Annotated in this window: 48 protein-coding genes and 1 pseudogene (1 of these 49 running past the window's edge); 35 read left to right on the forward strand and 14 right to left on the reverse strand. The window is 72.2% G+C overall.

The genetic code is table 11. The annotated features are described in order from the left end of the window. Positions 1-575: the 3' end of a cysteine desulfurase family protein gene (locus tag OG472_RS30295; protein WP_401612074.1), read on the forward strand. 589 nt of this gene lie to the left of the window's left edge; the window shows 575 of its 1,164 coding nt (coding positions 590-1,164); its start codon lies off the left edge, out of view; the stop codon is at positions 573-575. Between the two features lie 3 nt (positions 576-578). Here OG472_RS30295 and OG472_RS30300 read toward each other — a convergent pair whose 3' ends face one another. Then, positions 579-1,247: an N-acetylmuramoyl-L-alanine amidase gene (locus tag OG472_RS30300; protein ID WP_401612077.1), complete on the reverse strand. Its 669-nt coding sequence runs from the start codon at positions 1,245-1,247 to the stop codon at positions 579-581. 69 nt (positions 1,248-1,316) lie between these two features. Here OG472_RS30300 and mnmA point away from each other — a divergent pair, with 69 nt between their 5' ends. Beyond that, positions 1,317-2,450, forward strand: a complete 1,134-nt coding sequence (gene mnmA / locus OG472_RS30305) for a tRNA 2-thiouridine(34) synthase MnmA (protein WP_383563353.1) — start codon at positions 1,317-1,319, stop codon at positions 2,448-2,450. 10 nt (positions 2,451-2,460) lie between these two features. Here the strand turns inward: mnmA and OG472_RS30310 are convergent, their stop codons facing one another. Continuing rightward, the gene (locus tag OG472_RS30310) at positions 2,461-3,384 is read right to left on the reverse strand and encodes an NADP-dependent oxidoreductase (RefSeq protein ID WP_401612080.1); all 924 of its coding nucleotides are present in this window, start codon (positions 3,382-3,384) and stop codon (positions 2,461-2,463) included. Positions 3,385-3,511: 127 nt separating this feature from the next. Between OG472_RS30310 and OG472_RS30315 the strand changes: the two genes are divergently transcribed. The 12 genes from OG472_RS30315 to OG472_RS30370 all read left to right on the forward strand — a co-directional run bounded on the left by OG472_RS30315 (position 3,512) and on the right by OG472_RS30370 (position 16,941). Further along, complete coding sequence (locus OG472_RS30315) at positions 3,512-4,537, forward strand: GlxA family transcriptional regulator (RefSeq protein ID WP_401612083.1); 1,026 nt, start codon at positions 3,512-3,514, stop codon at positions 4,535-4,537. 89 nt (positions 4,538-4,626) lie between these two features. Then, the gene (locus OG472_RS30320; RefSeq protein ID WP_405942259.1) at positions 4,627-4,971 is read left to right on the forward strand and encodes a DUF1330 domain-containing protein; all 345 of its coding nucleotides are present in this window, start codon (positions 4,627-4,629) and stop codon (positions 4,969-4,971) included. Next, positions 4,971-5,921: a hypothetical protein gene (locus OG472_RS30325; protein ID WP_405942260.1), complete on the forward strand. Its 951-nt coding sequence runs from the start codon at positions 4,971-4,973 to the stop codon at positions 5,919-5,921. The genes OG472_RS30320 and OG472_RS30325 overlap by 1 nt, the downstream gene beginning before the upstream one ends. A gap of 49 nt (positions 5,922-5,970) precedes the next feature. Next, positions 5,971-6,660: an SDR family oxidoreductase gene (locus OG472_RS30330; protein WP_405832075.1), complete on the forward strand. Its 690-nt coding sequence runs from the start codon at positions 5,971-5,973 to the stop codon at positions 6,658-6,660. After that, on the forward strand, positions 6,657-7,640 hold the full coding sequence (locus OG472_RS30335) for a methionine synthase (protein WP_401612094.1): 984 nt from the start codon (positions 6,657-6,659) through the stop codon (positions 7,638-7,640). Before OG472_RS30330 ends, OG472_RS30335 begins: the two co-directional genes overlap by 4 nt. 30 nt (positions 7,641-7,670) lie before the next feature. Then, positions 7,671-9,872 (forward strand): NAD-dependent DNA ligase LigA, encoded by a 2,202-nt coding sequence (gene ligA / locus OG472_RS30340; RefSeq protein WP_383563374.1) that lies wholly within the window; start codon positions 7,671-7,673, stop codon positions 9,870-9,872. 407 nt (positions 9,873-10,279) lie between these two features. After that, the gene (locus OG472_RS30345; protein ID WP_405832078.1) at positions 10,280-12,460 is read left to right on the forward strand and encodes a putative bifunctional diguanylate cyclase/phosphodiesterase; all 2,181 of its coding nucleotides are present in this window, start codon (positions 10,280-10,282) and stop codon (positions 12,458-12,460) included. A 255-nt stretch (positions 12,461-12,715) separates the two neighbouring features. After that, entirely contained in the window at positions 12,716-13,012 is a 297-nt protein-coding gene (gatC, locus tag OG472_RS30350; RefSeq protein ID WP_030030671.1) for an Asp-tRNA(Asn)/Glu-tRNA(Gln) amidotransferase subunit GatC, read from the forward strand. Between the two features lie 5 nt (positions 13,013-13,017). Next, positions 13,018-14,511 (forward strand): Asp-tRNA(Asn)/Glu-tRNA(Gln) amidotransferase subunit GatA, encoded by a 1,494-nt coding sequence (gene gatA / locus OG472_RS30355; RefSeq protein WP_401612099.1) that lies wholly within the window; start codon positions 13,018-13,020, stop codon positions 14,509-14,511. Positions 14,512-14,516: 5 nt separating this feature from the next. Beyond that, the gene (locus OG472_RS30360) at positions 14,517-14,750 is read left to right on the forward strand and encodes a hypothetical protein (protein WP_319722110.1); all 234 of its coding nucleotides are present in this window, start codon (positions 14,517-14,519) and stop codon (positions 14,748-14,750) included. A gap of 16 nt (positions 14,751-14,766) precedes the next feature. Continuing rightward, entirely contained in the window at positions 14,767-16,278 is a 1,512-nt protein-coding gene (gene gatB / locus OG472_RS30365; RefSeq protein ID WP_401612102.1) for an Asp-tRNA(Asn)/Glu-tRNA(Gln) amidotransferase subunit GatB, read from the forward strand. Between the two features lie 129 nt (positions 16,279-16,407). After that, positions 16,408-16,941, forward strand: a complete 534-nt coding sequence (locus OG472_RS30370; RefSeq protein WP_401612105.1) for a hypothetical protein — start codon at positions 16,408-16,410, stop codon at positions 16,939-16,941. Positions 16,942-16,964: 23 nt separating this feature from the next. Here the strand turns inward: OG472_RS30370 and OG472_RS30375 are convergent, their stop codons facing one another. The 3 genes from OG472_RS30375 to OG472_RS30385 form a co-directional block, all read right to left on the reverse strand. Further along, entirely contained in the window at positions 16,965-18,824 is a 1,860-nt protein-coding gene (locus OG472_RS30375) for a protein kinase domain-containing protein (RefSeq protein ID WP_405942261.1), read from the reverse strand. A 394-nt stretch (positions 18,825-19,218) separates the two neighbouring features. Next, entirely contained in the window at positions 19,219-19,836 is a 618-nt protein-coding gene (locus tag OG472_RS30380; RefSeq protein ID WP_405942262.1) for a GNAT family N-acetyltransferase, read from the reverse strand. Next, entirely contained in the window at positions 19,833-22,001 is a 2,169-nt protein-coding gene (locus tag OG472_RS30385; protein ID WP_405942263.1) for a penicillin acylase family protein, read from the reverse strand. The genes OG472_RS30380 and OG472_RS30385 overlap by 4 nt, the downstream gene beginning before the upstream one ends. A gap of 48 nt (positions 22,002-22,049) precedes the next feature. On the opposite strand from OG472_RS30385, the gene OG472_RS30390 reads away from it, so the two are divergent. Further along, the gene (locus OG472_RS30390; RefSeq protein WP_405832086.1) at positions 22,050-22,790 is read left to right on the forward strand and encodes a siderophore-interacting protein; all 741 of its coding nucleotides are present in this window, start codon (positions 22,050-22,052) and stop codon (positions 22,788-22,790) included. A gap of 63 nt (positions 22,791-22,853) precedes the next feature. On the opposite strand, the gene OG472_RS30395 is transcribed toward OG472_RS30390, so the two are convergent. After that, positions 22,854-23,354 (reverse strand): DinB family protein, encoded by a 501-nt coding sequence (locus tag OG472_RS30395; protein WP_405832088.1) that lies wholly within the window; start codon positions 23,352-23,354, stop codon positions 22,854-22,856. Positions 23,355-23,442: 88 nt separating this feature from the next. Beyond that, complete coding sequence (locus OG472_RS30400; protein WP_405943220.1) at positions 23,443-24,246, reverse strand: GNAT family N-acetyltransferase; 804 nt, start codon at positions 24,244-24,246, stop codon at positions 23,443-23,445. 61 nt (positions 24,247-24,307) lie between these two features. On the opposite strand from OG472_RS30400, the pseudogene OG472_RS30405 reads away from it, so the two are divergent. The 6 genes and pseudogenes from OG472_RS30405 to OG472_RS30430 all read left to right on the forward strand — a co-directional run. Then, a pseudogene (locus OG472_RS30405) lies at positions 24,308-24,679 on the forward strand (signal peptidase I); the annotation flags it as partial. A gap of 245 nt (positions 24,680-24,924) precedes the next feature. Further along, positions 24,925-27,174 (forward strand): MMPL family transporter, encoded by a 2,250-nt coding sequence (locus OG472_RS30410; protein ID WP_405942264.1) that lies wholly within the window; start codon positions 24,925-24,927, stop codon positions 27,172-27,174. Between the two features lie 39 nt (positions 27,175-27,213). Continuing rightward, a complete protein-coding gene (locus OG472_RS30415) occupies positions 27,214-27,768 on the forward strand; it encodes a GNAT family N-acetyltransferase (protein WP_383563422.1) in 555 nt (184 codons plus the stop codon). 109 nt (positions 27,769-27,877) lie between these two features. Continuing rightward, positions 27,878-28,459 carry a hypothetical protein gene (locus OG472_RS30420; protein ID WP_405942265.1) on the forward strand — a complete coding sequence of 194 codons (582 nt, stop codon included), beginning with the start codon at positions 27,878-27,880 and terminating at the stop codon, positions 28,457-28,459. A 167-nt stretch (positions 28,460-28,626) separates the two neighbouring features. Next, positions 28,627-28,818: a hypothetical protein gene (locus OG472_RS30425; RefSeq protein WP_383563428.1), complete on the forward strand. Its 192-nt coding sequence runs from the start codon at positions 28,627-28,629 to the stop codon at positions 28,816-28,818. A gap of 59 nt (positions 28,819-28,877) precedes the next feature. Further along, a complete protein-coding gene (locus OG472_RS30430; protein WP_405942266.1) occupies positions 28,878-31,949 on the forward strand; it encodes an AAA family ATPase in 3,072 nt (1,023 codons plus the stop codon). Here the strand turns inward: OG472_RS30430 and OG472_RS30435 are convergent. From OG472_RS30435 to OG472_RS30445, 3 genes are all read right to left on the reverse strand, one after another. Beyond that, complete coding sequence (locus OG472_RS30435) at positions 31,912-32,082, reverse strand: DUF6191 domain-containing protein (RefSeq protein WP_383563899.1); 171 nt, start codon at positions 32,080-32,082, stop codon at positions 31,912-31,914. The genes OG472_RS30430 and OG472_RS30435 overlap by 38 nt on opposite strands. A 51-nt stretch (positions 32,083-32,133) precedes the next feature. Beyond that, a complete protein-coding gene (locus OG472_RS30440; protein ID WP_401612126.1) occupies positions 32,134-33,369 on the reverse strand; it encodes a PQQ-dependent sugar dehydrogenase in 1,236 nt (411 codons plus the stop codon). 106 nt (positions 33,370-33,475) lie between these two features. After that, positions 33,476-34,483 (reverse strand): aldo/keto reductase, encoded by a 1,008-nt coding sequence (locus OG472_RS30445; protein ID WP_401612129.1) that lies wholly within the window; start codon positions 34,481-34,483, stop codon positions 33,476-33,478. A 73-nt stretch (positions 34,484-34,556) separates the two neighbouring features. On the opposite strand from OG472_RS30445, the gene OG472_RS30450 reads away from it, so the two are divergent. The 6 genes from OG472_RS30450 (at position 34,557) to serA (ending at position 44,301) form a co-directional block, all read left to right on the forward strand. After that, positions 34,557-35,504, forward strand: a complete 948-nt coding sequence (locus OG472_RS30450) for a 2-hydroxyacid dehydrogenase (RefSeq protein WP_401612132.1) — start codon at positions 34,557-34,559, stop codon at positions 35,502-35,504. 282 nt (positions 35,505-35,786) lie between these two features. Further along, positions 35,787-38,693: a putative bifunctional diguanylate cyclase/phosphodiesterase gene (locus OG472_RS30455; protein ID WP_405832095.1), complete on the forward strand. Its 2,907-nt coding sequence runs from the start codon at positions 35,787-35,789 to the stop codon at positions 38,691-38,693. Positions 38,694-38,897: 204 nt separating this feature from the next. Continuing rightward, the gene (locus tag OG472_RS30460; RefSeq protein WP_390797730.1) at positions 38,898-40,784 is read left to right on the forward strand and encodes an acetolactate synthase large subunit; all 1,887 of its coding nucleotides are present in this window, start codon (positions 38,898-38,900) and stop codon (positions 40,782-40,784) included. 32 nt (positions 40,785-40,816) lie between these two features. Beyond that, positions 40,817-41,341: an acetolactate synthase small subunit gene (gene ilvN, locus OG472_RS30465; protein ID WP_267824446.1), complete on the forward strand. Its 525-nt coding sequence runs from the start codon at positions 40,817-40,819 to the stop codon at positions 41,339-41,341. Between the two features lie 127 nt (positions 41,342-41,468). Next, on the forward strand, positions 41,469-42,470 hold the full coding sequence (ilvC, locus tag OG472_RS30470; protein WP_383563450.1) for a ketol-acid reductoisomerase: 1,002 nt from the start codon (positions 41,469-41,471) through the stop codon (positions 42,468-42,470). A 241-nt stretch (positions 42,471-42,711) separates the two neighbouring features. Continuing rightward, positions 42,712-44,301, forward strand: a complete 1,590-nt coding sequence (gene serA / locus OG472_RS30475) for a phosphoglycerate dehydrogenase (RefSeq protein ID WP_327416597.1) — start codon at positions 42,712-42,714, stop codon at positions 44,299-44,301. Between the two features lie 69 nt (positions 44,302-44,370). Here the strand turns inward: serA and OG472_RS30480 are convergent, their stop codons facing one another. Then, positions 44,371-45,927, reverse strand: coding sequence for an MFS transporter (locus tag OG472_RS30480; protein ID WP_405832098.1), 1,557 nt, complete (start codon positions 45,925-45,927; stop codon positions 44,371-44,373). An 89-nt stretch (positions 45,928-46,016) separates the two neighbouring features. Here OG472_RS30480 and OG472_RS30485 point away from each other — a divergent pair, with 89 nt between their 5' ends. Further along, complete coding sequence (locus OG472_RS30485) at positions 46,017-46,610, forward strand: TetR/AcrR family transcriptional regulator (RefSeq protein WP_405942267.1); 594 nt, start codon at positions 46,017-46,019, stop codon at positions 46,608-46,610. Between the two features lie 146 nt (positions 46,611-46,756). Further along, positions 46,757-47,641, forward strand: a complete 885-nt coding sequence (locus OG472_RS30490; protein ID WP_405832100.1) for a hypothetical protein — start codon at positions 46,757-46,759, stop codon at positions 47,639-47,641. Positions 47,642-47,839: 198 nt separating this feature from the next. Here the strand turns inward: OG472_RS30490 and OG472_RS30495 are convergent, their stop codons facing one another. Continuing rightward, positions 47,840-49,153: a PucR family transcriptional regulator gene (locus OG472_RS30495; RefSeq protein WP_405942268.1), complete on the reverse strand. Its 1,314-nt coding sequence runs from the start codon at positions 49,151-49,153 to the stop codon at positions 47,840-47,842. Between the two features lie 159 nt (positions 49,154-49,312). Between OG472_RS30495 and OG472_RS30500 the strand changes: the two genes are divergently transcribed. The 4 genes from OG472_RS30500 (at position 49,313) to OG472_RS30515 (ending at position 53,260) form a co-directional block, all read left to right on the forward strand. After that, the gene (locus OG472_RS30500; protein ID WP_401612148.1) at positions 49,313-50,239 is read left to right on the forward strand and encodes a proline dehydrogenase family protein; all 927 of its coding nucleotides are present in this window, start codon (positions 49,313-49,315) and stop codon (positions 50,237-50,239) included. A gap of 31 nt (positions 50,240-50,270) precedes the next feature. Further along, positions 50,271-51,902 (forward strand): L-glutamate gamma-semialdehyde dehydrogenase, encoded by a 1,632-nt coding sequence (gene pruA, locus OG472_RS30505; protein WP_401612150.1) that lies wholly within the window; start codon positions 50,271-50,273, stop codon positions 51,900-51,902. A gap of 252 nt (positions 51,903-52,154) precedes the next feature. Continuing rightward, on the forward strand, positions 52,155-53,048 hold the full coding sequence (locus tag OG472_RS30510; protein ID WP_401612152.1) for a hypothetical protein: 894 nt from the start codon (positions 52,155-52,157) through the stop codon (positions 53,046-53,048). After that, complete coding sequence (locus OG472_RS30515) at positions 53,048-53,260, forward strand: hypothetical protein (RefSeq protein WP_405832107.1); 213 nt, start codon at positions 53,048-53,050, stop codon at positions 53,258-53,260. Before OG472_RS30510 ends, OG472_RS30515 begins: the two co-directional genes overlap by 1 nt. Here the strand turns inward: OG472_RS30515 and OG472_RS30520 are convergent. Further along, positions 53,244-53,945 carry a nitroreductase family protein gene (locus OG472_RS30520; protein ID WP_405942269.1) on the reverse strand — a complete coding sequence of 234 codons (702 nt, stop codon included), beginning with the start codon at positions 53,943-53,945 and terminating at the stop codon, positions 53,244-53,246. The two genes, OG472_RS30515 and OG472_RS30520, sit on opposite strands and share 17 nt — an antisense overlap. A 110-nt stretch (positions 53,946-54,055) precedes the next feature. Here OG472_RS30520 and OG472_RS30525 point away from each other — a divergent pair, with 110 nt between their 5' ends. Further along, positions 54,056-54,574: an SMI1/KNR4 family protein gene (locus OG472_RS30525; protein ID WP_405832109.1), complete on the forward strand. Its 519-nt coding sequence runs from the start codon at positions 54,056-54,058 to the stop codon at positions 54,572-54,574. After that, positions 54,571-55,113: a GNAT family N-acetyltransferase gene (locus OG472_RS30530; protein ID WP_405942270.1), complete on the forward strand. Its 543-nt coding sequence runs from the start codon at positions 54,571-54,573 to the stop codon at positions 55,111-55,113. The genes OG472_RS30525 and OG472_RS30530 overlap by 4 nt, the downstream gene beginning before the upstream one ends. A gap of 26 nt (positions 55,114-55,139) precedes the next feature. On the opposite strand, the gene OG472_RS30535 is transcribed toward OG472_RS30530, so the two are convergent. Further along, positions 55,140-57,170, reverse strand: a complete 2,031-nt coding sequence (locus OG472_RS30535; RefSeq protein ID WP_405942271.1) for a phosphocholine-specific phospholipase C — start codon at positions 57,168-57,170, stop codon at positions 55,140-55,142. Positions 57,171-57,671: the final 501 nt, after the last annotated feature.

Raw genomic sequence — 57,671 nt, forward strand, 5'->3', positions numbered from 1 at the left:
TCGCCGCCATGACCGTCAGCGGCCACAAGGTCGGCGGCCCCTACGGCATCGGCGCCCTGCTCCTCGGCCGCGACCAGACCCCCGTCCCCGTCCTGCACGGCGGCGGCCAGGAGCGGCACGTCCGTTCCGGCACCCTCGACGTGCCTGCCATCGCCGCCTTCGCGGTCGCCGCGGTCCTCGCCGCCGAGCGGCGGGAGCGGTTCGCCACCGAGATCGGCGCCCTGCGCGACGAGCTGGTCGCCGCCGTCCGCGCGGCCGTGCCCGACGCCGTGCTCGGGGGAGACCCCGACGGGCGGCTTCCGGCCAACGCCCACTTCAGCTTCCCCGGCTGCGAGGGCGACTCGCTGCTGCTCCTGCTCGACGCCCAGGGCATCGAGTGCTCCACCGGCTCCGCCTGCACCGCCGGCGTGGCCCAGCCGAGCCACGTCCTGCTGGCGACCGGCACCGATCCGCAGCTGGCCCGCGGCACCCTGCGCTTCTCCCTCGGCCACACCTCCACCAAGGAGGACATCGCCGCCGTGGCCGCGGCCATCGGCCCGGCGGTGGAACGCGCCCGCACGGCGGGCCTCAGCTAGGCCCTAGCCGGGCTTCGCGGCGAGGGCTTCCCGGACGAGGCGTACGTAGCGGTCCCAGTCCCAGTGGGGGCCCGGATCCGTGTGGTCGGCGCCCGGGACCTCGGAGTGCCCGATGAGGTGGGTGCGGTCCGCCGGTATGCCGTACCGGCGGCAGACGTCGGCCGCCAGCCGCGCCGAGGCCGCGTACATCGCGTCCGTGAAGTCCTGCGGGCGGTCCACGAAGCCGACGTGCTCGATGCCGATGCTGCGCTCGTTCATCTTGCGGTTCGCCGCGTGGAAGGCCACGTCCATCTCGCGCACCAGCTGCTCCACGTGGCCGTCGCCGCGCACCATGTAGTGCGCCGACGCCCGGTGGAACGGGTTCTTGAAGGCCTGCACCGAGCCCTCGAAGCTGCCCTGTGTGACATGGACGACGATCCGGTCCACCCGGTAGTCGTCGGGCCGGTCCGCCATCCGCCAGTTCGCCGGCGAGGCCGAGGTCCAGCTCGCGCCCGCGTGGTCGAGCTCGCCCTCCTTGCGCGGCTTGGCCACTCCCGGTATCAGCCACCAGGCCCGGCCGATCTCGTCGCGGCCGGCGACCGCCGCCGCCGCGAACACCCCGAGCCCGCCGAACAGCACCGCCCTGCGGGTCCGGCTCCGCGGTTTCGGTCTTTTGTTCCCGAGCTCGGTCATGTGATCCACCCCCCGTACGCGATAACGCGCTGTGACCCCGCTCGGTTCCCCCGTACTCTGGACGGTGCTATGACTGAGAACCTGCCGCGCACCGCCCGCCCCCTCCGCGTCCTGGCCGCCATGTCCGGCGGAGTGGACTCCGCCGTCGCCGCCGCCCGCGCGGTCGAAGCCGGGCACGACGTGACCGGTGTCCACCTGGCGCTCTCCGCGAACCCGCAGTCCTTCCGGACCGGTGCCCGCGGCTGCTGCACCATCGAGGACTCCCGCGACGCACGCCGCGCCGCCGACGTCATCGGCATCCCGTTCTACGTCTGGGACCTGGCCGAGCGCTTCCGCGAGGACGTCGTCGAGGACTTCATCTCCGAGTACGAGGCCGGGCGCACCCCGAACCCCTGCCTGCGCTGCAACGAGAAGATCAAGTTCGCGGCGCTGCTCGACAAGGCCCTCGCCCTCGGCTTCGACGCCGTCTGCACCGGCCACTACGCCACCGTCGTGCTGAACGAGGACGGCTCCCGCGAGCTGCACCGCGCCTCCGACATGGCCAAGGACCAGTCGTACGTCCTCGGCGTCCTCGACGAGAAGCAGCTCGCCCACGCGCTCTTCCCGCTCGGTGACACCCTCACCACCAAGGAAGAGATCCGCGCCGAGGCCGAGCAGCGCGGCCTGGCCGTCGCGAAGAAGCCCGACAGCCACGACATCTGCTTCATCGCCGACGGCGACACCCAGGGCTTCCTCGCGAACCGCCTCGGCAAGGCCGAGGGCGACATCGTCGACGAGACCGGCGAGAAGGTCGGCACCCACGAGGGCGCCTTCGGCTTCACCATCGGCCAGCGCAAGGGCCTGCGCATCGGCCACCCCGCCCCCGACGGCAAGCCGCGCTACGTCCTCGACATCTCCCCGGTGAACAACACCGTCACCGTCGGCCCCGCCGAGGCCCTCGACGTCACCGCCCTCACGGCGATCCGCCCCCGCTGGTGCGGCTCCACGGCCGCGGCCCCGGGCACCTACACCGCGCAGCTGCGCGCCCACGGCGGCGAGACCGAGGTCTTCGCCGAGCTCGTGGACGGCGAGCTGCGCGTCTCCTTCACCGAGCCGGTCCGCGGTGTGGCCCCCGGCCAGGCGATCGTGCTCTACGACGGCACCCGCGTGGTCGGCTCCGCCACCATCGCCACGACCACCCGGGCCACGACCGCCTCCGTCTAGCTCCGGCGGCTCACGCCACCGTCAGGACGATCTTGCCGGTGGTGCGGCCCAGTTCGCCGATCTCGTGGGCCTTCGCGGCCTGCTCCAGCGGGAGCACCGTGTCGATCAGGGGCTTCAGCAGGCCCTGCTCCACCAGGGCCGAGATCTCCCGCAGGCCCTGCAGGTCGGGCTCCACGAGGACCCAGGAGGCGTGCACGCCCTCCGCGTCGGCGGGGAGGCCGTCCGGGCCCGGCAGGGTCACCAGGTGGCCGCCCGGCTTCAGCACCTTCAGCGAGCGCTGCCCGTAGTCCCCGCCCATGGTGTCGATCACGACGTCCACGTCCGTGACGACGTCCTCGAAGTCCGTCGTGCGGTAGTCGATCACCTCGTCGGCACCCAGCTCGCGCAGCAGCTCGTGCTTGGCGCCGCTCGCGGTGCCGATCACGTACGCGCCCCGGGCCTTGGCGATCTGCACCGCCAGGTGTCCGACCCCGCCGGCCGCCGCGTGCACCAGCACCCGCTGCCCGGCCGACACTCCGGCCGTGTCCACCAGCGCCTGCCAGGCGGTCAGTGCCGCCAGCGGCAGTGCGGCCGCCTGCACGTGGTCGAGGGAGGCAGGCTTGCGGGCGAAGTGCCGGGCCGGGCCCGCCACGTACTCGGCGTAGCCGCCCGCCTGCCGCGGGAAGCTCGGCATCCCGTACACCTCGTCGCCCGGGGCGTAGAGGGTCACGCCGGGGCCGACCGCCTCGACGGTGCCGGAGACGTCCCAGCCGACGATCGGGATCTCGCCCCAGGTGATCAGGCCCCCGCTGGCGCGGGTCTTCCAGTCGGCCGGGTTCACGCCGGCCGCGTGGACCCGGACGAGGATCTCGTTCCGGTCGGGCTCCGGGCGCTCGATCTCCCGCTCGACCAGGTTCTCGGGGCCGCCCCATCCGTTCACGACGATCGCGCGCATGCTGTTCCGCCTCATTCCATCTGAATCCGTGTTGTACCGGGCGGATCCCCGGCGACATGTCCCACAGTCGGGCATCACGGCACCCGATGGTGTTGGCCGAATGGCCACTATGTGACAGGATCTGGCCATGGACCAGGTGCGTACGACACGAACGGGGACGGCGGCGGAGGAGAGCGGCCCGCACGGCCGCCACCTGATCGCGGTGCTCGCCCTGCCGGGCGTTCCCCCCTTCGAGCTGGGGATCCCCTCGCGGGTCTTCGGCAGTGCCGTGGACGAGGCCGGCGAGGCGCTGTACGAGGTCGTCGTCTGCACCGCCGACGGCCGCCCCGTGCTCAGCGACGCCGGGTTCACCATCCAGCCCGCCGCCGGGCCCGAAGCCCTCGCCGCCGCCGACACCGTCATCCTCCCGCCCACCCACGCCATGCCCGAGCTGGCCCACGGCGGCCCGCTGCCGCCCGAGGTCGCCGCGGCCATCGCCGGCATCCGCCCGGGCGCCCGCCTGGTCTCGATCTGCACCGGCTCCTACGTGCTCGCCGCCGCCGGACTGCTCGACGGCCGCCCCGCGACCACGCACTGGAACCTGGCCCCCGAGTTCCGCCGGGCCTACCCCCGGGTCCTCGTCGACGAGGACGTCCTGTTCGTCGACGACGGCGACGTCCTCACCTCCGCCGGGGTCGCCGCCGGAGTCGACCTGTGCCTGCACCTGATCCGCCGCGACCACGGCGCGGCCGTCACCAACCGGGCCGCACGGATGTGCGTCGTACCACCCTGGCGCGACGGCGGGCAGGCGCAGTACATCGACCGGCCCGTCCCCGAACCCACCGTCGCGACCACCACCGCCGCCCGCGCCTGGGCCCTGGAACGCCTCGCCGAACCGATCACCCTCGCCGAACTGGCCGACCACGCCCGGATGAGCCTGCGCACCTTCACCCGGCGGTTCCGCGACGAGGTCGGCATGACCCCGGTGCAGTGGCTCACCGCCCAACGCCTGGAAGTGGCCCGCCACTTGCTCGAGACCAGCGACCTGCCGGTCGACCTGGTCGCCCACCGCTCGGGCTTCGGCTCCGCGGGCTCCCTGCGCCAGCACATGCGCTCGGCCCTCGGCATCTCCCCGATCGCCTACCGGCGCACCTTCCAGCCCGCATCGGCATGACCCCGCAGGTAATCGCCGCCGCGGCCGCGCCCTGACAGGATCGGATCAACGGCCCCAACCGGCGGGCCGGTCGACCGGGGGAGACCGCCATGACCGCCTACGCCATCGCCCACATACGGCCCGAGACGATGAACGAGGACATCCTCCGCTACATCGAGGAGATCCAGTCGACCATGACCCCCTTCGGCGGCCGGTTCCTCGTCCACGGCGCGGAGGTCGAGGTCCTGGAGGGCCCCTTCCCCGGGACCGTCGTCATGCTCGCCTTCCCGGACATCGAGCAGGCCCGCGCCTGGTACGCCTCGCCCGCCTACCAGGCCATCCTCCCGCTGCGCACCGACCACATAGCGGGCGAGGTCATCCTGGTCGAGGGCGTCCCCGCCGGATACGACGCCACGAAGACGGCCGCCCGCCTGCGCGCCGAAGCCGGCCTCTGATGGGCAACCGGGCCGTCTTCGTCCTCTCGGGCCCCCGGGGCCACACCCGCCACCGCTCCTCCTACGGCGCCGTGGAGCTGGACCTCGACCTGCTGGCCGGGCCCGAGGCGGTGCTCCCGTACCTGCGCAGCCACGCGACGGATGACGACTGGTACCCCGACGACATGGTCGAGGCCGGCGTCCTCGCCGACGAGGCCCGCCGGCTCCTGCTGGTCTTCGCATGGGAGGGGCCCATCGCCTCCCAGCGCACCCGGGCGGCCACCCTGGAGCTGCTGCGGTGCGCCTGGCCGGGCTGGGAGGTGCGCTGGCTCTACGACGGCCAGACCGGGCTGCGCGCCCACCTCGGGCTCGACCCGCGGGAGGCGGACACCGACGTGTACCCCGGTCCCGCGCTGGAAGCGGACGACGAGGAGCTGGACGACCCCGACCCGTTGGTCGCCGTGGTCACCATCGGCGCGGACCGCTGCCAAGTGCTCGCCGACATCAACGACCACCCGGTCGAGGAGGGGCCCGCCCTGCTGGACCGGCTCCGGGACGCTCCGGACCACGGGAGCCACCGGCTGCGGGCGGACGCCGGCATCCACGTGGATCCGGAGCGGCGCCGGGTCGGCTGGTGGCTGAACACGGCACGGGCCCACGGCCGTACCGTCGCCGCCCGCTGGCCGGGCTGGACGGTGGAGTTCTGGGAGGACCGCTGGGCCGAGCACGAACGGGCCAGCGACGGCCGCTTCGCCCCGCCCGCGCCGGACCGCGCCGCCGCGCTGGCCGACGTACGCGACCAGGCGCTCGAGCGGTGGGCCGGGCCGCGCGGCGATGTCCGGGCGCGGCTCGTCGCGACGCTCCCGCACGCCACGATCGGCCAGGGCTTCGCCCCCGCCGTCACGGCCGAGCAGGCGGCCGCCGCCCGCGCCGCCGTGGAGCGGGCGTACGAGGCGGCCGTCGGCACCTGACCTCGGCCTTCGGACCCCGCGCGCGCTCAGGGGTGCGAGCATGGGCGGTATGGCTACTCACTTGATCACCGGTGCCGGATCCGGCATCGGCGCGGCCGTCGCGGCCCGCCTGCACGCCCGCGGCGACGACCTCGTCCTCCTGGCCCGCGACGCCGGCCGCGGCAAGCAGCTCGTCGAGCGGTACCCCGGGGCGCGGGTCCTCGTGGGCGACCTCGCCGACCCCGACCGGCTCTCGTGGGCCTTCTCCAAGCAGGCCATCCCCGAGCGGATCGACTCCCTGCTGCACGTCGCCGGGATCGTGGACCTCGGACCGGTGGGGGAGCTGCGCCCCAAGACCTGGCACCAGCAGCTCAACGTCAACCTGATCGCACCCGCCGAGGTCACCCGGCTGCTGCTGCCCACCCTGCGCGCCTCCCAGGCCACCGTCGTCTTCGTGAACTCCGGCGCAGGCCTGACCGCCCACGCCGACTGGAGCGCGTACGCCGCCTCCAAGCACGGACTGAAGGCCCTCGCCGACTCGCTGCGCGCGGAGGAGAAGGCCAACGGGATCCGCGTCACCTCGGTGTACCCGGGGCGGACCGCCAGCCCCATGCAGGCCAAGGTGCACTCCCAGGAGGGCAAGGAGTACGACCCGTCCCACTGGATCGATCCCGAGTCGGTGGCGACCACCATCGTCATGGCCGTCGACCTGCCGCGCGACGCCGAGGTCAACGACCTGAGCGTCAGGCCGGGCCGATGACCGCGAGCGCCACCGGCGTCGGTTCGCTGCCCGGCGGTGACGCCCGAGAGGCCGCCAGGACCGTCACCGGCTCCTTCGAGGAGTTCCCGTACCTGCCCGAGCTGCCCGCCCGCGGGCCCGGCGCGGACATGATCGGCCGTTCCCTCGGCCTGCTCGTCGACATGTACGCGCACGTCGAGCCCAGCGGCTGGCGGATCAGCGACCGCCCCGGCCGGGACTCGAAGCGGGCCCGGTCCTGGCTCGGGGAGGACCTCGACGCGCTGGAGGAGTTCACCCAGGGGTACACGGGCAAGCTCAAGATCCAGGCGGTCGGGCCGTGGACGCTGGCCGCCGCCCTGGAACTGCACGGCGGCGAGGCCATGCTCCAGGACGCGGGCGCCTGCCGGGACCTGGCCGGATCGCTGGCCGAGGGGCTGCGCGAGCACCTGGCCGACGTGCGCAAGCGGATCCCCGGCGCCGACGTCGTGCTGCAGTTCGACGAGCCGTCGCTGACGGCCGTCCTGCTCGGCCGGGTCCGCTCCGCGAGCGGCTACCGCACCTACCGCGCCGTCGACCGGCAGGTCGTCGAGGGCACGCTGCGCGACCTCTTCGCCGTGCACGACGGGGACGTGGTCGTGCACTCCTGCGCGCCCGAGGTCCCCTTCGGCCTGCTGCGGCGAGCCGGAGCCACGGGCGTGTCGTTCGATTTCTCGCTGCTCACCGAGCGCGAGGATGACGCCATCGGGGAGGCCGTCGAAGGCGGTGTGAAACTCTTCGCCGGAGTGGTGCCCGGCACCGACGGCCCGTTGTCAGAGCCTGCCGGTAGCGTCATGGGTGTCAGGAAGCTTTGGCGCAGGCTGGGGCTGGCCCCGGGGACTCTGGCGGAGTCCGTCGTGGTCACCCCGTCGTGCGGTCTGGCGGGCGCCTCGCCTGCCTACGCCCGCGCGGTGCAGGCGCATTGCGTCAGGGCGGCGAGGTCGCTCGCCGACAACCCTGAGTGACGGTCGAGACGGGGCACGGGAGGACACGGCATGGCAGCCGAACAGCAGGACACGGCAGTACCGGCGGCGGTGCGCGAGCAGCACCAGCTGCTCGCCGAGCAGGTCGAGGAGCACCGCTTCCGGTACTACGTGAACGACCAGCCGGTCGTCAGCGACGCCGAGTTCGACAAGCTGCTGCGCTCGCTGGAGGCACTGGAGGAGCAGTACCCGGAGCTGCGCACGCCCGACTCGCCCACCCAGAAGGTGGCCGGGGCGTACGAGACGGACTTCGCCTCCGTCGAGCACCGGGAGCGGATGCTCTCCCTCGACAACGCCTTCGACGACGAGGAACTGGCCGCCTGGGCCGAGCGGGTGGCCCGGGACGTGAACACCCAGGACTACCACTACCTGTGCGAGCTGAAGGTGGACGGCCTCGCCGTCAACCTCACCTACGAGCACGGCCGGCTCACCCGTGCCGCCACCCGCGGCGACGGCCGCACCGGTGAGGACATCACGCCCAACGTCCGCACCATCGCCGAGATCCCGGACCGTCTCAAGGGCGACCGGATCCCGGCCCTCGTCGAGATCCGCGGCGAGGTCTACTTCCCGATGGAGAAGTTCGAGGAGCTCAACGCCCGCCTCGTGGAGGCGGAGGGCAAGCCCTTCGCCAACCCGCGCAACGCCGCGGCCGGTTCGCTGCGCCAGAAGGACCCGAAGGTCACCGCGAGCCGTCCGCTGCACATGGTCGTCCACGGCATCGGCGCCCGCGAGGGCTTCGAGATCGAGCGCCAGTCGCAGGCGTACGAGCTGCTGCGCGAGTGGGGTCTGCCGACCGCCCGGCACAACAAGGTGGTCGCCTCCCTCGCCGACGTCCGCGCGTTCATCGCGGAATTCGGCGAGAACCGGCACTCGGTGGAGCACGAGATCGACGGCGTGGTCGTCAAGCTCGACGAGATCGCGCTGCAGGGCCGGCTCGGCTCCACCGCGCGCGCCCCGCGCTGGGCGATCGCCTGGAAGTACGCCCCCGAAGAGGTCAACACCAAGCTGATCGACATCAAGGTCGGCGTCGGCCGCACCGGGCGCGTGACCCCGTACGCGCAGGTGGAGCCGGTGACGGTGGCGGGCTCCGAGGTCGAGTTCGCCACCCTGCACAACCAGGAGGTCGTCAAGGCCAAGGGCGTGCTCATCGGGGACACCGTCGTCCTGCGCAAGGCCGGCGACGTCATCCCCGAGATCCTCGGACCGGTGGTGGACCTGCGGGACGGCAGCGAGCGGGAGTTCGTGATGCCCGCCGAGTGCCCCGCGTGCGGGACGGCGCTGCGGCCGATGAAGGAGGGGGACATCGACGTCCGGTGCCCCAACGCCCAGACCTGCCCCGCCCAGCTGCGCGAGCGGCTCTTCTACCTGGGCGGCCGGCAGTCCCTGGACATCGAGAACTTCGGCATGGTGGCCGCGGCCGCGCTGACCGCCCCGCTGGAGCCGGCGCAGCCGCCCCTGCTGGACGAGGGAGACCTCTTCGGCCTGACCATCGAGCAGCTGCTGCCCATCAAGGCGTACGTCCTGGACCCGGACAGCGGCCTGCCCAAGCGGGACCCGAAGACCGGCGAGGAGAAGATCGTCACGGTCTTCGCCAATCAGAAGGGCGAACCGAAGAAGAACGCCCTGGCGATGCTGGAGAACATCGCGGCAGCCAAGGAGCGCCCGCTCGCCCGCGTCATCAACGGTCTGTCGATCCGCCACGTCGGACCGGTCGCGGCGGAGGCCCTCGCCCGCGAGTTCCGGTCGATCGAGCGCATCGAGCAGGCCACCGAGGAGGAGCTGACCGCCACCGACGGGGTCGGGGCGATCATCGCCGCCTCCCTCAAGGAATGGTTCGCCGTCGACTGGCACCAGGAGATCCTGCGCAAGTGGCGGGAAGCCGGGGTGCGGATGGAGGAGGAAGGTTCCGCCGAGGAGGAGGGGCCGCGGCCGCTGGAGGGGCTGACCGTCGTCGTCACCGGCACGCTGCAGAGCCACACGCGGGACGGCGCGAAGGAGGCCCTGCAGAGCCGCGGAGCCAAGGTCACCGGCTCCGTCTCGAAGAAGACCTCGTTCGTCGTCGTCGGCGACAACCCGGGCTCCAAGTACGACAAGGCCGTGCAGCTGAAGCTGTCCATCCTCGACGACGCCGGATTCGCGGTGCTGCTGGAGCAGGGCCCGGACGCGGCGCGGGAGGCCGCGCTCCCGGTGGACGGCGAAGGCGAAGCGGAGTAATACCGGGTAGTACCGGGGAAACACCGCGAGGGGAATCGCCGAAGGGGAGTAGCGAAGGCGAACGGATGCGTGGCGTGCGGCCGTACGGGCGGGCGCACGCCAGGCGCGGCGGACGGTGGTAAACGGCTGGTACAAGGCTGGTCGCAGGGCGGTGACCTGTCGGATCATCGGATGGGTGACGTGGGGGGCCCGGTCCAAACTCACCCGTTCGGCGGATACCGTACTGATGAGGATGGCTGGGTCGCATTCGGGCAACCACTGCCGACCGCTGCCCCTGGGACCCTCCCGCGTCCTACTGTTGAGGGGTGCGCCTGTCGTGCACGGCTGCAGGATGCGATCCGGCCGTGGTGGCATGACATCGGGGCCATCGCGTGACATCGGCATCGCCGGCTGTGAGAGGTACGGGCATGAAACCCACCGAAAGCGCCGACCCGTCACCTGAATTCGGCGGGGAACTCCCGTCCATGCGGGCGGGCAGGCTCGGAGTCCTGGGTGCCAGGACACCGGAGACCCGACCGATCGACACCGACGCGGGCGGACAGGGGCGGCGCGGCGTGCTGCCCTTCCTCGTCGTGGGCCTCTCGGTCGTGGCCCTCGGCGCAGGCATCGTGTCCGCGCTGAACGGCCGTCATGCGCTGTTCCCCGGCGGGACGGTCGGCTGGGCGCTGGCCCTCCTCACCGGCATCATCGTCGGTCACCTGGTCGCACTTGGCCGTGACCGCTGGTGGGGCGGCACCGGATCCGGCGCCGCGCTCACCCTCGGCGTGCTCCTCCTCTACGGCTGGGTGCCCGCGGGACTCGTCTCCCTGGCCGTCGTCTCGCTGGTCGGGGCCGCGCGCCGGCACCGCTGGCGGCAGGGCCTGCTGCACGGCTCCGTCGACATCCTCGGCATCGGCGCGGGAGCCCTCGTACTCGCCGCCTTCGGGGTGACGCCCTCCGTCGAGACCCCCTGGCTCCCCACCACCTGGGGACTGGAGGCGGTCCCCGAGGTCGTCCTCGTCGCCGTCGCCTACCTGCTCGTCACGCGCGTCCTCCTCTGGATCGCACTGAACCCGCGCGGCGACGGCCTGCCGACGGTCGCCCGCACCGCCCTGCTCCGGCAGGCCTTAGTCGCGGTGGCGCTGCTCGGCATCGCCCCCCTGATCTGCGTCGTCGCCGTCACCCAGCCGGTCCTGCTGCCGCTGTTCGCCGTACCGCTGATCGCACTGGACTCCACCCTGTGGATCGCCCGGGCGCGCGCCGAGGAACAGCTGCGGGACCCGCTGACCGGGCTGCCGAACCGGCAGTGGCTGCTGGAGCGCGCCTGGTCCGCCCTGGACGAGGCTGAACGTTTGGGCACCCGGGCAGCTCTTGTGCTGATCGACCTGGACCGATTCCGGGCGGTCAACGACACCCTCGGCCACCTGGCGGGCGACCGGCTGCTGCTCCAGATCGCCGACCGGCTGCGCCAGGCCCTGCCCGAGGAAGCCGAGGCTGCCCGGCTCGGCGGCGACGAGTTCGCCGTGCTGCTCCCCGTCACCGACTCCACCACCAGCGCCCAGCGGGTCGCCCGCCACCTGGTCGCGGAGCTCAGCTCCCCCCTCGACCTCGACGGCCTCACCCTCGTCCTGGAGGCCAGCGCCGGCCTCGCCGTCTTCCCCGACCACGCGCTGGACGCGGAGGGGCTGCTGCGGCGCGCGGACGTGGCGATGTACCAGGCCAAGCGCGACCGTACGGGCGTGGAGGTGTACGAGTCCAAGCGGGACAGCAACACCCCCGACCGCCTGGGCCTCCTCGGCGACCTCCGCAGAGCCCTGGACGCCGGCGAAGTGGAACTCCACTACCAGCCGAAGGTCCGCTTCGACGGCCAGGTGGCCGGGCTCGAAGCCCTGGTGCGCTGGGTGCACCCGGAACGGGGGCGGGTGTCCCCGGACGAGTTCATCGCGATCGCCGAGACCTCCGGGCTGATGCCGCACCTGACGGAGTACGTACTGGAGACCGCCCTCGCCCAGGTGGCACGGTGGCGGGCCCAGGGCCTGAAGGTCCCCGTGGCCGTCAACGTCTCGCCGCGCGACGTCCACACCCCGGGCTTCGCGGGTGCGGTGGCCGCCCGACTGGCCCGGCACGGGGTCCCGGCCAGCGGGCTGCAGCTGGAGATAACGGAACACGTCCTGCTGGAGGACCCCCAGCGGGCGGCCGACACCATGGCCGGGCTCACCGGCCACGGCGTGAAGATGTCCCTGGACGACTTCGGAACGGGCTACTCCTCGCTGGTCCACCTGAGGCGGCTGCCGGTCAGCGAGCTGAAGATCGACCGCTCCTTCGTGGGCCGGCTGGCCGTCGACGCGCAGGACGCGGAGATCGTCCGCTGCACCGTGGACCTCGCGCACTCGCTCGGCCTGCTGGTCGTCGCCGAGGGCGTGGAGGACGACGAGACGTGGGAGCGGCTGCGGGACCTGGGCTGCGACGCGGTGCAGGGGTGGCTGGTCGCCGCCGCGATGCCGCCGCAGGAGGCCACCGCCTGGCTGCTGGCCCGCGGCGAACGCGGCTGGCGCCGCCCGGCCGACATCTCGGCGGAACTGGCCGCGGCCGAGGCCGACGCGGTCTGATCCTGCCGCGCCGCTGCTGGGGCTCCGCCCCAGACCCCGCGCCTCAATCGCCGGCGAGGCTGAATCCAGCCCCGCCGGCGATTGAGTGGGGGTCCCCCCGGACGAAGTCCGGGGGAGGGTCCGGGCAGCGCCCGGGAGGCTCCGCGCAGCGGCGCCGTTCAGGCATCGGGCCAAACCGTTTCGCAGGCCGGGGGCCGGGCCCCATAGGATTGGGTCCGAAACCCAAACATCCACCCACCCCCAGAGGATCGCTGCATGCCTGGCATTACGCGCGAGGAGGTCGTCCACCTCGCTCGGCTGGCGCGCCTTGAGCTGTCCAGCAACGAGCTGGATCACTTCGCCGGACAGCTCGACGACATCATCGGCGCGGTCGCCCGCGTTTCCGAGGTCGCCGACCAAGACGTCCCGCCGACCTCCCACCCGCTGCCGCTGACGAACGTCATGCGCGCGGACGAGGTCCGTCCGTCGCTCACCCCCGAGCAGGCGCTCTCCGGTGCTCCCGCCCAGGAGCAGCAGCGTTTCAAGGTGCCGCAGATCCTGGGGGAGGACTAACAGCCATGGTCGACATCATCAAGCTCACGGCCGCCGAGACCGCCGAGAAGATCGCCTCCGGCGAGCTCACGGCCGTCGAGGTGACCGAGGCCCACCTGGCCCGCATCGACGCCACCGACGAGAAGGTCAACGCCTTCCTGCACGTGGACCGCGAGGGCGCCCTCGCGCAGGCCCGCGCCGTCGACGCCAAGCGCGAGCGCGGCGAGAAGCTCGGCCCGCTGGCCGGCGTCCCGCTCGCCCTCAAGGACATCTTCACCACCGTCGGGGTCCCGACCACCGTCGGTTCGAAGATCCTCGAAGGCTGGATCCCGCCCTACGACGCCACCCTGACGCGCAAGCTGAAGGAAGCCGACGTCGTCATCCTCGGCAAGACCAACATGGACGAGTTCGCCATGGGGTCCTCCACCGAGAACAGCGCCTACGGCCCCACCGGCAACCCCTGGGACCTCACCCGGATCCCCGGCGGCTCCGGCGGCGGCTCCGCGGCGGCCCTCGCCGCCTTCCAGGCCCCGCTGGCCATCGGCACGGACACCGGCGGCTCCATCCGCCAGCCCGCCGCCGTCACCGGCACGGTCGGCGTGAAGCCCACGTACGGCGGTGTCTCCCGCTACGGCATGGTCGCCTTCTCCTCCTCCCTCGACCAGGGCGGGCCCTGCGCCCGTACGGTCCTGGACGCGGCGCTCCTCCACGAGGTCATCGCCGGCCACGACCCGATGGACTCCACCTCCATCGACGCCCCGGTCCCGCCGGTCGTCGAGGCCGCCCGCAACGGCTCGGTCGCCGGCATGCGCGTCGGCGTGGTCAAGCAGTTCGCCGGCGAGGGCTACCAGGCCGGCGTCGTCCAGCGCTTCAACGAGTCGGTGGAGCTCCTCAAGGAGCTCGGCGCCGAGATCGTCGAGCTGGACTGCCCGTCCTTCGACCTCGCGATGGCCGCGTACTACCTGATCGCGCCGTCCGAGTGCTCCTCGAACCTGGCCCGTTTCGACGCCATGCGCTACGGCCTGCGCGTCGGCGACGACGGCACCAAGTCCGCCGAGGACGTCACCGCCCTGACCCGCGAAGCCGGCTTCGGCGACGAGGTCAAGCGCCGCATCATCCTCGGCACGTACGCGCTCAGCTCCGGCTACTACGACGCGTACTACGGCTCCGCCCAGAAGGTCCGCACCCTCATCTCGCGGGACTTCGAGAAGTCCTTCGAGCAGGTCGACGTGATCGTCTCCCCGACGACCCCGACCACCGCCTTCCCGATCGGTGAGCGCACCGACGACCCGCTGGCGATGTACCTCGCGGACCTGTGCACCATCCCGACCAACCTGGCCGGCAACTCCGCCATGTCGCTCCCCTGCGGCCTGGCACCGGAGGACGGTCTCCCGGTCGGGCTGCAGATCATCGCCCCGGCGATGAAGGACGACCGGCTCTACAAGGTCGGTGCAGCCGTCGAGGCCGCCTTCGTCGCACGTTGGGGTCACCCGCTGCTCGAGGAGGCTCCGTCGCTGTGAGTGCCATGGCAAAGAAGGCCAAGAACTTCAAGAAGTCGAAAACCGGCGTCTACGTCTCGCTGGCCACCACCGCGTTCGGCGCCGTGAGCGTTGCCAAGCAGGCCAAGCTTGCCCGCAGCGACGGCGACGTCCTGCGGCTGATCGACGCCGCCGTGTCCGCCGCCGCCATCGTCACCGGCCTCGCGATCCTGTACCGCGAGCTGAAGCGCCTGGGCGACGACGACGTCCTGCTGGGCTGAGAGGGAAAGTTTCACCGTGACCTTCACCGAACTGCTGTCGTACGAGGACGCTCTCGCCTCGTTCGACCCCGTCATGGGCCTCGAGGTCCATGTCGAGCTCGGCACCAAGACGAAGATGTTCTGCGGCTGCTCCACGGAGCTGGGCGCCGAGCCCAACTCGCAGACGTGCCCGACCTGCCTCGGCCTGCCCGGCTCGCTCCCGGTCGTCAACGCGATCGGCATCGAGTCCGCCATCAAGATCGGCCTCGCGCTGAACTGCGAGATCGCCGAGTGGTGCCGCTTCGCCCGGAAGAACTACTTCTATCCGGACATGCCGAAGAACTTCCAGACCTCCCAGTACGACGAGCCCATCGCCTTCAACGGCTACCTGGACGTCCAGCTGGAGGACGGCGAGATCTTCCGCGTGGAGATCGAGCGCGCCCACATGGAGGAGGACACCGGCAAGTCGCTGCACGTCGGCGGCGCCACCGGCCGTATCCACGGCGCGTCCCACTCCCTGCTGGACTACAACCGCGCCGGCATCCCGCTCATCGAGATCGTCACCAAGCCCATCGAGGGCGCGGGCGAGCGGGCCCCCGAGGTCGCCAAGGCGTACGTCGCCGAGCTGCGCGAGGTCATCAAGGCGCTCGGCGTCTCCGAGGCCCGCATGGACAAGGGCCAGATGCGCTGCGACGTGAACCTGTCGCTGCGCCCGACGCCCGAGTCCGAGTTCGGCACCCGCAGCGAGACCAAGAACGTCAACTCGCTGCGCTCCGTCGAGCGCGCCGCGCGCTTCGAGATCCAGCGCCACGCGGCCGTGCTGACCTCCGGCGGCTCGATCGTGCAGGAGACCCGGCACTTCCACGAGGAGGACGGCTCCACCACGGCCGGCCGCATCAAGGACAACGCCGAGGACTACCGGTACTTCCCGGAGCCCGACCTGGTCCCCGTGGCCCCGGCCCGTGCATGGGTCGAGGAGCTGCGCGGCGGTCTGCCCGAGATGCCGCGCGTGCGCCGCAACCGGCTCCGCGAGGAGTGGGGCGTCACCGAGCACGACATGCAGTCGATCCTCAACGCGGGCGCGGTGGACTCCATCGTCGCCACGATCGAGGCGGGTGCCGACTCGGCCGCCGCGCGCAAGTGGTGGATGGGCGAGCTGGCCCGCAACGCGAACGAGCAGGGCGTCGTGGTCGACGAGCTGCCGATCACCCCGGTCCAGGTGGCCCGGGTCGCGGCCCTGGTCGCCGACGGTTCGCTCAACGACAAGCTGGCCCGCAAGGTCCTCGAAGGCGTCCTCGCCGGCGAGGGCACCCCGGACGAGGTCGTCGAGAAGCGCGGCCTGAAGGTCGTCTCGGACGAGGGCGCGCTCGGCGCGGCCGTGGACGAGGCCATCGCCGGCAACGCGGCCATCGCGGACAAGATCCGCGGTGGCAAGATCGCCGCCGTCGGCGCCCTGGTCGGCGCGGTCATGAAGACCACCCGTGGCCAGGCCGACGCGGCACGCGTCAAGGAGCTCATCCTGGAGCGCCTGGGCGTCTCCGAGGGCTGAGCCCCGCACCGCTGAACGCCCGGAGGCCCCGCACCCGTCGGTGCGGGGCCTCCCTGCGTCTCCCGCAGACTGGACCACCGGGGGCGGGTACGGAGGAGTACCGGCCGAGGGGGATCACGGAGGTGGCCGGTGGAGATCAGCGCGGTGCTCATCGCGGTGACGGGTGTCGTGGGCACGCTGGGAGCGGCGCTGCTCACCCAGCGGGGGTCCGAGCGGGCGAAGCGGCGGGAGATAGAACTGCTGCGGGGGCAGGAGGAGGTGCGGGAGAGCCTGGCGCTGCGGCGGTCCTGCTACGTGGAGCTCAACCGTGATGCCCGGCAGTTCACCACGGCCCTCAACCGTCACCTGCACGTCATGCGGGAGCGTCGTGTCGAGGACGCCGACCGCGAGGCCCTCGACGCGGCGAAGGCCGCCCACCGCGACCGGTACTCCGAGGCGCAGATGATCGCCCCGGACGAGGTGCTCGCCCGCGCCATGACGGTCAACAGGGCCATCAACGATGTGTACGGCCAGGTCAAGCGCCTGGAGCGAGGTGCCCCCGAGCCGGGCGAGACGCCTGAGACCGCGAGCAGGGCGAAGGACGAGATCTGGGGGCTCATCTCGGCGATGCGCACCGCGATGCGCGAGGACCTCGGGGTGTCGGACGGCTCCCTCGCCGGTTGAGGGAGCCCGCCGTCGTGGTGCCGTCAGCGCTTGAGGACCGGCGCCGCGAGCACCGCGTTGCCGCGGCCCTTGCAGCCCTCCTCCACCTTGATCCGCAGTCGCAGGGCCCCTTCGATGTTCAGGGACTTGGTGACCGGCTTGCCCAGGTGGACGAGCTCGGAGAAGAGCGCCGGCTTGTCGTCCACGGAGATGGTGAGCCGGGCCTGCTCGACGGTCGAGCCGTCGTCGATGCCCGCCGTGAACTCCAGGGTCTTCCAGGCGCGGTTCACGTCGTACTCGACGGCCGCGCCGTAGTAGCAGCTGCCGAGCAGGGTCGCCCCGTACTCCTTCGTGTTCAGCTTGGCGGAGCCGACCTCGAAGTTGTCGGCCGAGCCCACCGAGGACAGCACGGTCAGGTCGGCGACGTTGCTGTCCTTGACCGAGCCCGGGTCGGCCGGGCTGGCGGAGGCGTCCGGGCTCGTGGAGGACTCGGGGGCGGATTCCTTCGGGGACGCCTGCGCGGACGGGGTGGCCGTGGGCGACGGAGTGGAGGAGGCCTGGGCCGAGCTCGCCGCGCCGGGCTTCCCGTCCGCCGCGGTGTTCTCCTTGTCTTTGTCGTCGAAGAACCGTACGCCGGCCACCGCGAGCGCCGCGATGACCACGACGGCGGCCACCGAGCCCAGGACCAGCCCGGTGCGCCTCCGCTTGCCGGGGCGGGGAGGCTCCGGAGCGGGGGACGGCGTCGGCGCCGGCTGGTACGCCGCGGGGCCGTACCCGGGCGGTACGGAGCCGGGCACGGTGGCCGGCCCCGGATCGGGGGCTGCGACCGGCGCCGTCGGCACGTACGCCACCGCGGGCGTCGGCGTCGGTGTCGCCGTCGGTGTCGAGGCCGCCGCCGGGGGCGAGGCGGGCGGGGCGGTGGGCTGCGGCGGCAGCACCGGCTGGGGCGGCGCCACCGGCCTGGCCGGAACCGCGTCCTGCACGGTGGCCGCCCGCTGCGAGGTGGAGGTGGTCGTGGAGACCACGGCGTGGCGGACGTCCTTCATCCAGCCGGCCAGGTTCACCGGCCGCTTCCCGGGGTCGGCCGCGTAGATCGAGGCGATCCGCGCCCGCTGCTCGGCGTCCAGCACGGCGATCTGCGGCAGTGCCGTCAGCGCGTGCGCCAGCTGCTCCGGGGTGGCGGGCGGCGACTGCCCGCTCAGCAGGAAGTAGGCGATCGCCCCGAAGGCGTACCGGTCCGTGCCCGGCGTCCGCTTGCCGTCGAAGACCTCGGGCGCCGCGTAGCCCGGGGTGAACCAGACCTCCGCCGTCTGGTGGTCGGCGGTCAGCTTGCTGAGGCCGAAGTCGACGAGCGTGGCCTGCCCGTGGGCGTCGACCATCACATTGCCGGGGGAGAGGTCGCCGTGGATGACCTGGCGCCCGGAGGGGGTGGCCTTCCCCGAGTGCAGCCAGTCCAGTACGTCGGCCAGCTGCTCCAGGGTGCGCATCACCTCGCGCCGCTCGGCGGCGGTGGCGAGCGTCCGCTCGGCCCGCCAGTCCCGCAGGTCCAGGCCGTCGACGTGGTTCATCACGAGGACGAGCGCGCGCCCGGTCAGGGTCGAGGACTCCCCGGGCCGGTGGATCGGCGGCCCTTCGAAGTGCTCGCGCACGCCCACGACGCCGGGCCGGTGGACGAAGCGCAGCAGTTCGGCCTGCTCGTTCCACTTCTGGCTGATGCGGTCGAAGACGTCGGGCGTGATGGTCGTCTTGGAGTCGAGCACCTTGACGACCACGGGCTCGGATCCGCCGGCGAGCTCGATCTCCGCGAGATAGAGCACGGCCTCCCCGCCGCGCCCGATGGACCGGAGCAGGCGGTACCGGTCGGCCGCCGAGTCCGGTCCGATGTGCAGGTTCTGACTGGTCAATGTCCCCCACCTCAACCCACTTTGAGAGGGCATCAGCTTCCCGGGGCGAGGCGTGCGGGGTCAATGGGAATCGGGATCCCCATCGGGGCCGCTCTTTCTGTAGCGATCGGTAAGCCGTTCGGGTGGCGTTCTTTCTGAAGTGACCGTCACGGAAATCAGGGCTCGCCCACGGCGCCGGGGGTTCGGTGGGGTCGAACCTCGGGCCGGTCCTGGACGCCCGGCGAGCTGTGGTCCGAGCCGGCCCGGCGCGGGGAGGACGAACTGCTCGCGCGGTTCCTCGCACCCCTTGCGTCCCAGCGGGAACTGACCGGCGCGCTGCCGGGCGCACGGCTCGCGGAACTGCCCACGGGGCAGCTTCCGTTCGCCGAGCGCCCGGCCGAATGGGCTGCTCTGGTCAGCGAGGTCCTGACACGGAACCCCGCGCGGTGAAGAACGCCAGGCGGGCCTGCTTGGCGGGGAGGTAGACCTCGGGCAGGTCGATCTCCGGGAGTTCGACCTCCGGTCCGAGCGTGAAGCCGGTGCGCTCCATCAGGGCGATGGCCTTGACGTTGCGGGAGTCAGGTTCGACGACCACGCGGCGGGTGGAGGCGTCGGAGAACACGAACGAGATGAACGCGGTCATCAGGGCCGCGGTGTAGCCGTGCTGGACCGCGCCTTCGGCCGGGCCGATCAGCAGGTGCGCGCCGACGTCCCCGGGCTGCACCTCGTAGCACTCGCTGACCCGGTCCTCCGCGCAGTCGTACGTCTGGAAGAGCGCGACCCGCTCGCCGTCGCGGCTGACCATGAACGCGTGGTGGGTGGTGCGCCGGTCGACGTCCTCGTAGATCTCCTGGACCAGCTCGCGGCTGGCCTCGCCCATGCCCCAGAAGCGGGCCCGCTCCTGCGTCACCCAGCTGTGGATCAGGGCGGAGTCGGCGGCCGGGTCGACGGGGGTGAAGACGACGGTGCCGAAGCCCTCGACGTGCTGGGTGTGGACGGGCTGTCTGACGGAGGCGGAGGCGGGGGCGGTCATATCGATTCCTTGGTGAGCCGGGTCCAGTCGGTGACGACGGGGACGAGTTCGCAGTCAGCCCACAGCGGGAGCTGGTCGCGGTGGTGGGGTGAGCCGGTGACGCCGTCCGCACCGAGCGGGACGGCCCAGAGGCTGTCCTCGCGGCGGGCGAGGTCCCAGACGTAACGGGCCGCCGATGCGCGGGCGGTGCGGTCGGTGAAGCCCGGGACGGAGGAGGTGGCGTTCACGCAGTCGTGGTCGCCGCCGAGGCCGGGCCAGTCCACGGCCTCCTGGTCGGGCAGCGCCTGCCAGGGGGCGAGGCGGTGCACCTCCGACCAGGGGGCGTCGGGGGCGCCCGCGGCGGCCGTCTCCTCCAGGGCGGCGCGGACGTGCGCCGCCTGGTCGAGTCCGGGGACGAGGGAGGTGGTGAGCAGGCCTTCGAGGGCGTACCCGATGCGGGGGACCAGGTACAGCCAGGGGTGGAACACGTCCGGGCCGGTCGGCGCCCCCCACAGCTTCGCGAAGACGGGGTCGGCGGCGAAGCGGCGTACCGTCGCGGTCCGGAAGGCCGAGAAGACGGTGGCGTCGGTGCTGTCGGCCGCCATGTGCCGGTCCCAGGCCAGCAGCCGCTCGCGCAGGGCCTGCGCCGCCGGGGTCAGGCCCTCGAAGCCGGGCAGCAGGGCGAGCAGGGGCGCCGCCGAGGCCAGGTGCGTGTCCCGGTGTACGTCGGCCATCGCCTTCGGGGACCAGTCCGCGGAGCCGCTGAGCAGCTCGCGGATGCGGTTGGCGCGGTGCGGGGGCGCGAACTCCACGCCGAGCGGGGAGGCGATCCCGCGCGCGTTGGCCATCACGGCGAAGCCCTGCACGGGCTCGGCGGGGGTCGGGGCCCAGCCCTGCCAGGCGTGCCCGGGCTCCCAGGCGGGCACGGGGCGCAGCCGGTTGGTGCGGTGGCGCAGCGGCACGGCGCCCGCGACGCGGTGCAGCAGCCCGCCCGAGGTGTCGGCGGCGTGCACGACGTTGACCGGCTCGGCCCAGCCGTCGAGGGCGCGGTCGATGTCGGCGACCGTGCGGGCGCGCAGGAGGGCGGGGAGGGCGGCGAAGCCGAGGTCCCGGCGGACCCGGGGCGGGTAGCGGAGGGAGAGAGTCTGTGCGCTGCCGTCGGTGTGGGCTCCGGCGTGCGCGTCGGCCCCGGTGTCCCCGTCCGCGTGGATGATCACGGGGCCGCGGGCGGTCTCCAGGATCTCCACCTCGACGTCGTCGCCGCCTGCCACGGTGATGGTCTCGGTGTGGCGGGCGACGGGCTCCCAGGCGCCGTCCGGGCCGAGCGCCTCGAACGCGGAGCCGGCGCCGCGGCGCAACTGCTCGACGTACAGGTCCTGGTAGTCGGCCATCGCGTTGGTGATGGCCCAGGCGGCGGTGCCGGTGTGTCCGAAGTGGGCGAGGCCCGGGACGCCGGGGACGGCCAGGCCGAGGACGTCGTAGTCCGGGCAGGAGAGACGTATCTGCTGGTAGACGCCCGGGTCCTCGATGAACCGGTGCGGGTCGCCCGCGATGATCGCCGAACCGGTGGCGGTGCGGTCGCCCGGCACCAGCCAGCCGTTGCTGCCGGCGGTGCCGGGGCCGTCGGTGGCGAAGAGGGTGACCGCCTCGTCGCCGAGGGCGCGGGCCACCCGTTCGCGCCACAGCTTGGTGGCGAAGCCGGCGAACAGGATGTGCGTGGCGATCCAGATGGCGAGCGGCACCCACGGCTCCCAGGGGGCGGGGGCGAGACCGGTGCGGGCGAAGCGCTCGTCGCGGGCGGCGCCCTCGGCGAGCCCGTCGTTGACGCCGTCCACGTACGCGCGGACCCAGGCGGCGGTGCCGGGATCACCGGCTTCCATGGCCTCGTAGCAGAGGCGGGCGGTGTCGGCGAGACGGCACTGGCGGGCGAAGCGGTCCCAGCCGACGGAGTCCGGGCCGAGGAAGGAGGCGCTGGAGCCCTGGGCGCGGTGCCGTTCGACCTCCAGCTGCCAGGCGCGGTCGAAGGCCGTGACGCGGCCCTGGGCGTGGGCGAGCCGGAGCTCGTCGGATGCGCGGAGGTGGGGGATGCCCCAGGGGTCGCGGAAGACCTCGTACGATGCGGAGGCCTCCGCGTCGTTCTCGCTGCTCACACTGCTCACGCTGCTCACACTCTCCCCAGGGTGCATTAGGTTAGGCTGCCCTAACTATAGGCGCGTACAGGGGAGGGGCTGGACATGGCGGTCGGTAAGGGCTGGGAGGGCGTGGTCCTCAAGCTCATGCGGGGCAAGGACTTCACGTTCACGGTCACGGGGGCGGAAGACGTCACGGAGCACTACCGCCGGGTGTACTTCACCGACGGCGGGCTGCTGGCGGCCGCGGGTGAGTCGCTGCATCCGACGATGTGGGTGCGGGTCTGGTTCGAGGGCGCGGGCCGTCCGCACCAGCGGGCCTACACGCTGGTCGACCCGGATCCCGAAGCGGGCACGTTCTGCTTCGAGTTCGCCCTGCACGACGGGGTCGCCAGCGCCTGGGCGCGCGGCGCCCGGCCGGGTGACTCGATCGAGGCCACCGTCCAGGGCACGGGATTCACCGGCCCCGTCCCGGCCCCCGAGCGCCTGCTGGTCATCGGCGACCCGGCCTCCCTCCCGGCGATCAACTCGCTGCTGGACGCGTACCCGCAGACGCCGGCGACCATCTGGTTCGAGACGCAGCACACCTCGGACGCGGAACTGCCGGTACGGGGGGACGCGGGCCTGCGCGACATCCGCCGCGTGCCGCGGGGCGGCGCGGCGCTGACCGACCGGGTCCGGGCCGAACTGCCGGAGCTGCTCGGGGACCCGGAGTCGGCGTACGTCTGGCTGGCCTGCGACACGGCGACGACGCGCGGCCTGACGGCGTACCTGCGCAAGGAACTCGCGCTGCCGAAGCACCGGGTGAACGGGCTGGGCTACTGGCGGCCGGGCACCGGCGGCTAGACGGGAGCCGGGCCGGTCCGTGCCGGCCGGAGGCGGCCCCGGTCCGCGCCGGCCGGAGGCGGCCTACGCGCCCGTGGTGCCGTCGATCGCCTCGCGGAGGAAGTCGGCGTGGCCGTTGTGGCGGGCGTACTCGTGGATGAGGTGGAGCATGACCAGGCGCAGCGAGGCCTCCTCCTGCCAGCTCGGCACGTACGCCTTCACGTCCAGGGACTCGGCGGCCGACTCGATCCGGCGGGCGTGCGCGACCTCGTCCCGCCACGCGGTGAAGGCCTCGGTGCGGCTGGAGCCGGAGGCGTCGTAGGCGGCCTGGAAGTCGTGGGTGTCCGACCACAGGTGCGGGAGGTCCTCGCCGCCCAGGACGCGGCGGAACCAGTGGCGCTCGACCTCGGCCATGTGCCGGACCAGGCCCAGCAGGGACAGCGCGGACGGGGGCATCGAGCTCCGGCGCAACTGCTCGTCGCTGAGGCCCTCGCACTTCCAGGCGAGGGTGGCCCGGTGGTAGTCGAGAAAGGCCCGGAGGGTTTCGCGCTCGTTGCCGGTCAGGGGCGGGCTGATGCGTTCCATGCGGGCGATCTTGCCCGTTGACCCCGGTCCGGGGAACCCCGCCGGGGAGGCGGACCGCATGAGCCCGCACACGGGCGGGGCGCGGAGGTCAGGCGGGGCCGGCGGCCGTCCACATGTACGGCACCGTCACGCCCAGGACCCCGAAGCCCAGCCGTTCCAGGATCGGCCGGCTGTCGTCCGAAGCGTCCACCTGGAGGTAAGGGATGCCGCGCTCCGCCGCCGAGCGGGCGCGGTGGGCCACCAGCAGGCGGTAGATGCCGCGGCCGCGCCACCGAGGCAGCGTGCCGCCGCCCCAGAGGCCCGCGAAGGCGGTTCCCGGCCGCATCTCCATCCGGGCCGCGCTCACCGGGGTGTCGCCGGCCATCGCCAGCACCGCGGCGATGCACTCCGGCTCGTTCCGCACCTGGTCGAGCAGGTGCTCCCGGATCCGCGGCCGCTCGGTTCCGAAGGCCCCCGCGTGGACCTCCATCATCAGGTCGACCCCGGCCTCGTCCGTCACCACCCGCAGGGTGATCCCCTCCGGCGGATCCACCGGCAGCCGCGCGAGTTCGGCCGTCCGTCCCACCATCAGGGTCTCCGGCGGCTCGGGCACGAGGCCGGCCGCCCGCAGCCGTGCCCCGAGATCCGCCGGCCCGTCGTGGTCGTACAGCTTCCACTCGAACTCGGGACATCCGCGTTCCGCGAAGAACGCCACCTGCGTGGCGATCTCCGCATCCGCGTCCTCCTCGCCGAGGTCCGACCAGAGCACGCCGTTCCACCCGAGCCCGGGCGCGCTCTGCCGTACGACCCGGCCCGCCCGCTCCACCCGGGCCTGCGCGCTGTCCGGCTGCGCCCCCTCGCGCACCTCCGCGTCGTAGCGGGCGCGTACCTTCAGAAGTTCACCGAGATCCATCGTCATCAGCCCCAGCCGACCAGTTTCCGGCCGCCCGGCACAACTGCATTAGCCTCACCCCGTGAACGACGACTCCACCATCTACACCGGCAAGGCCACCCCCGATGCCGCCGCCGACCGAGGCTGGCTGCTGGGCCACTTCAAGGACCCCGCCGATCCCCGTCACAGCGAGGACGTGGAGATCAAATGGGGCGTCCACCCGAAGGGCGACGAACGGGAGCGGTGGGCGACAGCCGAGAAGCGCACCGCACTGCTGGTGCTGATCAGCGGACGCTTCCGGCTGGAGTTCCCGGGGCGGACCGTCGTCCTCGCCGAGCAGGGGGACTACGTGCTCTGGGGCCGGGGCGTCGACCACTCCTGGTACGCGGAGGAGGACGCGGTGGTCCTCACCGTCCGCTGGCCGTCGATCCCCGGCTACCGGGTGGACGAGCCCGACGAACAGGCGGCCGCCCGCCAGGCCGTCCCCGTGACCGAGGTCGCGCACCTTCCCGCCCCCTGTGACGATGCACACGAAAAGGGCCAACGATCACTAAACGCTGAGATCGTGTAGGTGTAGACCATCTGGTGCGAATCCCCGGGGCGATCCCCCGGGCGCTCGCCCACGTCTGCACGAGTTCATGCGTTCTTTGCGACGGGCCGCCTCCCGGTGAAGACCCGAACCATCAGGGAGCACGTCCGTTGGCAGTAATCGCACGCTGGTGCATGCGCCATCGTCTCCTCACCGTCCTGATCTGGCTGCTCGCGCTCGGTGGGACCGCGGCGGCCGCAGGCACCGCCGGATCGGCCTTCTCCAACGACTACGAGGTCCCCGGCACCGAATCCGGGAGGGCGCACGACCTCCTCCGCGAGGGCTTCCACGGCCAGGGCGGCGACACCGACACCATCGTGTGGCGGGCCCCGGACCATCAGAGCGCGCGCACCCCGGACATCGAGCAGCGCATGACCCGGGCACTCGACGCCGTCGCCGCACTCCCGGGCGTCGGATCGGTCGCCGGACCCTACGGCCCGGGCCCCGAGAGCGCCGCACGGATCAGCCCCGACGGACGCACCGCCTATGCCGTGGTGACCTTCGACCAGCAGGCGGACTCCGTACCCAAGGCCCAGGCCAGAGCCGTCGTCGACGCGGCGAAGAACCCCGCCACCGAGGCCGGCGGCCTGCAGGTCGAACTCGGCGGCCGCGCCATCCAGCTCACCGAGGCCCCCACCGCACACCTCGCCGAGGTCATCGGCGTGGCCGTCGCGGCCCTGGTCCTCTTCCTCGCCTTCGGCTCGCTCGCCGCGAGCCTGATGCCCATCGCGACCGCCCTGGTCAGCGTGGGCACCGCTTATTTCGGCATCACCCTCCTCGGGCACGCGATGCCCGTCGCCGACTTCGCGCCGATGCTCGGCACCCTCGTCGGCCTCGGCGTCGGCATCGACTACGCCCTCTTCATCGTCACCCGGCACCGCAAGGGCCTCGCGCGAGGCCTCCCCGTCGAAGAGGCGGCCGAGAACGCCGTCGCCACCACCGGCCGGGCCGTCGTCTTCGCCGGCGCCACCGTCTGCATCGCCCTGCTCGGCATGCTCGTACTGAGACTGAACTTCCTCAACGGCGTCGCGATAGCCGCCTCCGTGACGGTCGTCCTGACCGTCGCCGCCTCGGTCACCCTGCTGCCCGCCCTCCTCTCGTACATAGGCACACGCGCCCTCTCGGGCCGCGAGCGCCGCAAACTCGCCGCCGAGGGCCCGCAGCCCGCACAGACCTCCGGCTTCGCCGCCCGCTGGTCCGTCTTCGTGGAACGCCACCCCAAGCTGCTCGGCCTCGTCGCCACCGCGGTCATGCTGGTGCTGGCCCTGCCCACCCTCTCCCTCCACCTGGGCACCTCCGACCAGGGCAACAACCCCGCCACCTCCACCACCCGCAAGGCCTACGACCTGCTGGCGGACGGATTCGGGCCCGGCACGAACGGCCCGCTCACCGTCGTCGCCCGGCTGGACGGCGCCGGCGACCGGCTCGCCGTCGACCACCTCGCGGAGGCACTCCGTACGACGAAGGGCGTCGCCGCCACCGGCACCGCCGTCCTCAACCGCAGCGGGGACACCGCCGTCCTGACCGTCGTGCCGGACTCCGCCCCCCAGTCCAGGGCCACGAGCGACCTCGTCGACACCCTCCGCCAGGACGTCATCCCGCGCGCCGGACACGCCAACTCCATGGAGGTCCACGTCGGCGGTGTGACCGCCGCCTACGACGACTTCGCCGAGGTGATCATCGGCAAGCTGCCGCTCTTCGTCGGCGTGGTCATCGCCCTCGGCTGCGTGCTCCTGCTGCTGGCCTTCCGCTCCATCGGAATCCCGGTGAAGGCGGCGGCCATGAACGTCGCCGCCGTCGCCTCCTCCTTCGGCGTCGTGGTCGCGATCTTCCAGTGGGGCTGGGGGAGTGAACTGCTGGGCCTGGGCAGCGCCGGCCCCATCGAACCCTTCCTCCCCGTGATCATGGTGTCCGTCCTCTTCGGCCTGTCGATGGACTACCAGGTCTTCCTCGTCAGCCGGATGTACGAGGAGTGGCTGGAGACCGGCGACAACCGGCGGGCCGTGCGCGTGGGCCTCGCCGAGACCAGCCGGGTCATCAACTCGGCGGCCGTGATCATGATCTCCGTCTTCCTCGCCTTCGTCCTCAGCGGCGACCGGATCATCGCGATGTTCGGCATCGCGCTCGCCGCGGCCGTGGCCCTCGACGCCTTCGTGCTGCGCACCCTCCTCGTCCCGGCCCTCATGCACATGCTCGGCGGCGCCAACTGGTGGCTGCCCGCCTGGCTCGACCGGCGGCTGCCCAGGATCAGCATCGAGCCCCCCGAATGCCGCCCGCATGCGAAACTTCCGGCACAGCGGACCGCCGCGGTCCCCGCCACGAGCGAGGACGGTGCCGAGCCCGCCACCACCTCCAGGTGATCCGGCCACCCGCCGCCCGAGACCCAAGGAAGACCGCGCATGTTCTCGATAGACCTCGCCGACGACGCCCAGCTGTTCCCGCTGGAGGCCCGGCACGCCGAGGAGTTCTTCGCCCACATCGAACGCGGACGCGAGTACATCGGCCAGTACGTCGGCTTCCCGGACCGGTCGCCCGACCTCGACTCCGCCCGGGCCTTCCTGGCCAAGTACGCGGTGAAGGCCGGGGAGGACGGCGCCCGGTTCTTCGGCATCCGGCTCGACGGCACCCTCGTGGGCGGGGTCCTCTTCCCGGCCTTCGACGCGGACGGCGGCAACTGTGAGATCGGCTGCTGGCTGGAGCCCGCCGCGGCCGGCCGGGGCCTGGTGACCAAGGCCTGCCAGGTCCTCATCGACTACGCCTTCGGCGAGCGCGGCATGCACCGCGTCGAATGGCACGCCGCAACCGGCAACAAGAAGAGCCTGGCCGTGGCCGAACGCCTCGGCATGACCCGCGAGGGCGTCATGCGGCAGAACTACCTGCACCGCGGTGTCCGCCAGGACACCGAGGTCTGGTCGCTCCTCGCCCACGAGTGGTCCGCGGCCCGCTCTGCCTAGTCCGGATCGACCGGGTGCCGGCCCGGGCCCCGCCGACCGCGGGGCCCGTAGTGGCCGCGACCAGCGGATTCTCAGAAAACTCTCAGACAGGGCGCCTACGGTGCCCCGCATGGACACCACGAAGACCCCCGCAGCGAACGCCACCGAGGCGGACGCCGCCCCGGTCGACCTCGAAAAGACCGAGGTCACCCAGCCCGCCGAGGCCGAGGCCGAATCCGACTCCGTACCCACCGACGCGGCCCCGGAGGACGAGGCCTTCGCCGACGAGGCGGACGAGGACGAGGCCGGGCAGCCGGGCCACGTCGGGTCCGCTGCCTTCGCGGTCATCGCCGCGGGGCTGGGCGTCGTCGCCCTCAGCGGCAGCTGGGTCGCCGGCATCGTGTCCGAGCGTGCGAGCATCGCCGCCCGGCTCGAGCTGAGCCAGGCCGCCGATGCCAACGCGCAGATCGCCGCCCAGTTCGTCGACCCGTGGCACACCACCGCGATGGTGAACGGCGTCTTCTCCGCCCTCGCCCTGATCATCGCCACCTTCGTGCTGGCCCTCCCCGCCTTCAGCACCCCCGAGCGCATCCTCCCCACCTGGGTGCGGTCCGTCTCCTGGGCGGGCGTCGGACTGGGCGCCCTCGGCGTACTCCTCTTCGTCCTCATGTACTTCGACCTCCTCCTCGCCATCCCGAAGGCGGCGGGCTAGGTACTGCCTTAGGCGAACTCGGCCTGGTCCGGGCAGCTCCACGCCCGGACTAAGGCCCCCTGGCCCCGGCAGATGCGGCATGCGACCGATGTGCCGGCACCCCCTGGGACGCGAATCTTGGATCACACCGAACGAGGTGCCCGAGAAACGCCACCAGGGAGAACGAGATGTTCGAGTACGAGATCGCCGCCACCGTCCGCACCGCCGACCTCCTCCGCGAGGCCGCCGCGTACCGCACGGGCCGGGACGCCGGGAAGGCGCGCCGCGCCTCCTTGCGAAGCCTTGAACCGCGAGGGTCGGTGAGAGCACTCCGCGGCCGCCTCGCCCGCACCGCGGGCCACGCGCCCCGCACCGTGTGAACCGATGCGTGATGAGAAGCGCACGACAATCGAGTGCCGCCGCGCCGGACGGCTGTGCGATGCTCGGCGACGTGGAGACCAGATCTGTCAGCCCGGTGTTCGTCGGCCGAGCCGACGAACTGGCCGTACTCACCGGCGCACTGACCCGCGCCGACGGCCAGGAGCCGCAGGCGATGCTCATCGGCGGTGAGGCGGGGGTCGGAAAGACCCGCCTCACCGAGGAGTTCATCTGCGCGGCGGAACGCCGCGGCGCCGTCGTCGCCGTCGGAGGCTGTGTGGAGATCGGGGCGGAGGGACTTCCCTTCGCCCCCTTCTCGACGGCCCTGCGCGCACTGCACCGCATGCTCCCCGAGGAACTGGCCGCCGCCGCCACCGCCGGCCAGGAGGACGAACTCGCCCGCATCCTCCCCGAACTCGGCGACACCCCCCGGGGCCCGCACGACGAGGAGAGCACCGCCCGGCTCTTCGAACTGACGGCCCGGATGCTGGAGCGGCTGGCCGCCGACCGCACCGTCGTCCTCGTCCTGGAAGACCTCCACTGGGCGGACACCTCCACCCGGCACCTGCTCTCCTACCTCTTCCGCACCCTCGGCAGCGGCCGGCTCGTCGTCGTCGCCACCTACCGCGCGGACGACGTCCACCGCCGCCACCCGCTGCGCCCCCTCCTCGCCGAACTCGACCGGCTCCGCACGGTCCACCGCATCGAACTGGCCCGTTTCAACCGGGCGGAGGTGCGCCGCCAGCTCGCCGGCATCCTCGCCGCGCAGCCCGACGAGGACTTCGTCGACTCCGTCTTCGACCGGTCCGACGGCAACGCCTTCTTCGTCGAGGAACTCGTCGCCTCCCGGGAGAGCGGCTGCGTCACCGGACTCACCGAATCCCTGCGCGACCTGCTCCTCGTCCGCGTCGAGGTCCTGCCCGACGAGACCCAGCGCCTGGTCCGGATCGTCGCCGAAGGCGGCTCCACCGTGGAGTACCCGCTGCTGCGCGCCGTCGCCGGGCTCACCGAGGACGAGCTGATCGAAGCGCTGAGGGCCGCGGTCGGGGCCAACATCCTGCTCGCCACCCCCGACGGCGACGGCTACCGGTTCCGGCACTCGCTCGTCCGCGAGGCCGTCAGCGACGACCTGCTGCCCGGCGAGCGGGCCCGGGTCAACCGCCGCTACGCCGAGGCCATGGAGGCCGACGAGTCGCTGATCCGCTCCGGCGAGCGGGTCATCCGGCTGGCCAGCTACTGGTACCAGGCGAACGACCCCGCCAAGGCGCTGCCCGCCGTACTGGCCGCTTCCGTGGCGGCCCGCCGCCGCCACGCCTACTCCGAGCAACTGCGCCTGCTGGAGCGGGCCATGGACCTGTGGGACAGCGCTCCGGAGGAGGTCCGCGAGGCGCTGCGCCCGGCGGACTACACCGAGGTGTACCCGCCGTGCGGCTGCGGAGACTCGGCCGCCACCCCGCTCCAGCGGATCGACCTGCTGGCCGAGGCCACCGTCGCGGCACGCTACGGCGGAGAGCGCGAACGCGCCCTGAAGATCACGAAGACGGCACTGCGCCTGCTGGAGGAGGAGCGCGACTCGCTGCGGGCCGCGTGGTTCTGGACCGAGCGCTCCCGGCTGGTCGCCAGCCTCGGCCGCGGCGACGGCTGGGAGGAGATAGCCAAGGCGCAGGACCTCGTCCGGGGGCTGCCCCCGTCCCAGGTGCACGCCGAGGTCCTGGTCCGGGCCGCGAGCTGGGGCATGCTCCACCAGCCGGGCCCCGACAACCTCGCCGCCGCCGAACGCGCCGTCGAGTACGCGCGCATGCTCGGCGTCGAGGACACCGAGCTCAATGCCCGGATCACGGTCGGCTGCCTGCTCACCGACTCCGGCGACGGCTCGGCCGGACTCGCCGAGCTGTACGCGGTCAAGGAGCGGACCACGAAGCTCGGTCTCGCCAAGCTGACAGGGCGCGTGCATGTGAATCTCACCTCTCAGTTGGAAAGCATGGGCCGGTCCCGCGAAGCCGTGGAACTGGCCGAACAAGGGGCCGAACTGGTCAGGAAGTCCAGGCTGTTGGACAGCGAGGCCTGGGTCTGCGGAAACATGGCCGAGAGCCTCTACAGCCTCGGCCGCTGGGACGAGGCCACCGAGGCGGCCCGTCGCGCCCTGCGCGTCGGCCAGAGCGCGGCCCCGCGCGGCTCCGGCTCCGCACGGCTTGCCTACCTGGCCCTGGCCCGTGGCGAGTTGACCGAGGCGGCCCAGCAGCTCGCGGCCGCCCACGCCCACTTCGGCACCCACGACGTCCAGCCCCAGCACCGGATACCGCTCTACCGCCTCGCGATCGGGCTCGCCGCGGGGGAGGGCCGGATCGCCGACGTGCGCGCCGAGACGGCCGCCGCCATCGCCTACGGGTTCCCGCTCGGCCAGCACCGCTACGCCTGGCCGCTGCTGCTCGCCGCCGCCTCCGCCGAGGCGGACGCCCGCGGCCTCCCGGCCGCCGACGCCGGCCGGGACTGCGCCCTGGGCATGCTGCGCACCGCCGCCCGCTCCCTGGCCACCCCGGTCCCGCTGTGGACCGCCCACGCCGAGTACGTCCGGGCCGAGCTGCTCCGGGCCGAGGCCCGGGACACCCCCGCCGACTGGACCGCCGTCGAGGAAGCCGTCCGTCCGCTGGAGCGCCCGTACCTGCTGGCCCGGGCCCGCCACCGGCTCGCCGAGGCGCTGCTGGCCGCCGGCGGCGAACGGGAGCCCGCGGCCGCACTGCTCCGCGAGGCCTACGCCACCGCCGAGCGGATCGGCTCACGCCGGCTGCGCGAGGACCTGGCCCTGCTCGCCCAGCGCGCCCGGCTCCCGCTGACCGACACCGACGCGCCCGCCGCTCCGCCCGCCCCGCAGACCGATCCGGCCGAGGCCCTGGGCCTGACCAGCCGCGAGCGGGACGTACTGCGCCTGGTGGCGGCCGGCAGCACCAACCGCAAGATCGCCGAGGAGCTCTTCATCTCCCCGAAGACGGCGAGCGTGCACGTCTCGAACATCCTGGCGAAGCTGGGTGTCGCGGGCCGCGGCGAGGCGGCCGCCCTCGCCCACCGGCTGCGGCTCTTCGTGCCGCCCGTCCCGGTCAGCTCCCGTCCGGAGGCTGCTCGGCAGGGCGTATGAGCACCCTGCCGGATTCGAGGTCTATCGGCCCCCGTCCCGGATCGTTGTCATTGACATCGGTCCGGGACAGCTCCAGCCGCTTCTTCTCCTCGTTCGTGTGCTTGCGCCCCGGGTTGAACAGCTCCTCGATCATGTTGAACACCGTGCCCACCGTCCCTGTGGTCCCCTTCCGGGGACGTGCTGGTCACCGCACCGTCAGTGTCAGGATCCTGTCGTCGCCCGCCTCCGGCGAGCCGCGGCCGTCCGTCTCGCTCGTGACCAGCAGCAACCGGTCCCCGCCGAGGGCCACCACCGTCCGCAGCCGGCCGTACTGCCCCTCCAGGAAGGCCTCGGGCTCCGCCACCGGTTCCGTGCCGGCCAGCGGTATGCGCCACAGCCGGTTGCCCTTCAGCGCGGCCATCCACACCGAACCCTCCGCCCAGGCGATCCCGCTCGGCGAGGCCTCGTCGGTCTTCCACACGGCCACCGGATCCCGGAATCCGGGCTTCCCCGCCTTCCCCTCGGCCTCGGGCCAGCCGTAATTCGCTCCGGGCTCGATCAGATTCAGCTCGTCCCAGGTGTTCTGGCCGAACTCGGCCGCCCACAGCCGCTTGTCCTTGTCCCAGGCGAGGCCCTGCACATTGCGGTGCCCGTAGGAGTAGACGACCGAATCCGCCTCCGGGTTGCCGTGCACCGGATCCCCGTCCGGGGTCATCCGCAGGATCTTGCCGCCCAGGGACTTCTTGTCCTGCGCGAGCCCCTTGTCGCCGGTCTCGCCCGTCCCCGCGTAGAGCATCTTGTCCGGGCCGAAGGCGATCCGGCCGCCGTTGTGCACGAGGCCCTTGGGGATGCCCCGGAACACGGTGTCCGGTGCGCCCAGTTGCTGTCCGGGGGCTCTGTGCTCGTCGTACCGCAGCCGGGCGATGCGGTTGTCGGACTCGGTCGTGAAGTACACGTACACCAGCCGGTCCGAGGCGAAGGAGGGCGACAGCGCGAGGCCCATCAGCCCGCCCTCGCCGCCCGGGGCCACCCCCGGCACCTCACCGATCTGCGTCACCGTGCCCGAGCCCACCGCGACCCTGCTGATCGTCCCCTTGTCCCGCGAAGCGACCAGCAGGTCCCCGCCCGGCAGCTCGGCCACACCCCACGGCGACTCCAGACCCTTGGCGACCTCGCCGGTGACCGTCACCGCGCCCTTCGCAGGCGGCCCGGTGGCCTCCGGTGTGGCGGACGCGCTCCCCGAGGGGCCCGCCGACCCGGCGCCGGCCGCGGCCGCGCCCGGTGGAGAGCTCCCATGCTCCGCTCCGGGGGCGCCGGCCGGCGAGCATCCCGCCGCCAGGAGGGCGCCGCACCCCGCCAGTGCCACCACCGCCAGCGCGCCCCGGCGCCGCACGCCCGGCGCCTCGTACCCCACGTGCGCGGGAGAACTTCCGAATCGCATCGCCCTGCTCCCTTCCGGTCCTCCGATCGTGCCCCTTCACCCGTCTCAACAGCTGCGGCAGTTCCCGAAGTTCCACCACTCGTACACTCGATCGAGTGGTTGTCGGTCAGTCCCAGGCTCCCACCTCGACCGGCAGGGCCGCGATCTCGGCCAGGTCCCCGGCCGAGAGCCGCACCTGCGCCGCCCGCGCGTTCTCCGCCGCCCAGTGCGCCCGGTCGGCCCCCGGCACCGGCACCACCTGCGGCCCCTGCGCCAGCACCCATGCCAGGGCCACCTGCGCCGCCGTGACCTCCGCCCCGTGCCGCCGCGCCACCCGCCGCAGCCCCGCCACGAGCACCTGGTTCGACGCCATCGCCGCCGCCGTGAACCGCGGATGCCTGGCCCGCACGTCCTGCGGCTCGAAGCCCTCACCCGGCGTGAGCGTCCCGGTGAGGAACCCGCTGCCCAGCGGCATCGCCGCCAGGAACCCCACCCCGCGCGCCGCACACCACGGCAGCAGCTGCCACGCCGCCTCCGGCGACCACACCGACAGCTCCGCCTGCACCGCGCTCACCGGGAACACCTGCTGCAGCCGCTCCAGGTGCCGCAGCGTCGTCCGGTACCCCCGGTCCCCGCTGCGCCCCGCCCCCGGCCCGGCCCCGGCGCCCAGTGCGCAGAAGCCGAGGGCGCGCACCTTCCCCGCACCCACCAGCTCCGCCATGGCACCCCACGTCTCCTCCACGGGCACCTCCGGATCCACCCGGTGCAGCTGGTAGAGGTCTATGACGTCGGTCCGCAGCCGCCGCAGCGAGGCGTCGCAGGCCCGCCGCAGATAGCCGGGCCGCCCGTCGGCGACCACGTGCTGGTCGCCCGCCCGCAGACCCACCTTGGCCGAGACGAACGCCTCGGACCGCCGCTCCCGCAGCACCCGCCCCAGCAGCAGCTCATTGGTGAACGGCCCGTACACGTCGGCCGTGTCCAGCAGGTTCGCCCCCAGGTCCAGCGCCGTGTGCACGGCCGCCAGCGACTCCTGGCCCCGCCGCCGCGAAGGCGCGTACGCCCAGCTCATCGGCATACAGCCGAGGCCGACGGCGCCCACGGTCAGCGCCCCCGCCCCGATCGACCTGCGCTCCACCGCTGCGTCCTCCTCCCGCTCCGGCCACCAAACTAACGGCTTGATCAAGACGGCTTGGCATAGCCTCGTGATCATGACTGCTACGCCCCAGGACGTCTGGCTCCCCTTCCCCGCCGAGGAGGTCGCCGGCCTCCCCGATTCCTTCCGGTACCGCGTGTGGGACGGCGAGGACGCCTTCCCGGCCGACCCGGCCGACTGCGTCTTCTACGTGGCCCCCTACATGAAGTCCGCCGAGGTCACGGTGCGCCCCCTCGCCGCGATGACGGGCGTCCAGGTCGTCCAGACCCTGACCGCCGGCATCGACGACGTGCTGGGCCGCCTCGGAGAGCTGCGCCCCGGCGTACGGCTGTGCAACGCCGCCGGGGTCCACACGGCCAGCACCGCCGAACTCGCCCTCGCCCTGACCCTCGCCTCCCTGCGCGGCATCCCCGGCATGGTGCGCGGCCAGGACCGCGAGGAGTGGCGCTCCGGCTTCTACGACGCACTCGCGGACAAGAACGTTCTGATCATCGGCTACGGATCGATCGGCTCTGCCATCGAGGACCGGCTCGTCCCCTTCGAATGCGGGCGGATCACGCGCGTGGCCCGTACGGCGCGGACCACCGGGCGCGGGCCCGTGCACGCCCTCGCCGACCTGCCCGGCCTGCTCCCGCAGGCCGACGTGGTGATCCTCGTGACACCGCTGACGGACGCCACCCGGGGCCTGGCCGGCGCCGACTTCCTGAGCCGCATGAAGGACGGCGCCCTCCTGGTGAACGTGTCCCGCGGCCCCGTCGTCGACACCAAGTCCCTGCTGGCGGAGGTCGAGTCGGGCCGGCTGCGCGCGGCGCTCGACGTCACCGACCCGGAACCGCTGCCCGACGGCCACCCGCTCTGGCACGCTCCGAACGTCCTGATCACGCCTCATGTGGGTGGCAGCAGCACCGCGTTCGAGCCACGCGCCAAGCGTCTGCTGGCACGCCAGCTCGGCCTGTTCGCCGCCGGCGAGCCCCTGGAGCACACGGTGCTGATCACCGAGTGACGCACGGTGCGCACGCTCCGCATTCACCCGGACGCGCACAGTGGACATCCCTCCCCGATCGGTAACTGAGAGTAGAGGAACTATGTCCCTGAGTGACGAAAGTGGTGTATCGTCCGGAACAAGGGGCTGCGCCACGAACGTCTGGCGCTGGGGAGTGATCGGACACTTTGGGGGGCGACGGGCGATGTACGGCCAATGGACGAAGGATCCGATGCGGCACGGCCGCCGGAGGCGACGCTGCCGAGACTGGGCTGCACCGGAACCAGCCGGCGAGGGGGACCGGTGAGTGCCCCGGGGGCGGCGCTCCTGAACCGCCCGTCCGTCTCGGGCGGAGGCAGGGGCCTGGCGATGCAGCTGCTCCTTGCGGTGGTCAGCGGCGGGTACGCCGTGGGTGCCGCCCTCAACTGGGGCTCGGAGGAAGTCGCCGAGATCATGGGCGATTTCGGACTGAGCGCAGCAGGCCTGCTCGCCGCCGTCTCCTGCTACTCGTACGCGCGTGCCATCGACAGCCGTGAACGCCCCGCCTGGCTGCTCTTCGCCTTCTCCTCCCTCATGGGCGCCGGCGGCAACGCGGTCTGGGGCTGGTACGAGGTCATCCTCGGTGAACCCGTCCCGAAGCCCTCGCTCGCCGACTTCGCCTTCCTCTGCTTCGCCCCGCCCGCCATCGTGGGCCTGCTCGTCCTCGCCAAACGGCCCGTCACCCGCGCCGGCTGGGTGTGCCTCGGGCTCGACTCCTGGCTCATCGGCGGCTCCCTGCTCACCCTGTCCTGGAGCCTGGCCCTGGCCCACGCGGCGCGGACAGCCCAGTCCGGCGCCCCGGGCAGCGTCCCGCGCGCCGCGCTCTCCCTCGCCTACCCGCTCCTGGACATCGCGCTCGTCTCGATGGTCCTGGTCCTGCACTTCCGGCGGAGCGAGAGCAACCGCTCCGCCGTCAACACCGCCATCGCGGCACTGGCCCTGACCGTGCTCAGCGACGCGCTGTTCACCTCGCCCCTGCTGAGCGCCGAATACCAGTCCGGACAGCTGCTCGACGCCGGCTGGTTCGCCGGCTCGCTCCTGCTCGCGTACGCACCCTGGGGCGCCCGGCGCATCCACCCGGGCCCGGAGCCGGCCGGGCACCCGCGCGGGGACCGGCCGCACAGCCGCCCGATCACCGGCTCCCTGCCCGCCCTCACCCCGTACCTCGCGGCCGCCGTGTGCACCCTCGGCATCCTCTACAACGTCGTGGACGGCCGGAAGGTCGACCGGATGGTCGTCTTCACCGGCTGCACGGTCGTGCTCGCCCTCGTCATCCGGCAGGGCATCATGCTCCTCGACAACATCGCGCTCACCCAGGAACTGGCCCAGAAGGAGAACCACTTCCGCTCCCTGGTCCAGGGCTCCAGCGACGTCATCATGATCGCCGCGCCCACCGGGACCCTGCGCTACGTCAGCCCCGCAGCCGCCGGGGTCTACGGCCGCGAGGCCGAGGAGCTGGTCGGCACCGAGCTCGCCACCCTCATCCATCCGGACGACCTCGGCCGGGTGGTCCACGAGGTACGCCGCTTCCTCGCCGCGCCGCCCACCGAGGAGCCCACCACCCGCATCGAGTGCCGCTTCAAGTCGGGCGGCGGCGAATGGCTCAACGTGGAGTCCACCGTCAACCGCCACCAGGGCGGGCTCATCCTCAACAGCCGGGACGTCACCGAGCGGGTCCGGCTCCAGGCCCAGCTCCAGCACAGCGCCGAGCACGATCCGCTGACGGACCTGCCCAACCGCGCCCTCTTCACCCGGCGGGTGCGCCAGGCCCTGACCGGCCGGCGGGCAGGGGACCACAGCACCGCGGTGCTCTTCATCGACCTCGACGGTTTCAAGGCGGTCAACGACACCATCGGCCACCAGGCCGGCGACGAGCTGCTCATCGAGGCCGCGCGCAGGCTCCAGGACTCGGTCCGGGCCGGGGACACCGCGGCCCGCCTCGGCGGCGACGAGTTCGCCGCGCTGATCCTGGGCGACGGGAACCGCGACCGCAGCGCCCGCGAGTACCAGGCGCGCGAGATCGCCGACCGGCTGCGCACCACCCTCTCCCAGCCGTACCGGATCGGCGGCAGCGAGGTGCGCGTCGCCGCCAGCATCGGCGTGGCCTTCGCCGACCCCGGCATCACCCCTTCGGACCTGATGCGCAACGCGGATCTCGCGATGTACCGGGCCAAGGCGGGCGGCAAGGACCGCGTGGAGATGTACGCCCCCCAGATGCAGGCCGAGGTCGTGCGGAAGGCCGAGCTGGCGGGCCGGCTGCGGACCGCGCTCCACGAGGGGGAGTTCGCCCTGCTGCACCAGCCCGTGGTCTCGCTGGCCACCGGCGAGGTGGCGGCCGTCGCCGCGCAGGCCCGCTGGCGTTCCGCCCAGGGCATCCTCTTCACGCCGGCCGAGTTCCTCCGGGTCGCCGAGTACAGCGAGGGCGGCGCGGGAGGTGCGGGAAGTGCGGGAGGGCCCGGCGGTGCGGGCCCGGACGCCTCGCGTACCGCCGAGCTGGGGCGCTGGCTGCTGGAGGAGGCCGTGGAGCAGGCCGCCGACCGGCACCGGGCCGGGCACGACGTACCGGTGGCCGTGCGGATGACCGCCCAGCGGCTCCTGGACCGCGCCATGCCGCTCGGCTCCGTGGAGGCCCTGCTGACCCGGCACGGCCTGCCCTCCGGGTCCCTGGTGCTGGAGCTCGCGGTATCCGACCCCAGAGTGCCCTTCGACGACCTGGAGCGCCGCCTGACCGCCTTGCACCGGCTCGGGGTGGGTATCTCCCTGGACGGCTTCGGCAGCGGCTACGCGGCCATCAGCGCCCTGCGCCGGCTTCCCGTGGACATGCTCAAGCTGGACCGGGGTCTGGTGGAGGGGGTGGTCGAGTCGGCTCGCCTGCACAAGATCACCGCCGGTCTCTTGCGGATCGCAAACGACCTGGGGATGCGCTCGGTGGCCGACGGGGTCGACCTCCCCGAGCAGGTGCTGGCCCTGCGCGCGATGGGCTGCACGCACGGCCAGGGAATGGCATTTTCCGGCCCCCTCGACGAGTACAGGCTGCGCCGTGCGCTGGTGCGCGGTACGTTCCCAGTACCGGGCGGAGCGGCTCAGCCGGCTCTGGCCGGCGGCTCCCCCGGGGGTTCGATGGCCATCCGCAGAGGCTCACATAATGAGACGCCCGTCCCACCTACTTGACATCACCCTCGCGCCAGAGGGAAGGTCAGTGCCATGCGCACCCGAATTCTCGTACTTGGAAAGCGCGTCGGCTGAAGCAGGGACCTGCATGTCCCCGCTCAACACACCCGACGCGCTCCCCTCGCTTGCCTCCTGGCACGAGGGGTTTTTTGTTGCACTGGCACAGAGTCGAATCCGCGTAAAACCCTCAGCTTCGAGAAGAGAATGCCGATGACCGAGCAGGCCACCGGGGCCCACCATCCGCAGCCGCGGCCCCGTTCCGGCGGACAGCAGTCCGCCGCAGTTGAGCACGTCACGGGTGCGCAGTCCCTCATCCGCTCTCTCGAAGAGGTGGGGTGCGACACCGTCTTCGGGATTCCGGGAGGTGCCATCCTCCCCGCGTACGACCCGATGATGGACTCCAAGAAGGTCCGTCACATCCTGGTCCGCCACGAGCAGGGGGCCGGCCACGCCGCCACCGGCTACGCGCAGGCCACCGGCAAGGTCGGCGTCTGTATGGCCACCTCCGGCCCGGGCGCCACCAACCTGGTCACCCCGATCGCCGACGCGCACATGGACTCCGTCCCGCTCGTCGCGATCACCGGCCAGGTGTCCTCCAAGGCGATCGGCACCGACGCCTTCCAGGAGGCGGACATCGTCGGCATCACCATGCCGATCACCAAGCACAACTTCCTGGTCACCAAGGCCGAGGACATCCCGCGGACGATCGCCGAGGCCTTCCACATCGCCTCTACCGGCCGCCCCGGCCCGGTCCTGGTCGACATCGCCAAGGACGCCCTGCAGGCGAAGACCACCTTCTCGTGGCCGCCCGCCCAGGACCTCCCCGGTTACCGGCCGGTCACCAAGCCGCACGCCAAGCAGATCCGCGAGGCCGCCAAGCTCATCTGCCAGGCCAAGCGCCCGGTCCTGTACGTCGGCGGCGGCGTCATGAAGTCCGGCGCCACCGCCGAGCTGAAGGTCCTCGCCGAGCTGACCGGCGTCCCGGTCTGCACCACCCTGATGGCGCTGGGCTCCTTCCCCGACAGCCACCCGCTGCACGTCGGCATGCCGGGCATGCACGGCAGCGTCACCGGCGTCACCGCGCTGCAGAAGTCGGACCTGCTGATCGCCCTCGGCACCCGCTTCGACGACCGCGTCACCGGCAAGCTGGACAGCTTCGCCCCCTTCGCCAAGATCATCCACGCGGACATCGACCCGGCCGAGATCGGCAAGAACCGTGCGGTCGACGTCCCGATCGTCGGTGACGCCCGCGAGGTCATCGCCGACCTGATCCAGGCCGTCCAGGCCGAGCACACCGAGGGCAACGCCGGGGACTACACCGCCTGGTGGAACGACCTCAGCCGCTGGCGCGACACGTACCCGCTCGGCTACGACCTGCCCGCGGACGGCAGCCTCTCGCCGCAGCAGGTCATCGAGCGGATCGGCGCGCTCGCGCCGAAGAGCACGATCTTCGCGGCCGGTGTCGGCCAGCACCAGATGTGGGCCTCGCACTTCGTCAAGTACGAGGAGCCCCGCACCTGGCTGAACTCCGGCGGCGCCGGAACCATGGGCTACGCGGTCCCGGCCGCGATGGGCGCCAAGGTCGGCATGCCCGAGCGCACGGTCTGGGCGATCGACGGTGACGGCTGCTTCCAGATGACCAATCAGGAACTGGTCACCTGCGCCCTGAACAACATCCCGATCAAGGTCGCGATCATCAACAACGGTGCGCTGGGCATGGTCCGCCAGTGGCAGACCCTGTTCTACAACCAGCGGTACTCCAACACCGTCCTGCACGCCGACGAGACCGGTCACGACACCGTCGGATCCCAGCTCGGCGAGTCCATCGCGCCCCGCAAGGGCACCCGCGTCCCGGACTTCGTCAAGCTCTCGGAGGCCATGGGCTGCGTGGCACTGCGCTGCGAGGACCCGGCCGACCTGGACAAGGTCATCGCCGAGGCCAATGCGATCAACGACCGTACCGTCGTGATCGACTTCATCGTCCACGAGGACGCCATGGTGTGGCCGATGGTCGCCGCCGGCACCTCCAACGACGAGGTCATGGCAGCCCGGGGCGTCCGTCCCGACTTCGGCGACAACGAAGACGACTGAGCCGAGAGAGCCTGAGAGAGAGAACGCCTCACATGTCCAAGCACACGCTCTCCGTCCTGGTCGAGAACACGCCCGGCATCCTCGCCCGGATCGCCGCCCTGTTCTCCCGCCGCGGGTTCAACATCGACTCCCTCGCGGTCGGCGTCACCGAGCACCCCGACATCTCCCGCATCACGATCGTCGTGAACGTCGAGGACCTCCCGCTGGAGCAGGTGACCAAGCAGCTGAACAAGCTGGTCAACGTCCTCAAGATCGTCGAGCTGGAGTCCCACAACGCCATCGAGCGTGAGCTCGTCCTGGTGAAGGTCCGCGCCGACAACGAGACCCGGTCGCAGATCGTCGAGATCGTCCAGCTGTTCCGCGCCAAGACGGTCGACGTCTCCCCGGAGGCCGTCACCATCGAGGCCACCGGCGGTACCGACAAGCTCGGCGCGATGCTCAAGATGCTGGAGCCCTTCGGCATCAAGGAGCTCGTGCAGTCCGGCACGATCGCCATAGGGCGTGGCGGACGGTCCATCACGGACCGCAGTCTGCGCGCGCTCGACCGCAGCGCCTGACCCGGCCGGCGCAGCGGCCGACCGGCTGCGCCAGACACGCTCGGCTCGCATGGCGAGACCGACAGACTCAGATTCCGTTCCCCGCCGTACGGTGGGAGCAACACCAGCGCACCAAGGAGATATCCCAGTGGCCGAGCTGTTCTACGAGAACGACGCCGACCTGTCCATCATCCAGGGCCGCAAGGTCGCGGTCATCGGTTACGGCAGCCAGGGCCACGCCCACGCGCTGTCGCTCCGTGACTCCGGCGTCGACGTCGTCGTCGGCCTGAAGGAGGGCTCGAAGTCCAAGGCCAAGGCCGAGGAGCAGGGCCTGAAGGTCGTCCCCGTGGCCGAGGCCGCCGCCTGGGCCGACGTCATCATGATCCTGACCCCGGACCCGCTGCAGGCCGAGATCTACGAGGAGTCCATCAAGGACCACCTCAAGGACGGCGACGCGCTGTTCTTCGGTCACGGCTTCAACGTCCGCTACGGCTTCATCAAGCCCCCGGCCAACGTGGACGTCGCCCTGGTCGCCCCGAAGGGCCCGGGCCACCTGGTCCGCCGCCAGTACGAGGAGGGCCGCGGCGTTCCGTGTATCGCGGCCGTCGAGCAGGACCACTCGGGCAACGCCTTCGCCCTCGCGCTCTCGTACGCGGCCGGCATCGGCGGCACCCGCGCCGGCGTCATCAAGACCACCTTCACCGAGGAGACCGAGACCGACCTGTTCGGTGAGCAGGCCGTCCTCTGCGGTGGCGCGTCCGCCCTGGTCAAGGCTGGTTTCGAGACCCTGACCGAGGCCGGCTACCAGCCGGAGATCGCGTACTTCGAGTGCCTGCACGAGCTGAAGCTCATCGTCGACCTCATGTACGAGGGCGGCCTGGAGAAGATGCGCTGGTCGGTCTCCGAGACCGCCGAGTGGGGCGACTACATCACCGGCCCCCGCATCATCACGGACGCCACCAAGGCCGAGATGAAGAAGGTCCTCGAGGAGATCCAGAGCGGCGAGTTCGCCAACACCTGGATGGCCGAGTACAAGGCCGGTCTGCCGAAGTACAACGAGTACAAGAAGGCCGACGAGGCGCACCTGCTGGAGACCACCGGCAAGAAGCTGCGCAAGCTGATGAGCTGGGTCGACAGCGACGAGAGCTGATCGTGGACGGCGGGGCCGGGACGGCGTGTCCCGGCCCCGCCGCGCGTCGCTTGTCCAACACGGCCAACCCCGGAAGGGTGATCCTTCCGTACAGGCGGAAATTCGGTCCGTCAGCGCCACTACACTGCTCAACACATACGCGTCAGGCCCACAGTGTCGTGCGTCTTCCACGCGGCTACCCCCTCCACCGCCTGCGGCCGTCGGGACGGCCGTCCGCACTGGACTTGTGAGGATGACCCACGTGAGCTCGAAACCTGTCGTACTCATCGCCGAAGAGCTGTCGCCCGCCACGGTGGACGCGCTCGGTCCGGACTTCGAGATCCGGCACGTCAACGGAGCCGACCGCGCGGAGCTGCTGCCCGCGATCGTCGACGTCGACGCGATCCTGGTCCGCTCGGCCACCAAGGTCGACGCCGAGGCCATCGCCGTCGCCAAGAAGCTGAAGGTCGTCGCGCGCGCCGGCGTCGGTCTGGACAACGTCGACGTCTCCGCCGCCACCAAGGCCGGCGTGATGGTCGTCAACGCCCCGACCTCGAACATCGTGACGGCGGCCGAGCTGGCGTGCGGTCTGCTCGTCGCCACCGCCCGCAACATCCCGCAGGCCAACACCGCCCTGAAGAACGGTGAGTGGAAGCGGAACAAGTACACGGGCGTCGAGCTCAGCGAGAAGACCCTGGGTGTCGTCGGCCTCGGCCGCATCGGCGTCCTGGTCGCGCAGCGCATGTCGGCCTTCGGTATGAAGATCGTCGCCTACGACCCCTACGTGCAGCCCGCGCGCGCCGCCCAGATGGGCGTCAAGATGCTGACGCTGGACGAACTCCTCGAAGTCGCCGACTTCATCACCGTGCACCTGCCCAAGACCCCCGAGACCCTCGGTCTCATCGGGGACGAGGCCCTGCACAAGGTGAAGCCCTCCGTCCGTATCGTCAACGCCGCCCGCGGCGGGATCGTGGACGAGGCCGCGCTGTACTCGGCCATCAAGGAGGGCCGCGTCGCCGGCGCCGGCCTCGACGTGTACGCGAAGGAGCCCTGCACGGACTCCCCGCTCTTCGAGCTCGACCAGGTCGTCTGCACTCCGCACCTCGGCGCGTCCACGGACGAGGCCCAGGAGAAGGCCGGTGTCTCGGTCGCCAAGTCGGTGCGCCTCGCGCTCGCCGGCGAGCTCGTGCCGGACGCGGTCAACGTCCAGGGCGGCGTCATCGCCGAGGACGTCCGTCCCGGCCTGCCGCTCGCCGAGAAGCTCGGCCGCATCTTCACCGCCCTCGCGGGCGAGGTAGCGGTCCGCCTCGACGTCGAGGTCTGCGGCGAGATCACCCAGCACGACGTCAAGGTGCTCGAACTCTCCGCGCTCAAGGGTGTCTTCGAGGACGTCGTCGACGAGACGGTCTCCTACGTCAACGCCCCGCTGTTCGCACAGGAGCGCGGGGTCGAGGTACGCCTGACCACCAGCTCGGAGTCCCCGGACCACCGCAACGTGGTGACCGTCCGCGGCACCCTGTCGGACGGTCAGGAGGTCTCGGTCTCCGGCACGCTCGCGGGCCCGAAGCACCTGCAGAAGATCGTGGGCATCGGCGAGTACGACGTGGACCTGGCGCTCGCCGACTACATGGTCGTGCTGCGCTACACCGACCGCCCGGGCGTGGTCGGCACCGTCGGCCGCGTGCTCGGCGAGGCCGGACTGAACATCGCGGGCATGCAGGTCGCCCGTGCGGAGGAGCACGGCGAGGCGCTCGCCGTCCTCACCGTCGACGCCGAGGTGCCGGCGAACGTCCTCGCGGACATCTCCGCCGAGATCGGCGCCGTTTCGGCGCGTACGGTCAGCCTCGGCTGACCCGAGCGGCACGGCGAAGGGCCCGGGGGATTCCCCCGGGCCCTTTCACGTTGTTCCGCCCCGCCCCGGTCAGTTGTACGCCGGCACCTCAGCGCCGTCCGCGGGCACCTCGGCCTGCTCCGCCGCGGGCGGGGCCGGGGCTTCGACGCCCCGCATCAGAGCCGCGGCGAGCACGGCCGCCCCGAGCAGCAGCGCCGCGCCGCCCCAGGCCGCGTACTGCATCCCGTGGACGAAGGCCTCGCGGGCCAGGGTCAGGACCTGCCCGCCCGCCTCCCCGCCGATCCGGTGGGCGGCGGCCACGGCCCCGCCCAGGGTCTCCCGCACGGCGGGCTCGGAGTCCGCCAGGTCGCTGCGGTAGACCGCGGTGCCCAGGCTGCCCAGGACCGCCATGCCCAGGGCGCCGCCGAACTCCGTTCCGGTCTCCAGCAGGGAGGCGGCGGAACCGGCCTTCTCGGCGGGGGCGGCGGCGAGCGCCATGTCGGAGACCAGGGACATCACTGCGACGACGCCCGAGGAGAGCACCCCGGCACCGGTCAGGATCAGCCACAGGGAGTCGGTGTCCACGAGGCTGATGAGGGCGAAGCCGACGGCGGCGAGGACGAACCCGCCGGCGATGACGTAGCCGCGGTCCACCTTCTGGGCCAGGGCGGCGCAGACGGGGGCCGTGGCGCCGATGACGACCGAGGGGGCGAGGCTCCACAGGGACGCTTCCAGGGTGCCCATGCCGAGCACCGACTGGAGGTACTGGGTCGTGAAGTAGGCCGAGCCCATCACGGCGAAGGCGGCGAAGGTGTTGAGGGCGATGCCCGCGCCGAAGCCGCGGCCCCGGAAGAGGGCCCGGGAGATCATGGCGTCGTCGCGGGTGCGCTGGCGGCGGACGAAGACGTACGCGAAGGCCAGGCCGACGGCGAGGCAGCCCAGGTAGAGGGGTTCGAAGCCCTCGGCGGCGATCTCCTTGAGGCCGTAGACGACCGGCAGCACGGCGGCCATGGACAGCGGGACGCTCAGCAGGTCGAAGCGGCCGGGGGCCGGGTCCTTGAACTCCGGGACCAGGACCGGGACCAGGAGCAGCAGGAGCAGCATTGCGGGCACGTTGATGAGGAAGACGGAGCCCCACCAGAAGTGGTTCAGCATCACACCGCTCAGCACCGAGCCGAGGGCGATCCCGCCGGTCATGGCCCCGGACCAGATGGCGATGGCCTTGCCGCGCTGCTTGTCGTCCTGGAAGAGGTTCCGTACGAGGGCCAGCGTGGAGGGCATCAGGGTCGCGCCGCCGACGCCGAGCAGGACGCGGGCCGCGATGAGCATCTCGGCGCTGGTGGCGTAGCCGGCGCAGACCGAGGCGATGCCGAAGGCGGTCGCGCCGATCAGCAGCAGCTTGCGGCGGCCGATCCGGTCGCCGAGCGAGCCCATCGTGATCAGCAGGCCGGAGAGGGCGAAGGCGTAGCTGTCGAAGATCCAGAGCTGCTGGGTGGCGCTCGGGGCGAGCCGGTCGGTGATGGCCGGGATGGCGAAGTAGAGGACGGAGACGTCCATCGACACCAGGAGCAGGGGCAGCAGGAGGACGGTGAAGGCGGTCCATTCGCGGCGGCCGGCGAGTCGCGCTGTGGCGGCGGGGTTTGTCATGAGCAGGAATATACACACGTATTAAACGTTCGTCTATGACAGTTGTCTAGAACTGTTGTCTGGGACGGTTGTCTTGCTACCTTGTGGCCATGGGACATCGCGAAGATCTGCTCGAAGGCGCCAAGAAGTGCCTGGTCGAGAAGGGGTTCGTGCGCACGACCGCGCGCGACATCGTCAGCGCCTCGGGAACCAACCTGGCGTCCATCGGCTACCACTACGGCTCCAAGGACGCCCTGCTCAGCCAGGCCTTCATCGCCCTGATGGAAGAGTGGGGCGCCGTCTTCCAGGCAGGCCTGGACGGTGACGGCGGTTCGCTGGAGCGGTTCCGCGCGTTCTGGGAGGGCGTCCTCGCGGCGCACGAGAAGTCGGGTCCGGTCTGGGCGGCCAGCCTGGAGGTGGCGCTCGGCAGGGACCAGCGGCCGGAGTTGCGGTCCATGCTCGCCGCCTCGCAGGCCGAAGGGCGCCGCGGCCTGATCTCCATGCTGACCGGCACCCCCGAGGACCAGCTCGACGACCGGGACGTGCGCACGCTCGGCACCTTCTACCAGGCGCTGCTGAACGGCCTGATGATCCAGTGGCTGTTCGATCCGGAGTCGGCGGCCACGGCGGAGGAGTTCACCGAGGGCATGCGCCGGGCGGCCGAGGCGATGACGCGTCCCCGGGGTTCCGAGGGCGGGAAGTAAGCGGAGCGGGAACCGCCGCCGGCGGCGCCCCGTCCCACCCCCGAATCGGCCCGGGGCGAGGGGGAGTCGACGTGGCGAGAGCGGGAGCAGGGGCGGGAACGGAAGCGGGAACGAGGCACAGGGCGCGGGCCGGATCCGGCCCCGCGGTGCGCGTCGGCGTACTGGCGGCCGGCCTGGCGGCGGTGGTCCTGACGGCCGGGTGCAGTGCGCCGCAGGCGAAGCCGGACACCCGGCCGCGGATGAAGCAGGTGGCGGCGGCCTGGGAGGGATCGGCGGCCCTCAAGCAGTGGCACGAGGGCTTCCACCCCCTGGACAGGGAAGAGTGGAAGCCGCCGGAGGGCTTCCACTCCGAGGAGGACAAAGAGGCCTACGCCGCGAGGAGCTTCGTCCTGCGCACCGAGCTGCCCGCCACGCCGCCGCCCGCCACCGCGATCCGGTGGCCCGACCGCAACGGCGACGCCGACGGCGCCACGCTCGCGCTGCCGCTCCACAACGCGGCCCAGGCGTACGGGGAGCTGGACCGGGTCCCGGACGGCGAACCGGCGCTGGCGGTCACGGACGTCCGCTTCGGCGAGACCGCCGTACGCACCAGCCGCGGCCCGGCACGGGTACCGGCCTGGCTGTTCACCATCGAGGGATACGAGACCCCGCTCGTCCGGATCGCCGTCTCCCCGCAGGAGCTTCCCGAGGTCCCGGTCGAGCCCCTCGCCACCTTCGACGAGGGCACGGCACCCCTCCTCACCTACACGGCCGCACCGGACGCGACGGAGCTCACCGTGCAGGCCGGCAGCGGCAGCTGCGACGGCGGGGTCGCCGTGGACGTCCTGGAGGGAGCCGACACCGTGGTGCTGGCCGGCCGGATCGTGGCCGCCGCCGAGCCGGGCACGTCCTGCGACGCGGCGCTGCGCACGGAGATGGTTCCGGTCACGCTGGTCCGGCCGCTGGGTGCCCGGCTCGTCATCGACGCGGCGACGGGCGCACCCCTCCTGGAGCCGCGGCCACAGGCGGCGCCCGCGGGCGCCGCACCGTGATGACCGGTCGGCCGGCGACCGGTTGCCCACCAGGTCGAGCGCGAGGCCGTGGCGCGGGCCGCCGCGGGTGAAGTCCTCCCGGGAGCACGCGGGTGAAGTCCTCCGGGAGCAGTCGGCGACGTGGCCGGCGCCGAGGGACAGGACCGGGTCCGCGTCCGTTCGACCTCCCTCGACTCCCGTACGCCGGGGGAGCCGTCCCTACGTCAGGCGGGCGGCTTTCAGGGCCATGTGGAGCAGCAGGCGGTCCTCGCCCTCGTCCAGGTCGAGCCCGGTCAGCTGCTCCACGCGGGCGAGGCGGTAGTAGAGGGTCTGGCGGTGGATGCCCAAGGCGGCCGCCGCGCGGCCCGCCTGGCCGGCGCAGTCCAGGAACACCTCGGCGGTGCGGGCGAGTTCGCGGTGCGCCGGGGTCAGCAGGGCGCGCGCCGCCGGATCGTCCACCGGGTCGGCGGCGAGGGTCGCCAGCAGCCGGTACGGGCCGATCGCCGACCACTGGGCGACCGGGCCGAGCCGGGGCTGCGCGACGGCCGCCCGGGCCGCGGCGACGGCCTGCTCCCAGGCTCCGGGCAGCTCCGCGAGGCCCCGGACGGGGTCGGCGACGCCCGCGGTCATCCGGCGGGCCGGCCCGGCCGGGGGCTTGGCCCTGGCCTTGGCCGCCGCCGCCGTCGCCCCGGCAGCCCCGGCAGCCTTGGCCGCCTTGGCCGTTCCTGCAGGGCCGGCGGCTCCACCGGGGCCCGCCGCTCCTGCCGTCGCCGCCGGCTCCGCCGCACGCGGCAGCAGCCGGGCCACCGCCGTCAGCGCCGGGGCCAGCGCGTCCGTCGAGCGCAGCCGGAGCAGGACCGCCAGGGCCAGGTCGCCGGCCGCGCCCGCGTCGTCCCCGCCCGCGCCCCGCCGCGGTACGAGGCACACGGCGGCCGCGCCCGGCACCGACGCGGGAGCCTCCCCGGACCACGGCGCCACGCAGACCGCCGCGTGCAGCCCGTCCCCGCCCGGGCCGAGGGCGGCCCGCAGTGCGGCCACCGCCATGTCCTGCTGCCAGCCCCGCCCGGCCGTGAGGACCGCCTGGAACTCCCGTGACAGGTCGGCCCCCGCCTTCGCCTCCTCGGCGAGCAGCACTCCGATCCGCTCGGCCACCTCCATGGCCGCGGCCAGGGCCGCCGGCTCGGGGCCGGGCTTGCCGGGCTCTTGGTCGAGGAGCCACACGTAGCCCTGCACGATGCCCCGGAACCGCACCGGCAGGCAGATCCGCCCCCGGAAGACCCCCGCGTCGGGCGCCGCCGGGATCCGGACGGGGCCGGTGGCGCGGGCGATGCCGAAGCCCTCGAACCAGGACCGGACGGCCGCCGTCGACTGCCGCGTCAGGATCGAGCGGGTCCGCACCGGGTCCATGGCGAGATCGTCGTCGCTGTCGTGCGCGCCGAAGGCGATGAGGCGGAAGTCCCGGTTCTCCAGGGTCGCGGGGGCGCCGAGCAGCGCCGAGATCTCGTCCACCAGGTCCTGGTAATCGCCCTTCACCCCGACATTCTCCCACCTCGGGACCGACCCTTCAGACAGATGTATGAGATCCGGGACACGGATGCGTGACAGCTGTCGATGGCAGAGGATCAAAGCGATCCTTAGGTTTCACGGTGGTTTTACTTGAGCTTTTCTTCTGCCACCCGCTGGAGGTGCCCCGTGCTGGGTCCCGTGATCCTCGCCGCTTCGCGCAGCGACAAGATGCGTCGTATCGTCTCTGCCGCCCCGGTGACCAAGCCCGTGGTGAATCGGTTCATCCCCGGCGAGACGGTCGACCAGGTCATCCCGATCGTCGAGGACCTCACCCGCGACGGCCTCGAGGTCACCCTCGACGTCGTCGGCGAGGACATCACCGAGGTGGAGCAGTCCTACGCGGCCCGGGACGCCTACCTCCAGCTCATCGAGCGCCTCGCGGAGCTCGGCCTCGGCGAGAAGGCCGAGATGTCCGTGAAGCTGTCGATGTTCGGCCAGGCCCTGGAGGGCGGCCACGAACTGGCGCTCGCCAACGTCCGCCCGGTCGTCGAGGCCGCGGCCGCCATCGGCACCACCGTGACGCTCGACGCCGAGGACCACACCACCCTCGACTCGATGTTCGCCATCCATGAGGAGCTGCGCCGGGACTTCCCGCAGACCGGCTGCGTGATCCAGGCGTACCTCTTCCGCACCGAGGCCGACGCCCGGCGCCTGGCCGCCGCCGGCAGCCGCGTCCGGATCGTCAAGGGCGCCTACAAGGAGCCCGCCGAGGTCGCGTACCAGGACAAGGCGGAGATCGACAAGGCCTACGTCCGGATCATGAAGATCCTGATGGAGGGCGAGGGCTACCCGATGATCGGGTCCCACGACCCGCGGCTGATCGCCATCGGCCAGGAACTGGCCCGGCAGGCCGGGCGCAAGCTGGACGAGTACGAGTTCCAGATGCTGTACGGCATCCGCAGCGAAGAGCACCTGAGGCTCGCCGCCGAGGGCCACCGGATGCGGGTCTACACCGCGTACGGGACGGACTGGTACGGCTACTTCATGCGCCGCCTCGCGGAGAAGCCGGCCAACCTGCTGTTCTTCCTCCGCTCGATGATCACCAAGAACTAGCCAAGAACTAGGTCAAGGAGTTACCAGCCCCATGGATGCTGTGACCCAGGTCCCCGCGCCGGTCAACGAGCCGGTCCACTCGTACGCCCCCGGCACCCCGGAGCGCGCGCGGCTCGAAGCACAGCTCAAGCAGCTGTCCGAGAACCCGATCGACCTCCCGATGACGATCAACGGCGTCAAGCGGATGGGCGGCGGCGAGCGTTTCGACGTGGTCCAGCCGCACGACCACAAGTCGGTGCTCGGCACCTTCGCCCACGCCACCCAGGCCGACGCGCAGGAGGCCATCGACGCCGCCCTCGCCGCCGCCCCGGCCTGGCGCTCGATGTCCTTCGACGACCGTGCCGCGATCATCCTGCGCGCCGCCGAGCTGCTGTCCGGCCCGTGGCGCGAGAAGCTCGCCGCCTCGACCATGCTGGGCCAGTCGAAGACCGCCCAGCAGGCCGAGATCGACACCCCGTGCGAGCTCGTCGACTTCTGGCGCTTCAACGTCCACTTCGCCCGCCAGATCCTGGCCGAGCAGCCGGTCGCGAACTCCGCCGGCGTGTGGAACCGCAGCGACCACCGCCCGCTCGAGGGCTTCGTCTATGCGATCACGCCCTTCAACTTCACGGCCATCGCCGGCAACCTGCCGACCGCCCCCGCCCTCATGGGCAACGTGGTCCTGTGGAAGCCGTCCCCGACGCAGACCCACTCCGCGGTCCTCCTCATGGAGCTCCTGGAAGAGGCCGGCCTGCCCAAGGGCGTCATCAACCTGGTGACGGGCGACGGCATCGCCGTCTCCGAGGTGGCCCTGAACCACCCCGAGCTGGCCGGCATCCACTTCACCGGCTCGACCAAGACCTTCCAGTACCTGTGGAAGACGGTCGGCAACAACATCGAGAAGTACAAGTCCTACCCGCGCCTGGTCGGCGAGACCGGCGGCAAGGACTTCGTCGTCGCGCACCCGTCCGCGGACCGCGCCGTCCTGAAGACCGCGCTGACCCGCGGCTCCTTCGAGTTCCAGGGCCAGAAGTGCTCGGCGTCCTCGCGCGCCTACGTCCCGGCCTCGATCTGGAACGACGGCTTCAAGGAGGCCTTCGCGGCCGAGGTCGACGGCATCGCCATGGGTGACGTCCGCGACCTGACCAACTTCATCGGCGCCGTCATCGACGAGCGCTCGTTCGCGAAGAACAAGGCCGCGATCGACCGCGCCATCGCCGACCCGACCTGCGAGATCATCGCCGGCGGCACCTATGACGACTCGGAGGGCTACTTCGTCCGCCCGACCGTCATCGCGTGCACCGACCCGGAGAACGAGGTCTTCACGACCGAGTACTTCGGCCCGATCCTCGCCGTTCACGTCTACGAGGACGCCGACTTCGACGCGATGCTGGCCCAGATGGAGTCCGTCTCGGCGTACGCCCTGACCGGCTCGATCATCGCGGCGGACCGTTACGCGGCGGCGGACGCGATGGAGAAGCTCCGCTTCGCGGCGGGCAACTTCTACATCAACGACAAGTCCACCGGCGCCGTGGTCGGCCAGCAGCCCTTCGGCGGCGGCCGTGCCTCGGGCACGAACGACAAGGCGGGCGCGGCGACCAACCTGCAGCGCTGGACCTCCACCCGCTCCATCAAGGAGACCCTGGTCGCGCCGACCGAGTACGGCTACCCCCACATGGGCTGACCTCCGCCCCGCTGAACCCCGCCCCCGCTCCGGTACCCCCAAGTCCGGAGCGGGGGCGGTTTCCATTTCCCCGACGGACAACTGGTGCTAGCCTGGCCGCAGTTGTCGCGTACGGCGACCAGCTCCGCTACCCGGGCCCGGTGACCTGGGGGAGCCAAGGGCTCTGACGAGTTCCCGTACGGGGTGGGACAGACCGCTGGGAGATACGCAACCTCTACGCGCCCGTACCGGGACCGGCGCCCGGGGAGACGTATGTCCAGGCGTACAGACAACCACCACCGTGCCGCGGCCATCTGCCGCGCAGCCACCGGAGTGCCGCACCGCACCTGCCTCGGCTGGGCCGAAGCGGGGCTGATCGACCACCGCCAACCGGTCCCGGACGCCGAGGACGAGGCGCAGCGCCTTCTGGAGTCGCTCCTGGTGGCCGAGCTCGCCGACGGGCTCCGTGAAAGCGAGCGCCGCGACGGGGCGCTCTTCGGCTTCACCTCCGCCCGGCCGGCCCGGACCGGGCTGGCCCTCGGACTGCACCCGGCCATGGCGGACCGTGTCCTGTCCACGGTGCTGCCGCGCATCGACGAGCACTACGGCGGACTCCGCGGGGTGCCCGGGCTGCGTATCGTCCCGACGGGCCCGAACTGGACGCTGACCCGCCTGCGGGGCCGGGCCGCGGTCCATCTGCTGCACCCCGACCCGGACTGGCGCCCGGTGCTGCCGGAGCACGGTGACGGACTGACGCAACTGTGGCGGCGCGACCGCCACCGCCTGCACCCCGCCGAGGCGGCGGAGCTGAGGGGGCGCGGTGACGCAGAGGGCGACCCCGGATCGGTCACGGCGCAGGACTGGCTGAACAGCAGGCTCCTCAGGCGCCCGCGGCTGCTGGGTGCGGCCGGGGCCGCCCACGGATCGGCGAACGTGTACACCCATGGTGGCGGGGACGTGGTCGTCGAGTGGTGCTGCGCCGTGGAACGGGACGAACTCGAGCGGCGGCTGCGCCGGAGTGGTCTTGCGCAGCGGCCGGGACGGATCGCCGAGCGGCTGCGGGACCAGCCGTGGTTCCCAGGGGAGATCGCGATGGGCGGAGCCTTCGTCACCCTGCGGCGCAGGCCCTGTTACGCCCCGGGCGCCCCGGCGCGGAGGACGCCGTGATGCTGACCGCAGTCATGGTGACGGCCGCCGTGTTCGGGGTGGCGAAAGTGGTGCGGGACTGGCTGATCCTGCGGCAGGTGCGGGCCGCCATGGAGGCCGGCACGCCCGAGGACCGGGTGCGGATCGGGATGCGGCTCGCCGAGGCCCTCGGCGGGCAGTCCGGGCCGCCCCCGGAGCCGCCCGCCGGGGAGGTCGTCACACCTCCACGATGACCTGGTCGAGGGACTTGCGGACCAGGTCGGGGACCTCGCAGTCGGCCGCGGGGTAGCCGACCGGGATGACCGCGAAGGCCTTCTCGTTCTCCGGGCGGTTCAGGACGTGGCTCAGGAAGCGCATCGGGCTCGGGGTGTGGGTCAGTGCGGCGAGGCCCGACAGGTGGAGGGCGGACAGGAGCATGCCGACCGCGATGCCGACCGACTCGTCGACGTAGTAGTGCTTGCGCTTCGTGCCGTCCGGGCCGAGCCAGTAGCGCTGCTGGAAGACCACGATCAGTGCCGGGGCGTCGGTGAGGTGGGTCTTGACGGCGTCGGTGCCGAGCGGGCGCAGGGCGGCGAGCCATTCGTCGCCCAGGCGGCCGTCGTAGGAGATCAGCTCCTCCTGCTCGGCGGCGGCGCGGATCTGCTCCCGTACGGCCGGGTCCTTGACCACGACGAAGGTCCACGGCTGCTGGTGCGCCCCGGACGGCGCGGTCGCCGCGCACGCGATCGCGTCCCGGACGACCTGGTCGGGCACCGGGTCGGGGGAGAAGTGGCGTACGGTCCGCCGCTCGCCCATGCGGGCCCGCAACTCGGCGGCGCGCGCCAGGGATTCGTGCTGCGGCATCCGCTCGGGCCGGTAGGGGGCGGGGCGGTACGGCTGGCCATGGGTGGGGGTCCACTGCTGGGTCTGAGGCGACATGGGCCGAGTGTGCCGAGCCAATGGTCCAGACCGCCAGGGCCGCGTCGGCCGATTCCCGGCCGGTGGACGGCGTCCGGCGTCCGCAATGCGGTCCTTGCTACGGTCGCGGGATGAGCGACTGGGACGCCGACGCCGTACGGGCGCGGCTGCGCGCGAAGGTCCTCCGGTACGAGCTGCGCGCGCCGCTCCCCGAGGCGGAGGTCCGGGCCTTCGAGGCGGAGCACGGCATCCGGCTGCCCGAGGAGTACCGGACGTTCGTCACGACGGTCGGCGACGGCCCCGCGGGCCCCGAGTACGGGCTGATGCCGCTGGTCACCCCGCGCCCGGAGGCCGACGACGCCTGGGCGGTGGACGGGGAGTGGGAGGACGACCGGCGCCCGGGCCGGCTGGCCGCGCCCTGCCCGATCCGGGAACCCCGTCCGTTCGACGGGAACCGGAGGTTCGACGAGCGCGAGGGGCTGACCCTGGGCACGCTCGTGCTGGCCGAGCAGGGGTGCGGCAGGTATGCGAGGCTGATCCTCAACGGGCCGCTGGCCGGTCAGGTCTGGTGCCTGGACCAGGACTTCGGGACCTGCATGCCCGAGAGCCCGGACTTCCGCACCTGGTACACCGACTGGCTGGAGAAGTGACGGGCGTGCGCATCGCACACACCGCCGGGCTGACCGGCGACGAGCTCCGCGAGGTGCGGGCCCTGCTCGACGAGGCCTTCGAGGGCGACTTCGGGGACGAGGACTTCGAGCACGCGCTCGGCGGGATGCACGTGCTGGTCCGGGACGCGGCCGGCACGCTCGTCGCGCACGGCAGCGTGGTGCAGCGCCGGGTCGTGCACGGTGGGCGGGCCCTGCGGACCGGGTACGTCGAGGCCGTGGCCGTACGGGCCGGCTCGCGGCGGCGGGGCCTCGGCGGGCAGGTCATGGCCGAGCTCGAAGGGATCATCGCGCGGGCCTACGTCCTGGGCGCGCTGTCGGCGTCGGAGGACGGGGCCGGGCTCTACCTCGGCCGCGGCTGGGCGGTGTGGCCGGGCCCGGTCGGGGCGCTGTCGCCGGACGGGCCTGTGCGCCTCCCCGACGAGGAGGGCTCCACCTACGTGTGGGTGCCGCCCGGCGGGATCCGGCTGGACCCCGGCGGGCGGCTCGACTTCGACTGGCGGGACGGGGACGTGCTCTAGCGGGTGTCCGGCCCGCGCGACCGGGGCTACGAGCCCGAGATGCTCGGTGCCCCCGACTCGATGTGGCCCGTGTAGCGGCGCGACCAGGTGCCGTCGGAGTCGGCCAGGACCGTGAAGTCGTACCAGCCGTTGCTGTAGGCCACGGCGTTGAAGTAGTCCTCGCGCGAGGATTTCGCCGGGACGGTGTAGGTCCAGGGGCCGTCCGTGCGGTAGGCGTTCGAGCGGATCGTGAAGGTGACGGGGGAGGCGGAGGAGTTCGTCATCTTGAAGTAGACCGCCGTCTTGCCGGTCCCCGGCTCGACCGCGAAGCGGGCCGCCACCTCGATGTCCTTGCCCGCCTTCGACGCGTCGCCGATGAAGCGGCGCAGGAAGCGGTTCGGCCCGTACATCGAGATGTCGTACTTGCCCGAGCCGTGGCCGAGGCCGATGTTGAAGTAGTCGCTGCCGGTGGCGCCCGGGTCGACCGTGTACTGCCAGGCCGCCGTGTCCCGGTGCTGGTGCGGGTGGATCGAGAAGTGGGCCGGCCGCTTCGCCTCCGCACCCTGGTTGGTCATCGAGAACCACGCCAGGATCTTTCCGGCCGCCCCGAACTCGAAGCGGTCCAGGTTGCCGTTCACCTGGTACGGCAGGGCCCGCGCCGGGCGGGTGCCGGGCTCCTGCGCCGGGAGGGCGTTGTCCTGCGGCGCCGGATTGGGCAGCGGGCCGCAGGTCGACTGGCCGATGACCTTGGCGGTGGAGGGGAGGCCGGCGGGGACCCCGTAGACCGGGTGCGCGAAGTCGAAGACGCCGGTCAGGTCGCCGACCACCTTCCGGCGCCAGGCGCTGATGTTCGGACAGGTGGCCGGGGTGCCGAGGGCGGCCGTCCACTGCTCCATGAACCGCAGGACGGAGGTGTGGTCGAAGACCTCCGAGCTCACCCAGCCGCCGCGGGTCCACGGGGACATCACGATCATCGGGACGCGGAAGCCGAGCCCGATCGGGACGCCGTCCAGGTACTCGCCGGGGGTGCCGGGCGGGGCGATGGGCGGGGGCACGTGGTCGAAGAAGCCGTCGTTCTCGTCGTAGTTGAGGAAGAGGACCGTGGAGTCGAAGACCTCCGGGTTCGCGGCCAGGGCGCGGTAGACCAGGTCGACGAAGTGCGCGCCGTCGCCGGGCGGCGCGTACGGGTGCTCCGAGAAGGCCTCGTTGGCCACGACCCAGGACACCTGGGGGAGGGTGCCCGCGACGACGTCGGCGCGGATCGCGGCCGCGATGTCGTCCGGGGTGGAGCCGGTGACCTTGGGGACCGAGCCCATGCCCCGGTCCCAGAGCGGGTTGCCCGGGGCCGCGTCCGTGAACTTCTTGAAGTAGGCGAGTCCGTTGTCCCCGTAATTGTCCTGGGCGTTCTGGTAGACCTTCCAGCTCATGCCGGCCCGCTGGAGGGCCTCCGCGTACGTCTCCCAGGTCAGCCCGGACTCGTCGCCGCCGTCCTTGCTGGAGGCGTCGACCTTTCCGCTCCACAGGAAGGTGCGGTTGGGGCCGGTGGCGCTGAGGGTGGAGCAGAAGTAGGCGTCGCAGATCGTGTAGTTGTCGGCGAGGCCGTAGTGGAAGGGGATGTCTCCCCGGTCCAGGTATCCGAGGGTGCGGGTGTTGCCGACACCGGTGACCCAGTTGTCCATCCGGCCCTTGTTCCAGGCCGCGTGCTGCGAGCTCCAGCTGTGCGGGAGGTCGCCGTTGCACTGGGCCAGGGTCTCGCCGTCGACGCCGCCGGCCGGCGGGGTGGAGCTGAGCTTCCAGGGGTACTGGCGGCCGCCCCAGTTGGGCTGGTTGAACATGCCCCAGCCGCCCGGGATGTTGCCGGCTGCGCGGTCCCCGAACCCGCGGACACCCTTCAGCCTGCCGAAGTAGTGGTCGAAGCTGCGGTTCTCCTGCATGAGGATCACCACGTGCTTCACATCGGTGATGGTGCCGGTCGCGGCGGCCGCGGCCGCCGTCGTCGGCAGCGCCGCGGGCAGCGCGGCCCCCGCCATGAGCCCGGCGCCGATTCCCACGAACCCTCTGCGGCTGATCGGTGTCACTGGCCCCTCGCCTCCAACTCAAGTGCCCCGCTGGCACATTGACGGCAAGAGTGACGGGGGTCGCGCCAAAGGTCTACATCCGTGCGGTAAGAGTTCGGTGAACTTCCGGGTGGCTGAAATCAGCCGGTGGTCCGCACGGGTCTCTTGTCCGGACCGGCGTCGCGGCGCAGGGCCCGCAAGGTGTCCGTGAGGTGGTCGAACCCCTGCACAACGGTGGTATCGGTACCGATCCGGCCATGGTGCGGGCGGGGCACGGGACGGCCCTCCGGCCCGTCCTGCGGATTGGTGTGATCGCGAACCAATACCTCGCGCGGGTGCGACGGGTGCGGGTCGCGCGGATCACCCGTCCGGCCCCGGCCAGCCGGCCGGGAAGGTGGCGTGCATCACGCCACCGGAACGAGGTCACATCCGCACTATCTGGGCTCTGACCAGTGGAAATCCCTTCCGGGAGGGGTTGAAGTGGACCCCCGACGGGAGGCCTTTCGGGAGGTTCCCCGTCTC

The sequence above is a fragment of the Streptomyces sp. NBC_00207 genome, assembly GCF_045160965.1.
GTDB lineage: Bacteria > Actinomycetota > Actinomycetes > Streptomycetales > Streptomycetaceae > Streptomyces.

Bases quoted from the DNA above. Each gene is read 5' to 3' on its own strand.
- OG472_RS30390 (WP_405832086.1), top strand. From the start codon at position 22,050: ATGGCGGTCGGTAAGGGCTGGGAGGGCGTGGTCCTCAAGCTCATGCGG.
- OG472_RS30380 (WP_405942262.1), bottom strand. From the start codon at position 19,836: ATGACCGCCCCCGCCTCCGCCTCCGTCAGACAGCCCGTCCACACCCAG.
- OG472_RS30300 (WP_401612077.1), bottom strand. From the start codon at position 1,247: ATGACCGAGCTCGGGAACAAAAGACCGAAACCGCGGAGCCGGACCCGC.
- OG472_RS30385 (WP_405942263.1), bottom strand. From the start codon at position 22,001: ATGCACCCTGGGGAGAGTGTGAGCAGCGTGAGCAGTGTGAGCAGCGAG.
- pruA (WP_401612150.1), top strand. From the start codon at position 50,271: ATGGATGCTGTGACCCAGGTCCCCGCGCCGGTCAACGAGCCGGTCCAC.
- OG472_RS30335 (WP_401612094.1), top strand. From the start codon at position 6,657: ATGACCGCGAGCGCCACCGGCGTCGGTTCGCTGCCCGGCGGTGACGCC.
- OG472_RS30435 (WP_383563899.1), bottom strand. From the start codon at position 32,082: ATGATCGAGGAGCTGTTCAACCCGGGGCGCAAGCACACGAACGAGGAG.
- OG472_RS30395 (WP_405832088.1), bottom strand. From the start codon at position 23,354: ATGGAACGCATCAGCCCGCCCCTGACCGGCAACGAGCGCGAAACCCTC.
- OG472_RS30440 (WP_401612126.1), bottom strand. From the start codon at position 33,369: ATGCGATTCGGAAGTTCTCCCGCGCACGTGGGGTACGAGGCGCCGGGC.
- ilvN (WP_267824446.1), top strand. From the start codon at position 40,817: ATGTCCAAGCACACGCTCTCCGTCCTGGTCGAGAACACGCCCGGCATC.
- OG472_RS30420 (WP_405942265.1), top strand. From the start codon at position 27,878: ATGGACACCACGAAGACCCCCGCAGCGAACGCCACCGAGGCGGACGCC.
- OG472_RS30415 (WP_383563422.1), top strand. From the start codon at position 27,214: ATGTTCTCGATAGACCTCGCCGACGACGCCCAGCTGTTCCCGCTGGAG.
- OG472_RS30320 (WP_405942259.1), top strand. From the start codon at position 4,627: ATGACCGCCTACGCCATCGCCCACATACGGCCCGAGACGATGAACGAG.
- gatA (WP_401612099.1), top strand. From the start codon at position 13,018: ATGGTCGACATCATCAAGCTCACGGCCGCCGAGACCGCCGAGAAGATC.
- OG472_RS30520 (WP_405942269.1), bottom strand. From the start codon at position 53,945: ATGTCGCCTCAGACCCAGCAGTGGACCCCCACCCATGGCCAGCCGTAC.
- OG472_RS30510 (WP_401612152.1), top strand. From the start codon at position 52,155: ATGTCCAGGCGTACAGACAACCACCACCGTGCCGCGGCCATCTGCCGC.
- OG472_RS30450 (WP_401612132.1), top strand. From the start codon at position 34,557: ATGACTGCTACGCCCCAGGACGTCTGGCTCCCCTTCCCCGCCGAGGAG.
- OG472_RS30315 (WP_401612083.1), top strand. From the start codon at position 3,512: ATGGACCAGGTGCGTACGACACGAACGGGGACGGCGGCGGAGGAGAGC.
- mnmA (WP_383563353.1), top strand. From the start codon at position 1,317: ATGACTGAGAACCTGCCGCGCACCGCCCGCCCCCTCCGCGTCCTGGCC.
- OG472_RS30485 (WP_405942267.1), top strand. From the start codon at position 46,017: ATGGGACATCGCGAAGATCTGCTCGAAGGCGCCAAGAAGTGCCTGGTC.
- OG472_RS30310 (WP_401612080.1), bottom strand. From the start codon at position 3,384: ATGCGCGCGATCGTCGTGAACGGATGGGGCGGCCCCGAGAACCTGGTC.
- gatC (WP_030030671.1), top strand. From the start codon at position 12,716: ATGCCTGGCATTACGCGCGAGGAGGTCGTCCACCTCGCTCGGCTGGCG.
- OG472_RS30515 (WP_405832107.1), top strand. From the start codon at position 53,048: ATGCTGACCGCAGTCATGGTGACGGCCGCCGTGTTCGGGGTGGCGAAA.
- OG472_RS30525 (WP_405832109.1), top strand. From the start codon at position 54,056: ATGAGCGACTGGGACGCCGACGCCGTACGGGCGCGGCTGCGCGCGAAG.
- OG472_RS30325 (WP_405942260.1), top strand. From the start codon at position 4,971: ATGGGCAACCGGGCCGTCTTCGTCCTCTCGGGCCCCCGGGGCCACACC.
- OG472_RS30480 (WP_405832098.1), bottom strand. From the start codon at position 45,927: ATGACAAACCCCGCCGCCACAGCGCGACTCGCCGGCCGCCGCGAATGG.
- OG472_RS30330 (WP_405832075.1), top strand. From the start codon at position 5,971: ATGGCTACTCACTTGATCACCGGTGCCGGATCCGGCATCGGCGCGGCC.
- OG472_RS30345 (WP_405832078.1), top strand. From the start codon at position 10,280: ATGAAACCCACCGAAAGCGCCGACCCGTCACCTGAATTCGGCGGGGAA.
- OG472_RS30460 (WP_390797730.1), top strand. From the start codon at position 38,898: ATGCCGATGACCGAGCAGGCCACCGGGGCCCACCATCCGCAGCCGCGG.
- OG472_RS30360 (WP_319722110.1), top strand. From the start codon at position 14,517: ATGGCAAAGAAGGCCAAGAACTTCAAGAAGTCGAAAACCGGCGTCTAC.
- ligA (WP_383563374.1), top strand. From the start codon at position 7,671: ATGGCAGCCGAACAGCAGGACACGGCAGTACCGGCGGCGGTGCGCGAG.
- OG472_RS30400 (WP_405943220.1), bottom strand. From the start codon at position 24,246: ATGGATCTCGGTGAACTTCTGAAGGTACGCGCCCGCTACGACGCGGAG.
- OG472_RS30425 (WP_383563428.1), top strand. From the start codon at position 28,627: ATGTTCGAGTACGAGATCGCCGCCACCGTCCGCACCGCCGACCTCCTC.
- OG472_RS30430 (WP_405942266.1), top strand. From the start codon at position 28,878: ATGCTCGGCGACGTGGAGACCAGATCTGTCAGCCCGGTGTTCGTCGGC.